Here is a 57,671-nt window from a genome sequence, read left to right as displayed (position 1 = left end):
TCGATGCGTTCGACGGCTGCGCCGAGCAGTTGCGCGAGCGTGCCGAGGAGCTCTGGACGGCCGCCCCGGAAGCCGTTGCTCGCGACGTCGGGGTCGCCGATCGCGACGACCGCGACGCCGCGTCCGGCGAACGCCGCGAGCAGCGCCGCCGCGCCGTGCGTGGCCTCTTGCGCGTCGTCGACGACGATGAGCCGCACGCGTGCGAGCGCACCGAGCGCGAGCTCGGCGTCGGGCTCGGTCGCAGCCAGCCGCACGATGGCGGCCGCGTACGCGCCGAGCTCGCTCGAGTCGAACTGCGACCCGCGCACGAGTTCTTTGACGTCGTCGTACTCGTGCAGGAACTCCCCCGCCGCGATCCACTCCGGCCTCGCCGCGAACCGGCCGAGACCGGCGAGCGCGGGCCCGTCGACACCGTGCTCGACGGCGCGCATGAGGAGTTCGCGGAGTTCGGCTCGGAAGCCGTGCAGCCGCCGCACGTCGTCGCCGAGCGCGTCGGGCCACTGGGGGCCGCCGCCGTCGACCGCGGCGCCCTCGAGCAGGTCGGCGATGAGCTGGTCGTGTTCGGCGCCGGTCAGCAGGGTCACGGGCTCGCCCGTGTGCGCCCGCACGAGCTGGAACGCGATCGAGTTCGCCGTGCGCGCGAGCGGCCCGCGCGTGACTTCGCCGAGACGCACCGAGAGACGGTCGCGGAGGGCCGCCGCCGTCTGCCGGCTCGGCGCGACGAGGAGCACCTCGTCGGTCGCGTACCCGCGGCGCTCGATGCGGTCGGCGACGAGTTCGACCGCGAGGGTCGTCTTGCCCGAGCCGGGCGCGCCGAACACCGCCCCCGAGACGCCGTCGGCGAGCGCGAGGGCGCGCGCGGCGCCGGGGTCGGCGGAGAGCGCGGCCGAGTCGTCGACGACCGGCGCGTCGGGCGAAGCATCCGTCGCTCGGAGTTCGGGTCGGGCGGGTGTTCGGGGCATGTGCGTCACGTTAACCCGTTCCGCCGACAGTGAACGTCAGGCGGGGCCTCCGGGGCGTGCCATAGTGTTGGCAGCACGACAAGAAAGGTGCATCGTGGACGTTCGTATCGGCCTCCAGAACTCCCCTCGTGAACTCGGATTCGAGTCGTCTCAGACGGCCGCCGAGATCGAGCAGGCCGTCTCCGCCGCCCTCTCGGGGCAGCCTCTGCTGAAGCTCACCGACGCCAAGGGCGCCGTGTTCGTCATCCCGACGAGTGCACTCGCCTACGTCGAGATCGGCTCCGAAGACGAGCGTCGCATCGGGTTCGTCGCCTGATGGAGCTCCTCTTCGTCGTCCTCGGCGGTGCCATCCTCGGCCTCGCCGCCCGCTACGTCCTTCCCAAGCGCCACACGCACGGCGTCGTGCTCATTCCGGCGATCGGCGCGGCCGTCGCCGCGGTCGTCTGGGTCGGGCTCACCTGGCTCGGCTGGGCGTGGGACGGAGGCTGGATCTGGGTCGCGTCGCTCGCCGCTGCAGGCGTCGTCGCCGCGGCATCCGCGCTCCTCATCGGGCCGCGTCGCGAGCACGCCGATCACGTCCTCTTCGAGCGCCTCTCGCGCCCTGGCACGGCCGCCGCGCGCTGACGCCCACCGCACGAACGGGCGCCCTCGTCTCGAGGGCGCCCGTTCGGCGCATTCAGGCCGTGAGGCCGAGCGCGTCCATACGGCGCGTGTGCTCGGCGATGAGTTCGGTGAACACGGGTTCGACGTCTTCGTCGCGGCGTCCTTCGGGCTCCGCTGCGCGGAGCGCGTTGCGGGCGACGAGCAGGGTGTCCCCGACGAGGCTGCGACCCCACAGGGCGAGCCGGTCCGCGAGGCCGGGATCTTCGGCGATCGCCCGCTGGAGTTCGGCCGAGAGGACCTCGGCGGCGCCCGCCTCGGAGAGGATGTCGCGCACGCGCGCGCCGCGGTCGTGCGGGAGTCCGGCGGCGAGCCGTGCGAAGAAGTCGTCGAGCATGCCCGACGTGACGTGGATGCCGAGGAGGAGTTCGGACCACTCGGCGCCCGCGATCTTCTCGCGGAAGCGGTCGAGCTCTGGTGTGAACGGCGCCATGACCTCGACGGGCTCCACGCCGTCGCGGCGGAGTTCGGCGATGAGCGCGTGGTGCTTCTTGAGCGCGACGCCCGCGGCGGCGCTGAGTCCCTCTTTCGAGGCGAGCGTGGGGGCGCCGGCGACGGCCTTGGCGAGGTTCTCGAAGCTCTCGAGCTGGAGCACGGCCGCTTGGCCGAGCAGCTCGTTCGGTTCGGGGACGAGTTCGGTGAAGTCGACCTTCGCGAGCTGGGTCGGCGTCACGCGCGGACGGATGAAGGGCGTCTCGCGCTTCTCGCGCCGACTGGAACGGAACACCACGCCAGACAGCATATCCGGGCCCGTTCAGGTCGCTCGGCTAGGGTAGGGGGGCACGCGGGCGATGGAACCGCGGCCGTGCGCCGGCTGGAGAAGACACCGGGCGCATCCCATGAATCACCGACAGGACTCTCCGTGACCACGTTCACCGAACTCGGCGTCGCGCCCGACATCGTCGAGGCACTCGCCGGCAAGGGCATCGTCGATGCCTTCCCCATCCAAGAGCAGACCATCCCCCTCGCCCTCACCGGGCAGGACATCATCGGCCAGGCCAAGACCGGCACGGGCAAGACGTTCGGCTTCGGCCTCCCGATCATCCAGCGCCTCGGCGACGACCCGGCGCCGGGCGTCAAGGTGCTCGTCGTCGTGCCGACGCGCGAGCTGTGCGTGCAGGTGACCGAAGACCTCGAGCTCGCGACGTCGAACCGTGCGACGAAGGTCGTCGCGATCTACGGCGGCAAGGCGTACGAGGGGCAGATCGAGGCGATCAAGGCGGGTGCGCAGATCGTCGTCGGCACGCCCGGACGCCTCCTCGACCTCGCGAGCCAGCGCCTGCTCGATCTCGGCCAGGTGCAAGAGATGGTGCTCGACGAAGCCGACAAGATGCTCGACCTCGGCTTCCTCCCCGACATCGAGAAGCTGTTCGCGAAGACGCCGGCCGTGCGCCACACGATGCTGTTCTCGGCGACCATGCCGGGCGTGATCGTCGCGCTCGCGCGCCGCTTCATGACGAAGCCGATCCACATCCGCGCGACCGACCCCGACGAGGGCCTCACGCAGGCGAATATCAAGCACGTCGTCTACCGCGCGCACTCGCTCGACAAAGACGAAGTGATCGCCCGCATCCTCCAGGCCGAGGGCCGCGGCAAGACGGTCATCTTCACGCGCACCAAGCGCGCCGCGGCGAAGCTCGTCGAAGAGCTCAACGACCGCGGGTTCAACGCGGCGGCCGTGCACGGCGACTTGAACCAAGACCAGCGCGAGCGCGCGATGGCCGCGTTCAAGGCGGGCAAGAAAGACATCCTGATCGCGACCGATGTCGCAGCCCGCGGCATCGACGTCGACGACGTGACGCACGTCATCAACCACACGATCCCCGACGACGACAAGACGTACCTGCACCGCGCGGGCCGCACGGGCCGTGCCGGCAAGACGGGAATCGCGGTCACGTTCGTCGACTGGGACGATCTGCACAAGTGGGCACTGATCAACCGCGCGCTCGAGTTCGGCCAGCCCGAGCCGACCGAGACCTACTCGTCGAGCCCGCACCTCTACACCGACCTCGACATCCCTGCGGGCACGAAGGGGCGCCTGAAGCCGGCCGCCGCCGCGCCGCGCGCCGCGACCGCCGGTCGCACCGAGGGCGAGCGTGCGCCGCGCGGCGAGCGCGCCTCGGGCGACCGCGCACCGCGCAGCCGGACGCGCACGCGCGGCGGACGCCCTGCGGGCGAAGGCCAGACGGATGCCTCGAGCCAGGCCCCTGCGGCGAGCGCGGGCGGCGAGCCCGTCCGCGAGCCCGGTACGGGCACGCACGACGGCCACGGTCACGAGCACCACGACGGCAACGCGGCTCCGCGTCGGCGTCGCCGCCGTCGCGGCGGCTCGCGCTCGGGCGGGCAGGCACCCGCGGCGCCGCAGGCGTAGGCCGCGCGCGTCAGCGCGCTGCGACCACCGGATGCCTCGTCCCGAGCCGCGCTCGGACGGGGCATCCGTCGTCTCAGTCGGTGGGCCGGGGGCGGTTCGGGCGCTACGGCAGCACGGGCACGCTGCCCGTGCCTTCGGCGACGATGCGTGCGACGACGTCGGGCGCGGTCGTCTGCTCTCCGAGTCGGTTGGGCTTGCCCGCCCCGTGGTAGTCGCTCGAGCCGGTGATCGCGAGGCCGTACTTCGCGGCGAGTTCGCGGAGGCGCGGCTTGGCCGTTTCGCGGTTCTCGGGGTGGTCGATCTCGAGGGCGAAGAGGCCCGCGTCGACGAGTTCCGCGAGCCGCGGCTCGGGGATGATCAGCCCGGCCCCGCGCGTGCCCGGGTGGGCGAGGACCGGCACTCCCCCGGCCGCACGGATGAGCCGCACGCCCGCGACGGGGTCGGGTGCGTAGTGCGGCTGCGCGTAGCCGTTGCGCGGGTCGAGGATGCCGTCGAACGCGGCAGAACGGTCGGGCACGTGCCCGCGCGCGACGAGCGCGTCGGCGATGTGCGGGCGGCCGATGGTCGCGCCCTCGGCGGTCTGGGCGAGGACGTCGTCCCACGTGAGGGCGTAGTCGCGCGAGATGCGTTGCACGATCTCTTCGGCACGGGTGAGGCGCGATTCGCGGATGCGGGCGGTCTCGGCGAGGAGCGCTTCGTCGAAAGGATCGATGAGGAGTCCGAGCAGGTGCACGCTCGTGTAGCCGTCGCGCGTCGAGAGCTCCATGCCGGGGATGAGCGCGACGCCCGTCTCGGGGACGGCGGCGGCGGCTTCGGCCCACCCGGCGGTCGAGTCGTGGTCGGTGAGCGCGATCGCGCCGAGTCCGATCGACGCCGCCTCGGCGAGGAGCGCCGCAGGCGTCTCGGTGCCGTCGGAAACGACCGAGTGCACGTGCAGGTCGGCGGCGCCGAACGGCCACGGGGTCTGCGAGGGCGCGGGGTCGGCTGGCATCTGCTCATGCTAGCGGCGGCCTCCCAGCAAGGCCGCCCGCGACCTCGTTAGGCTCGGTGGAATGCTCCTGCGCATCCTCGGCTGGGCCGTCTTCGTCGCGACGGTCGTCGCTGCCGCGGTGCTCGCGTGGCCGCAGGCGTGGGGGCTTCACAACCAGTGGGTCGCGGCGCACGTCGTCGCGCTCCGCGGGATCGCGGCGGCTGGAGGCATCCTCTTCGCCCTGGTCTTCGCGCTGTTCGCGATCCCGAAGCGCACGCGGCGCTTCGGCGTCGCGATGGCGACGGTGCTCGCGGTCTTCGCGGCCGCGAACGTCGGGGTGCTCGCGTCGCGGGGCTTCGCCGGGTCGGATGCCTCGGCCGAGACATCCGCCGACCCGACCTCGGTGACCGTCCTCGCCTGGAACACGCTCGGCGAGGAGCCGTCGGCGGCGATGATCGCGCAGCTCGCGCTCGACGAGGGCGCCGACGTCATCGCGCTCCCCGAGACGACCGAGGAACTCGGCGAGGAGATCGCCGTGCTCATGCGCGACGGCGGGCGGCCCATGTGGGTGCATTGGCAGTCGTTCGACCAGATCTCGAAGGCGCGCTCGACGACCCTCCTCATCAGCCCCGATCTCGGCGACTACGACGTCGTGTCGGCCGAGGCGACGGGTCCGCCCGGCAACACGAACACGCTGCCGACGGTCGTGGCCGATCCTGTCGACGGCGACGGGCCGCGCATCATCGCGGTGCACGCGGTCGCGCCGATCCGCTGGGAGCTCCGCAACTGGCGGAGCGACCTCGACTGGATCGCCGACCAGTGCGCAGGCGACGACGTGATCATGGCGGGCGACTTCAACGCGACCGTCGACCATTTCGCGGGACGCGGGGTCGACGGCGGCGATCTCGGCCGCTGCCGCGACGGCGCGGTCGCGGCGGGCGCGGGCGGGATCGGCACGTGGCCGACCGATCTGCCCGAGTTCTTCGGCGCCCCCATCGATCACGTGCTCGCGACGCCCGATTGGAAGGTCGCGTCGTTCCGGGTGCTCGGCGAACTGGATGACTCGGGCAGCGACCACCGCCCGGTCGTGTCGACGCTCGTCCGCGCGGGCTGAGTCGCGCGAACGAGCTTGCGGCCGAAGCATCCGGCCGTTCCGACATCGGCGCGTGGTGGGAGAATGGGGACATGTCCGAGACCACCGACACCTCGACCGCGCCCGTTTCGACCGACACCCCCGAGTCGAGCGAGGCGACCCAGACCGCCGACCGCAATCGCAACCGTTCGACGACGCCCGGTTCGGAGCACTTCAAGGAGTTCATCTCCACGGAGTGGGCCGAGCGCGACGAGCCGCTTCCCGCTCCGCGCGAGCAGGCGGCGTTCGCGGCCGCGCGCCGTGCGAAGGTGTCCGCGGCGTTCCCGGGACTCCGGCTCGTGATCCCCGCGGGCGAGATGAAGCAGCGGGCCAACGACACCGAGTACCCCTACCGTGCGCACTCGGCGTTCGCGCACCTCACAGGCTGGGGCAGCGACTCCGAGCCCGGCGCAGTGCTCGTGCTCGAGCCGTCGGGCGACGGTCACGACGCGACGGTCTACTTCCGCGAGCGCGCGGGGCGCGACTCCGACGAGTTCTACGCGAACCCCGCGATCGGCGAGTTCTGGATCGGGCCGCGCCCGTCGCTCGCGCACGTCGCGGCCGACCTCGCGGTCGCCACTCGCGACATCCGCGACTTCGACGCCGTCGTCGACCGCATCGACACCGCGACGCTCGTGCTTCGCGAGGCCGACCCCGAACTGACCGAGCGCGTCGACAACGCGCGCGTACGCTTCGCCGCCGAGAAGGCGCTCAGCGAGAACGCGCAAGACACGCCCTTCTCGATCGAGTTCAACGCCGAGCACGAGCCCGACGACGACCTCGCGCGGGTCGTGAGCGAGCTGCGGCTCGTGAAGGACGCGTTCGAGATCGCCGAGCTCCAGGCGGCCGTCGACTCGACGGCTCGCGGCTTCGGCGAAGTGCTCGCCGAGCTCCCCCGCATCACGAGCGAAGTGCGCGGCGAGCGCGTCATCGAGGGCGTCTTCGCGACACGTGCGCGCCTCGAGGGCAATGACGTCGGCTACGGCTCGATCGCGGCCGCAGGCCCGCACGCGACGATCCTCCACTGGACGCGCAACGACGGCCCCGTCGTGCCCGGCGACCTCGTGCTCCTCGACGCGGGCGTCGAACGCGACACCTACTACACCGCCGACATCACGCGCACGTTCCCCGTGAACGGCACGTTCTCCGACGTGCAGCGCAAGGTCTACGAGGCCGTGCTCGAAGCCGCCGACGCGGCGTTCGCGATCGTCAAGCCCGGCATCGTCTTCCGCGAGGTGCACGCCGAGGCCATGAAGGTCATCGCGAAGAAGACCGCCGAGTGGGGCTTCCTGCCGGTCACGGCCGAAGAGTCGCTCGAGCCCGAGAACCAGTACCACCGCCGCTACATGGTCCACGGCACGAGCCACCACCTCGGCCTCGACGTGCACGACTGCGCGCAGGCGCGGCGCGAGCTCTACATGGACGGAACGGTCGAGGCGGGCATGGTCTTCACGATCGAGCCCGGCCTGTACTTCCAGCCCGACGACCTCACGGTGCCCGAGGAGTTCCGCGGCATCGGCGTCCGCATCGAGGACGACATCCTCGTGACCGCCGACGGCGCCGTGAACCTCTCGGCGGCGATCCCGCGCACCGTCGACGCCGTCGAGGCGTGGGTGCGGGGCGCGCAGGGCTGAGTCAGGCGGTGCCCGCCGCACGCCGCGCGGCGCGGCGGGCCTGCCACCACGCCCAGAACTTGGCGAGCATGCGCTTGAGCGACGCGGCGGCCCGGCGCGCCCACGCGAACTCGGTGCCGAGGATCGCGAGGCCGAGGAAGACGACGAGCCAGCCCGGTCCCGGCAGGGGCACGAGGGCGAGGCCGCCGACGGCGATCACGCCGCCGAGCACGCCGACGGCCGCGCGGTAGACGGTGCGAAGGCGAGGGTGGCGGTCGATCCGGCGGCGGATGCCTCGGAGCGCGCGCCGGATCGGCCGATCGCGCCGCTCGCCCGCGGCGATCTCGGCGTCGATGCGGCCCTCGAGTCCGTCGTGCGCTGACATGCGCGTCACGATATATCGCGAGTCTGCGGATCGTCCGTGAATCAGGCGAGGATGTCCCGGCGAAGGATTCTCAGCGACCGCCCTCGGCGTCCCCGGTGGGCTTCGACGCATCCGAGGCATCCGGTGCGCTCGAATCATCCGCCGACTGCGCACCCGCCTCGGGCGCATACTCGCCGTACTGCGGACGCTCGGGCGCGCCCGCGCGGCCGCGGCCGCTTCGTTCCGCGCCCGGCGCGCGGCATCCTGCGCCTCGCCGTAGGTGAGCTGTGGGCCGGTCGGTTCTGGTGCCGCCGTCGCCGGCTGCTCGGCCGGCGCCGACGACGCAGCCGCGGCCGTGACATCCGGAGCGCTCGACTCGGCCCGCGCCGACGAGCCAACCGCCTGCTCCGCCGCGCTCGCATCGACCCCGAGGACGTTCCGCGCCCGCGCGACGTGCGCCGTGTCGGCGATGATCGCGTAGCGGGTGGCGAGCACCTGCATGACCGACGTGAAGTCGCGGCGGCGGCGGTTGACGGAGTACGACACGAGCCCCGCGATGACGCCGAACCCGGCGCCGATGAGCACGGCCGACGCGAGGATGCCGATTCCGGCGCCCGTCGGGGAGAAGATGAAGAACAAGAGGCCGAGGAACGTGCCGAACCACGCGCCCGAGATCGCGCCGGCGCCCGCCGCGCGACTCCACGTGAGCTTGCCCGTGATGCGCTCGACGCTCGTCAGATCGGTGCCGACGATCGCGAGCTCGTTGACCGGGAACTCGGCCTTCGCGAGCTTGTCGACGGCGGCCTGCGCGGCTTCGTAGGTCTCGAAACTGGCGACGGTCTCGCCCTTCGGCAGAGCCGGGAACCCCTGGGCGGCGCGACGGCCGAACGGCGATTGACTGGTCACGCGCTCATCCTCCCACGAGCCGTGGCGCGGGGACCCGGCGTTGCGTCGGCGAGGGCTAAGTTGGTAGTCGTGAGCGCCACGAGAGTCTTCGTCGCCCGACTCGCCGGCTGCGCCGTCTTCGACCCCGCCGGTGACCGCGTCGGGAAGGTGCGCGACGTCCTCGTCGTGTACCGCCGAACCGAAGCCCCCCGCGTCGTGGGGCTCATCGTCGAGGTGCCCGGCAAGCGCCGCGTGTTCCTCTCGATCGGCCGCGTCACCTCGATCGGCGGCGGCCAGATCATCACGACGGGCCTCATCAACCTGCGCCGCTTCGAGCAGCGCGGCGGCGAGGTGCGCGTCATCGCCGAGATGCTCGGCCGCAAGGTCGTCTTCAACGACGGCTCGGGCGAGGCGACCATCGAAGACGTCGCGATCGAAGAGCACGACCCCGGCGAGTGGGAGGTCGAGCAGCTCTTCGTGCGTCGGCCCAAGGGCGCGACGCCGTTCTCGAAGGGGCAGTCGGCGTACGTCACGTGGCGCGAGGTGCGCGAGCAGGCGACGCCCGCGGGCGAGGCCCAGTCGGCCGAGCAGCTCATCGCGACCTACTCCGACCTGAAGCCCGCCGACCTCGCGAACACCCTCCTCGACCTGCCCGCCCAGCGCAGACAAGAGGTCGCCGAAGAACTCCCCGACGACCGGCTCGCCGACGTCCTCGAAGAGATGCCCGAGGCCGACCAGGTCGAGATCATCGCGGGCCTCGGCGACGACCGCGCCGCCGACGTCCTCGACCACATGCAGCCCGACGACGCCGCCGACCTCATCGCGCAACTGCCCGAGGAGCGCGGCGAGCACCTGCTCGAGCTCATGGAGCCCGAAGAGGCCGACGATGTTCGCATGCTCCTGACCTACGCTCCCGAGTCGGCGGGCGGTCTCATGACGACCGAGCCCATCATCGTCTCGGCCGACGCGACGGTCGCCGAGGGCCTCGCGCTCATCCGCCGCCACGACCTGCCGCCGGCACTCGGCGCGGCCGTGTGCGTGACGCTGCCGCCGTACGAGCCGCCGACGGGGCGCTTCCTCGGCATCGTGCACTTCCAGCGCATGCTCCGCTACCCGCCGCACGAGCGGCTGGGCTCGCTCCTCGACCAGGGCCTGGAACCGGTAACGGCCGACACGTCGGCCGCCGAGGTCGCGCGCATGCTCGCGAGCTACAACCTCGTCTCTGTGCCCGTCGTCGACGAGAAGCACCGGCTCGTCGGCGTCGTCACGATCGACGACATCCTCGACTACCTCCTCCCCGACGATTGGCGAAGTCATCCCGAAGACGGGGAGGTGACCAGGCGCGCGGCCGCGCGCGCCCAGCTGACGACGGGGAGCATCCCGATCCCGCACGGAAGGAGGGCAGGAGATGGCACGCGCTGACGCCGACGACCGGCGATTCGAGACCCCGAAGGGCACGCGCCGAACCGCGTTCCGCGGCGGAATGGACAAAGACACGTTCGGCCGCTTCTCCGAGGCCTTCGCGCGCGGCATGGGCACGTCGGGATTCCTCATCGGCATGACGGTCTTCGTCGTCGTGTGGCTGCTGTGGAACACGCTCATGCCCGCGGTGCTGCAGTTCGACCCGCGCGAGCTGAACTTCACGCTCCTGACGCTCATCCTGTCGCTGCAGGCGAGCTACGCGGCGCCACTCATCCTCCTTGCGCAGAACCGCCAGGACGACCGCGACCGCGTCCAGATCGAACAAGACCGCCAGCGGGCCGAGCGCAACCTCGCCGACACCGAGTACCTCGCGCGCGAGGTCGTCGCGCTGCGGCTCGCGATGCGCGAGCTGGCCTCGAAAGACTTCATCCGCGCCGAGCTCCGCCAGATCATCGACGAGCTCGACAAGCGCGACGGGGAGCGCGAGGCGGCGGAGTCGGCGGATGCCGCGGGGTCGGTCGAGCATGGTCGCTGACGACACGCTCGCCCTCGCCGAGCGCGTGCGCGCCGCGCTCGCGTCGGTCATCGACCCCGAGATCCGCCGCCCGATCACCGACCTCGACATGGTCGGCGGCGTCGAGGCGACGGGCGACGGGCGCGTGCGCGTCGACGTGCGGCTGACGATCGTCGGATGTCCCGCGAGCGACCGCATCGAGCGCGACACGCGCGCCGCGGCCGAGGCCGTCGCGGGTGCGGGCAACGTCGACGTCGCGCTCTCGGTCATGACGCCCGAGCAGCGCCAGGCGCTCACCGAGAAGCTGCGGGGTGGAGCCTCGGCGCGGCAGAACCCCTTCGGCCCAGGGAGTCTCACGAGGGTCGTCGCGATCACGAGCGGCAAGGGCGGCGTCGGAAAGTCGACGCTCACGGCCAACCTCGCGGTCGCGCTCGCTGCGCGCGGGCTCTCGGTCGGGCTCATCGACGCCGACGTGCACGGATTCTCGATCCCGGGGCTGCTCGGTCTCCTCGACGAGCACGGCAACCCGGTGCGGCCCACGCAGGTCGACGACATGATCCTGCCGCCCGTCGCGCACGGCGTGAAGGCCATCTCGATCGGCATGTTCGTCGAGCCCGCCGAGCCGGGCGGTCGCGCGTCGTCCGTCGCGGTCGCGTGGCGTGGCCCGATGCTGCACCGCACGCTCTCGCAGTTCCTCACCGACGTGTACTTCGGCGACCTCGACGTGCTGCTCGTCGATCTGCCGCCCGGCACGGGCGACGTCGCGATCTCGCTCGGGCAGCTGCTGCCGAACGCCGAGGTCGTCGTCGTGACGACCCCGCAGCCCGCCGCCGCCGACGTCGCCGAGCGCTCGGGCGTCGTCGCGCGCCAAACCGGCCAGACCGTGATCGGCGTGGTCGAGAACATGGCGGCGTTCGCGGCACCGGATGGATCGGTGCTCGACCTCTTCGGAGCGGGCGGCGGCGAGGAGCTCGCGCGGCGGCTCTCGGAAGGGCAAGACGAACCGGTGCCTGTGCTCGCGAGTGTGCCGCTCAGCGTCGCGCTGCGCCGCGGCGGCGATTCGGGGCATCCGGTTGTGGCGACCGAGCCCGACGATCCGGCGGCGCGCGCGATCGAGCAGGTCGCGGCGGCGCTCGCGACCCGCCCGCGGTCGCTGCAGGGCCGTCGGCTCGACGTCTCGGTGCGCTGAGCGGATGTCCCGCCGCGCCGCTTGTGCCGACGCAGGAGTTCGGGCACGCTGATCGCGGGGGCGGACGCAGACGGAGGGGGTCAATGCGGAGAGCGTGGCGCAGGGTCGGCATGGTGCTCGTCGCAGCACTCCTCGGCGGCGGCATCGTCGTCGTGGCGCCGCCCGTCGCCCCGCGCGCCGAGGCCGCGACTGCGCCCACTCCGCTCACGATGTGGCGCGAAGACTTCGAGAACGGCACGACGGACACGTACGTCGGACTTGAGGACTACATCGGTGCGAACGGCGAGCGCTACACCGCGTCGCCGTACTGGCTGGACTTCGCGCAGTGCAACGGGTTCCTGATGAGCGGCAACTCGACCGTGCCCGGGACCTGCCCGGCCGGAACGCTCGGATCGATGACCCGAGCCCTCGGTCTCATCCAGCTCGCGCACGGCGAACCGGTCGCCGATGTCGGTGACAACTTCGCGTTGTCGACGTTCAGCCGCAACAACCAGACCCAGGTCCCGCTCGGCACGACCATGCTCCAGACCGTCGGAACGGTGCCCCTGCAGTTCCGCGAGAATCCGAGCACCCGCACACGGTTCATCGGCTTCTCGGTGGACGCCGCCGAGACCGCCTGCGGCGCGTCCCAGCAGGCCCAGCTCGTCTTCACGCTGGGATATGGAGGACAGCAGTACACGGTCTCAGACGCCATCAAGCCCTGTTCAGACCCGCGCTCCGCGATCTACGGCGGCGTGCGGGGCGGTCGCTTCTACTCACCCGGCTCGTTCCTCGTCGATGCCGGACAACCCGGCGTCGCACAGCCCGCGAGCCTCGTCGTGTCGAATCTCGAGCCCCACGGCGGCAGCGGCAACGACGCCGCGATCGACAACATCAGCGTCTACGACGTGACCCCGGTCGTCGAGCCTTCGTTCGTCGAGACCTCCATGCCCTCCAACGGCACGGCCACCCTGCAGTTCGAGGTCGTCAATGCGACCGACCTCGCAGGAAAGCCCGGCTGGGGCTTCGACGCCGCGCTTCCCGACGGCCTCGAGATGGTGCCGGGGTCGGTCGCCGGCGGCTCGTGCTCCGCGACGGTGGATGCCTCGGGCGACACGGTCAGCGTGACAGCCGGCAATCTCGGCGCGGGCGTCGCGTCGTGCACGGTGACAGTGACGGTACGCCCTGTCTCGCCACCCGATCGTGCGAATCCGGAGACCCAGACCTTCGTCATCGGAGCCGACGACCTCGACCAGACGGTCGGCGTCGACCCCGTCGGAAGCGACCAGATCGAGTTCTACTTCGTCGACCTCGCGATCGCGAAGTCGGCGTCACCCGCAGAGGCCGGCCCCGGCGATACCGTCGCGTACACCGTGACCGCGACGAACGTCGGCAACGGTCCGTTCCTCGACGACTTCCCCGCGATCCTCGTCGACGACCTCACCGACGTGTTCGACGACGCGACCTTCAACGCCGACGCCGCGTTCGACCGCCCGGGCGAGACCCTGCTCGCGGGGGCGCCGCGACTCCGGTGGTCGGGCGGACTCGACCAGGGCGACACGGTCACGCTCACGTACACCGTGACCGTGCACGCTCCGCTGCCTGACGAGTCCGACAGAACGCTCCGCAATACGGCCTTCGCGGCCGAGACACCGGGGCAGGCAACCCCCGACTGCGACCCGGCCGATCCCGACCCGGCGGTGCCGTGCGCCGTGCACGAGATCGACCTCTGGAGTCTCGCGTTCACGAAGACGCCGTCGCCGACGACCGCGCTCGTCGGCGAGACCGTGACCTACACGCTTACAACGCTCAACGACGGCCTCGAGCCGCTCACCGTGACCGACCTCGACGACCCGCTCCTCGCCGACCTGACGTGGGACGACGACCTCGACCCGCCGTTCACCCTCGCCCCGGGCGACTCGGCCACCGCGACCGGCACGCACACCCTCACGCAGGCCGACGTCGACGCCGGCGGCGTGCCCAACACGGCGACGCTCACGGCCCAGACACCGCTCGGCACGACCGTCTCGCGCACCGCGTCGGCCGACGTGGATGCACCCCAGTCCCCCGGGCTCACGGTCGTGAAGGTCGCCGAGCTCTCGGGACCAGTCGACCCCGTGCCCGGAACTCCCGTCGATTTCTCCGCGACGATCGAGAACACCGGCAACGTCACGCTGACGGGCGTCGTCCTGAGCGATCCGCTCGTGCCGCCCGGTGACATCAGCTACGAATGGCCCGATCCGGCCTCCCCGGGCGTGCTCGCACCCGGCGAGTTCGCGACCGCCTCGGCGCCCTACCCGATCACCCAAGCCGACATCGACTCAGGCCGGGTCGTGAACACCGCGACGGTCGACGCCTCGACGTCCCTCGGCGCACCCGTGCACGCCGTCTCGAACGAAGAGACCGTCGTGATCGGGCAGACCGCGGCGATCCGCATCGTGAAGTCGGCCGTGCTGCCCCCCGTCCGCTCCCTCGGCGAGGTCGGCACCGCCATCCCGTACGAGTTCGAGATCACGAACACCGGCAACCTCGTGCTCGAGAACGTCACGGCCGCCGACCCGATCCTCGGCACGCTCGTCTACGGCGAGTGGCCCGGCGCGGCGGGCCGGCTGGAACCCGGGCAGAGCGTGACGGCGACCGGATCGGTCGCGATCACCCAGGCCGACCTCGACCGCGGCTCGATCGAGAACACGGCGACGGCGACCGGCACCCCAACGGTGCCGGCCGACGCGCCGACGGCCCAGAGCAACACCGTCACGGTCGTGCTGCCGTCCTCCCCCGCGATCGGTCTCGAGAAGACCGGATCGGTCGCCGAGCCCGTTGCGACCGGCTCGACCGTCGACTACGTCTTCACGATCACGAACCCGGGCAACCTGACCCTCACGGGCGTCGAGGTGTCCGACCCGCTCCTCGCGGGCGTCGACCTCGTGTACACGTGGCCCGATCCGGCCGCGCCCGGCGTGCTGCCGCCCGGACTCGAGGCGACCGCCGAAGCGAGCCTCGCCCTGAGTCAGTCGCAGATCGACGCGGGTGCCCTCACGAACCGCGCGACGGTCACGGGCACTCCCCCGCAGGGACTCGACGCCGTCTCCGACGAGGACGACGCCGAGGTCGAGTGGGAGCTCACCCCGTCGCTCGCCCTCGACGGCGTCGGCGAACTCGACGCGGGCTCCCGCCCCGACCCCGGCGACCCCGTCCGGTTCCTGTACACGATCACGAACGACGGCAACACGACGCTCACCGACGTCGACCTCGACGTGCCGACGCTCTGCGCAGACGGCGAGATCGGCGATCCGGTGTGGCCTGCCGCAGCGGGCACCCTCCTTCCCGGCGAGCACGCCACCGTGACCGCGACCTGCCCGCTCACTCGCGCCGAGATCGACGCCGGCGGCACCGACCAGACCGCCGTCGCCGTCGGGCAGCCCCCGCGCGGCGATCCGCTCGAGGCGAACGCCTCGCCCGCGGTCGTGCTGCCGCGCCTGCCCGAGGTGCGAATCGAGAAGTCGGGCGAGGTCGCCGACAACGGCGGCGCCGGGCCGGTCTACCCCGGACAGGTCGTCGTGTGGCACCTCACGATCTCGAACCTCGGCAACGTCACCCTCGACCCGCTCGTCGTCGACGACCCGCCCGTCGGCTTCGGGTCGATCGTGATCGAGTCCTGGCCCGACCGACCCGGCACCCTCCCCGCCGGCATGTCCGTCGAGGCCACGACCTGGTCGGTCGTCACCGAAGCCGACGCCGACCGCGGCTACGCCGAGAACGTCGGTCGCGTCGAGGGTCTCGCGCCAGACGAGCAGGAGCTCGACGACGAGGCATCCGCTCGCGTGGAACTGCCCGAGAGCCCCTCGATCGCGCTGAGCGTCGGCGGCGCGCTCGCGCCCGGTGCGACAGGTGCCGTCGGAGACCTCGTGACGTTCACCTACCACGCAACGAACACGGGCAACGTGACGCTCGATGAGGTCGACATCGTCGATCCGATGCCGGGGCTCAGCGCGCTCGTGTTCGACTGGCCGGGCGCCGACCGCCTCCTCGCGACGGGTGAGTCGGTCACGGCCGTTGCGACCTACGCCGTCACCGCGGACGACGTGGCGCGCGGCTGGGTGGCCGACCCCGCGACGGCGTCGGGCGTGTCGCCGCAGGGGACGACGGTCACCGCGACCGCCGACGTGCGGGTGCCGCTGCCGCGCCGGCCGTTGCCCGCGAGCGGCTTCGATGCGATGTCGCCGGTCGTCGCAGCGGTCTGGCTTCTGCTCGCGGGGGCCGTGCTCGTCGCGGCCCGTCGTCCGAGGCGGGTCCGACGCTGATTCGACGCCGCGCCGGATACGCCCCGATGCCACATATCCGCCGGTCCTCGGCGGCCCGTACGGTGGACTGGATCGTCGCGCTCTCGCTCGCCGGAGCCTCGCTGAGCGGCTGCGTGACGGCGACAGCGCCCGTGGAGACGCGGGATCCGGCAGGACTCTCGGGCATCACGGCGAGCGTGAGCCAAGGGCGCGTGGATGTCTCGAGCGGCCGCATCTTCGTGCTCGTCACGAACGGGCGCGACGAGCCGATCACGGTCGCGTCCGTCGAGGTGCACTCGCCCGGCTTCGAGCCGGGCATGGCGAAGCAGAAGCCGACGGCGTTCCCTGCCGGACGTGCGATCGCGATCCGCCTCGCCCCGACGGCCGCGATCTGCGACGAGCCGGTCGACCCGATCACGGTGCGGCTCGACGTCACGACGCCCGACGGCGCCGTGCACGACGAGGTCGCGGCGGATGACCCGTACGGGTCGCTCGAGCGCATCCACGACCAGGCCTGCCTCGGCGAGTCGGTCGCCGCGGTCGCCGCGCTGACCCTGCCCGATCACCTGCGGAGCACGGGTTCGGGCGCCGAACGGCGCGCGGTCATCGACATCGCCGTCGCGCCCGTCGGCGCCCCGGCCGACGGCGCGGCCGCTTCGTTCCACGTTTCGGGCGTGCGCGGCACGACGCTCATCAACGCCGAGGGCGGATTCAACTGGGATCTCGACCTGACGATCGCGGCGTCCGACCCGCCGTCGACGATCGAGCTTCCGGTGCGCCCGGGCCGCTGCGACGCGCACGCCGTCGCCGAGGACAAGATCGGCACGATCCTGCCGTTCGAGATCGAGACGAGCGACGGACGCTCGGGGCAGCTCGGGCTCCCTGCGAACGACACCCTCCGCGCCGAGCTCTACGCCTACTACTCCGAGCGCTGCGGGCTGCCGGGCTCGGGATAGACGTCGTGCGCGCGACGCAGACCCGGTTTCCACTCACGGCGGGCGGCACTTCGGCACCGGCGAAGCAACGCCCGTCGAGGTCGGCGCTCCCTACCCGACCGACGCGCTCGAGACGGGCACGTGCGAGACGTCCACGTCGCTCTTCCGCAGCGGATACCGCGCGAGCGCGACGAGGCTGAGGGCGACGAGCACCGCGGGAAGCGCGCTGAAGCTCAGCACGATGCCGGTGATCGCGGCGGGCCCCTGCCCGACGAATTCGGCACCCGTCGACTCGAGGTAGCCCGTCGAGGCGAGCACGATCGTGAGCAGGGTCGCCCCGAGCGCCATGCCCGTCGTCTCCCCGGCCGTCCAGACGCCCGTGAAGGTGCCCGCCCGGTCGATGCCGTGCTGTGCGCGGTCGTGCGAGATCACGTCGGGCAGCATCGCCATGGGCAGCGACTGCATGCCCGCGTAGGCGGCGCCCGCGATGCCGACCGGCAGGTACACCCACACGCCGGGCGCCCACAGGAGCCCGACGAGGCTCGCCGCCGCGAGCGCGAACACGATGCTCGCGAGCGCGAACCCCCGCTCCTTGCCGATGCGGCGGGCGAGCACCGCCCAGAGCGGCGCACACAGGAGCGCGGGCGCGATGAGCGCGACGAAGAGGAGCGTCACGGCGTCTTCGGAGCGCAGGACCCAGGTCGCGATGTACTGGGCGCCCGCGAGCATGCCTCCCGTCGCGAGCGCCTGGAGGAGGAACGCGGTGAGGAGCGTGCGGAACGGCCGGCTGCGCCGGAGCGCGGCGAAGCCCTCGCGGTAGCCCTCGAGCGGGCTGCGGCGCGAGGCATCCGCGCTGTCCAGGACATCCGCGCTGTCCGGGACATCCGGAGCACTCGCTGCGACCGCTCCGCGCGCCGCCGTCGTCGACGCGACGAGCATGCCTGCGCCGATCGCGATGCCAGCGACGATCGCCATGACGAGGTAGCCGACGTGCTCGTCGGCGAACGCGCCGCGGATCTCGGGGCCGCCCGCGCCGAACGCGAGGATCGCGAACGTCAACACGACGACGCGCCACGTGAGCAGCCGAGTGCGCTCGTCATAGCCGCCTGTGAGTTCGGCGGGGAGCGCGAGGTAGGGCACCTGGAAGACGCTGAACGCCGTCGCGGTCGCGAGGAACGCGATCGCGACCCAGACTCCGGATGCCACGGGGCCGATGCCTGCGGGCACGGCGAACGTGAGGATGAACCCGACCGGCAGGAGCGCGCCGCCGAGGAGCATCCACTTGCGCCGCGTGCCCGTCTCGAGGAGCGCGCGGTCGCTGCGGGCGCCGATCCACGGGTCGATGACCACGTCCCACACCTTCGCGAGCGTGACGACGAGTCCGGCCGCGAGCGCGGCGACGCCGAGCGTGTCGGTCAGGTAGTACACGAGGACGAGCCCGGGCAGCGTCGCGAACCCGCCGGTGCCGATCGAACCGATCGCGTACCGGGTGACGACACCGCGCGGGAGGGGGCGCTCCGCTGCGGTCATGGCGAGAGTGTAGCGGCGCCGCGAACTCGCGCAAGCCGCCCGGCGACCGACTGGGTCATCTGACCTAGACTGTGCGCATGCCTGCCCCCCGCACCCGAGCAGCACGGCCCGAGCCCCTCGCCGACGACGTCGTCGCGAGCGGTGCCGAGGCCGTCTGGATCCCCTCCCCGCTCACCGGCGAGCCCCACCACGAGCTGCCCCGATCGAGCGCCGACGACGTGCGCGACGCCGTCGCCCGGGCGCGGCTCGCGCAGCTCGCGTGGGCCCGCGCGGGCTTCGCGCACCGCGAGCGCGTGCTGCTGCGCGCCCATGACCTTCTGCTCGAGCGGCGCGAAGAGCTGCTCGACCTCATCCAGACGGAGAGCGGCAAGACCCGCGGGCAGGGCTTCGAGGAGCTCTTCGAGGCCGCGAGCGTCACGCGCTACAACGCGCTCACCGCCAAGAAGGTGCTGCGGGGGCGCACGCGTCGCTCAGGCATCCCGACCGTCGCGACCGCGCGCGTGCGCTATCAGGCGAAGGGCGTCGTCGGCGTCATCACACCGTGGAACTACGCCCTGAGCCTCGCCGCGATGGATGTCGTGCCTGCCCTCGCCGCCGGCTGCGCCGTCGTGCAGAAGGCCGACGACCAGGGCGCGCTCTCGATCCTCGCGCTCCGCCGTGCGTACATCGATGCGGGCGTGCCCGAGGCGCTGTGGGCCGTCGTGACGGGCCCCGCGAGCGTGGTCGGCGAAGCGCTCACCGACGAGGTCGACTACATCTGCTTCACCGGATCGACGGCCACCGGCCGGAAGATCGCCGAGAAGGCCGGCCGCCGCCTCGTCGGTGCGTCGCTCGAACTGGGCGGCAAGAACCCGCTCATCGTCCTCGACGACGCCGACCCCGTGAAGGCCGCGCAGAACGCCGCGCACGCGTGCTTCTCGGCCATGGGGCAACTGTGCGTCTCCATCGAGCGCATCTACGTGCACCGCAAGATCGCGGGCCCCTTCACGTCGGCGCTCGTCGACGTGCTCGAGCACGCGAAGGTCGGCACGGGCCTCGGGTTCGACGCCGACTTCGGGGTGCTCGCCTCCGAGACGCAGCTCGCCCGAGTCGAGTCGCAGTTCGACGACGCCGTCTCGAAGGGCGCGACCGTGCTCGTCGGCGGCACGCGCCTGCCCGACGTCGCGCCGTGGGCATTCGCCCCGACCGTCGTCACGGGCGTCACGCCCGACATGACCCTCTACGCCGAGGAGACGTTCGGCGCGATCGCCGCGCTCTACCTCGTCGACAGCGACGAAGAGGCGATCATCGCGGCGAACGCGAGCGACTACGGCCTCAACGCGGCTGTGTTCAGCGGCGACGCACGTCGCGCGACGCGCATCGCGAACGCCATCGCGGCCGGCAGCGTCAACATCAACGAGGGCTACCGCGGGAGTTTCGCCGCCGTCGACGCGCCCATGGGCGGGCAGAAGTCGTCGGGTGTCGGTCGGCGCAACGGCGCCGAGGGTCTGCTGCGGTTCGTCGAACCGGTCACCGTTGCGAAGTCGACGGGGCTTCTTCAGCTGCCGCGCACCGCGAAGGAGTACGAGGCTCAGGCGCCGTTGCTGCTCCTGCTCGCGCGGGCGCTGCGGCGGCTGCGGCGGGCGTAGGCGGGGCGAAGCGGCCGGGCGGGGTGGGCCCCCGCTCAGGTCGCCTCGGCGTCGAACGGCGCAGCCTCGCCCGCCGCGAGCTGCTCGCGCGTGCGCTTGCGCTGGAGGTAGGCCGAGTTCTCGTTGACGGCGGCGCGCGCGACGACGGGCTTCGCGTCGGGCTCGGCGAAGGGGTCGGCATCCGTCAGCGCTTCGCGGATGATCCGGCGCGGGTCGTACTGGCGAGGATCGAGCTTCTTCCAGTCGACCTCGTCGAACTCGGGACCCATTTCTTCGCGCATGCGGTCTTTCGCGCCGTTGGCGAGGTCTCGGAGCGACCGCACGAGCTGGCCGAGCTTCGCGGCGTAGTGCGGCAGGCGTTCAGGGCCGAGCAGGAAGACGGCGATCACCCCGATGAGGAGGAGCTTCTCGAACGTCAAACCGAACATCTGTTCAGGATAGTCGGCGGAAACCGTGCGTGGGCTCCGATCGGGAGCGGCGAGGCATCCGCCCCGCTCCTCGCCCGACCCCTATTCTTGAATGCTGGGCGATCGCAGGGAGCTGATGGTGTCGGAACACGACCTGAACTGGAAGTACGTCGACGAGTCCGTCGTCGAGCACGACCTCGTCGCCCGGGCCAGGCAGCACTCGCTCGAGCTCGGCATCGAGCCGGTCTCGCCCGCCGTGGGGGCGCAGCTCGCGGTGCTCGCGGCCGCGGCGCGCGCCGAGTCGATCATCGAAGTCGGCACGGGCGTGGGCGTCTCAGGGCTCTGGATGCTCCGTGCGGCGCGCTCGGCGCTCTTGACCTCGATCGACACCGAGACCGAGTACCAGCAGCACGCCCGCGAGCTCTTCGCCGAGGCGGGCGTCGCGCCCGCCCGCGTACGTCTCATCACGGGCCGTGCGGCAGAGGTGCTGCCGCGGATGAACGAGGCGTCGTACGATCTCGTCTTCATCGACGCCGACGCGCCGAACGTGATCGAGTACGTCGAGCACGGGTTGCGCCTCGCGAAGTCGAAGGGCACCGTGGTCGTGGCTCGCGTGCTCGGCAAGGGCCGCGTCGCCGATCCCGCACGTCGCGACGAGACATCCACCGCGTTCCGCACGCTCATCGGTGAGCTGGCGTCGTCGTCGGCGGTCTCGACCGCGATCTCCCCCGCGGGAGACGGGTTGCTCCAGATCGTGAAGCTCGGCGCCTGAGTCTGCGACCGAAGTCGCCGACTCAGGCGCCGAATCCTTGAGCTTCACGCTCGGCTCGCGCCGTGCGCCGACCCCGTCAGGCGGGGTTCACGACGCCGCCGAGGACGTCGTAGAGCTCCTTGGCCTCAGCGTCGTTCACCGAGACGACGAGTCGACCGCCACCTTCGAGCGGCACCCGCACGATGATGAGTCGACCCTCCTTCACAGCCTCCATCGGCCCGTCTCCGGTGCGTGGCTTCATGGCCGCCATTGAGCTACCCCTTTCGTGGCTGAGATTCCATTATCCCCCGGGAACGGCGGGCCCGGGAAATCACGGGGGGTCTGTGGACAGCCGAAACGGGTCCGAACGGCGACCAGAAGGTAACGATCTGGTTTCGCGGGCGGATCAGGACAAACAAACCGAGCGCAGTTCGTTATTTCGCAGTTCGAAGCGAGGAATGCTCGCTCTTGTGCACCTCGATGAGGCGCTCACGAACGGACCCGCGACCTCACTTGCGACGGGCTCACGCCGGCGACCTCACTTGCGACGGGCTCACGGCGGCGTCCAGTCGGCCCCGTCGATGACCCACGCGATCTGGAGCCACCAGATCTGGAGCAGCAGGAAGACGGTCGCGATGCTCCACCGGTACCACCGTGCCCGCGGCACCGCGAGCGCGCCCACGAGGGGGAACAGCGGCGCGAGCAGCCGGAAGGTGCTCGACTGCGGAAAGAACACCGCGAGCAGGTAGAGCCCGTAGCTCGCGAGCCACAGCCGGATGTCGGTGCCGAGCCGTCTCACGGCCGGGAGGAAGAGGGCCGCGCCGAACCCGAGTGCGACGAGCCCGACCGCGACGCTCGCGAGGCCCGCGAGCAGTTGCGCGTCGAGCCCGGCCCCGCCGAACCACACCGTGAACCACCACCGCGCGCCCTGGAACCACGGCGTGAACGGCAGGAGCTCTCCATAGCCGACGTAGCTCGAACGCCACGCGAGTTCGGTCTCGGTGTACGCGCCCGACTCGCCCGTGAAGTACCAGGCGATCGCCGGCCACGCGAAGCCCACGACGACCGCGAACGCCGTGACGCCGGCGACGAGCCATCGATCGGCGGCGGCGAACGGCTCGCGTTTCCGCCGAAGGAACCGCACGAGCCAGTGCAGGCCGAGGGCGAGGGCGAACGCGAGCATGCCCGGCCGAGTGAACGCCCACGCCAGCATGACCGGGACGAGCCATCCGTACCGCCGGTCGACGAGGAGGAGCAGCGCGAGCGCGATCCACAGGAAGCCGAGCGACTCGGCATAGCCGAACTGCATGATCGGCGAGACCGGCGCGACGCAGAACAGCACGACGGCGAACATGGCCCGGTCGGGAGCCAGGAACTTCGACATGAGCCGGTGGAAGACGAGCGCCGCGCCGAGGCCGGCCGCGAGCGAGACGAGCACCGAGGCGATGTCCCACGGGATGCCGAGAGCGCTCACGACACGGACGATCGCGGGGTAGACCGGCAGGAACGCCCACGCGTTCTCGGTGACGTGTCCCTGGTCGTTCCGCGGGAGGTCGGCCGGGTAGCCGTTGCCGGCGATCGACTGATACCAGCGCGCGTCCCACAGGTTCGAGAACTCGAAGAGTCCCGGGCGCCCGTCACCCGTCCACGCGTTCGGCGCCTGCCCGGCGGCGAACACGAGGAGGAACACGGTCGTGATCGCCCGAGCCCCCGCGAAGATCAGGATGACTCGCGCCCACCACGGCAGCACCCGCCACCGGACGCGCGGCGACCACCGAGTCGCACGGAACGGGTCAGGCTCTCGCGCCGCTCGCGTTCCGGCCGCCTCGGTCATGCCGTCGGAACCGCTCAATCCGCGGTGAGCCACGCGCGGAGCGCACGCTCGACGTCGAGGATCTGCGACACCGGCACCCGCTCGTCGTCGGCGTGCGCCTTGATGGGGTCGCCGGGGCCGTAGTTGACGGCGGGCACGCCGAGGGCGCTGAAGCGCGCGACATCCGTCCAGCCGTACTTGGGCCGCGCCTCTGCGCCGACGGCCGCGACGAACTCCTGCGCGAGCGCCGCGTCGAGACCGGGACGCGCGCCGTCGGCGGCGTCGACGATCGCGACGTCGTAGTCGGCGAAGAGGGCTCTGACGATGTCGGATGCCTCGGCGACCGATTTGCTCGGCGCGAAACGGTAGTTCACGGTCAGCACGGCCTCGTCGGGCACGACGTTGCCCGCGACGCCGCCCGCGACGGCGACGGCGTTGAGCCCCTCACGGTACGCGAGCCCGTCGACCTCGACGGTCTCGGCCTCGTAGGCTGCGAGCCTCGCGAGCGCGGGTGCGAGCTTGTGCACGGCGTTCTCGCCCATCCAGCTGCGCGCCGTGTGTGCGCGGAGGCCCTTCGTGCGGATCTCGGCGCGGAGGGTGCCGTTGCAGCCGCCCTCGACCTGCCCGTTCGACGGTTCGCCGAGAATGGCGAAGTCACCTGCGAAGAGGTCGGGCCGGTGCTCGGCGAGGCGCCTCAGACCGTTGAGATCGGCCGACACCTCTTCGTGGTCGTACCACATCCACGTGAGGTCGTAGGCGGGCTCGACGAGCTCGGCCGCGAGCTTCAACTGCACGGCGACGCCCGCTTTCATGTCGACCGTGCCGCGCCCCCACAGGTACTCGGTGCCGTCGGCGTCGGTCTCGAATCGGCTCGGCAGGTTCTTGTTGATCGGCACGGTGTCGATGTGGCCCGCGATGACGACCCGCCGCGCGCGGCCGAGGTTCGTGCGCGCGACGATCGTGTCGCCGTCGCGGATGACCTCGAGATGGGATGCCCCGGCCAGCGCCGCGACGATCGCATCGGCGAGCGCCGTCTCGTCGCCCGACACGCTCGGGAAGTCGCAGATCGCCTTCGTGAGCGCGACGGAGTCGGAGGCGAGGTCGAGCACGGTCGGTGAAGCGTCGGGCATCCCCACAGTTTACGGATGCCCGACATGGTCGATGCGCCGCCGGTACCCTTGACGCATGCCCGCGAACGACGCCCCCGCCCCCGCACGCCTCGCCTCCGGAACCGGAGTCGCGACGATCGCCCTCGCCGACGGCGTCGTGCTCGACACGTGGTTCCCGGCTCCTGGCCTCGGCGCGCTGTCGACGCAGCCGCCCGTCGTGTTCGGCGAGTTCTCGGGTGACGACGTCGTCGTCCCGACGCCCGGCTCAGCACCCATGCCGCACACCGAGACGACCGACGAGCGCCGCGGGGTCCGCACCGAGATCGTCACGGTCGAGATCGACCTCGACGCGCCGCCCGCGTCGACATCCGACGCGTACCTCCGCCTCCACGTGCTCTCGCACCTCCTGGCCGCGCCGAACACCGTCAACCTCGACGGCATCTTCGCGTACCTCCCGAACGTCCTCTGGACGAGCGCAGGCCCCATGCGACCCGACGACTTCCCGACCCGCCGCCTCGCGCTCCAGCGAGCGGGCGTCCAGATTACGGGCCTCGACAAGTTCCCGCGCCTCACCGACTACGTCGTGCCCGCCGATCGCGTGCGCATCGCCGACGCGTCGCGCGTGCGGCTCGGCGCGCACCTCGCACCCGGCACGACCGTCATGCACGAGGGCTTCGTGAACTTCAACGCGGGCACCCTCGGCTCGTCGATGGTCGAAGGCCGCATCTCGCAGGGCGTCGTCGTGGGCGACGGCTCCGACGTGGGCGGCGGGGCATCCATCATGGGCACCCTGTCGGGCGGCGGCACGCAGCGCGTCTCGATCGGCGAACGCGCCCTCCTCGGCGCGAACTCGGGCATCGGCATCTCGATCGGCGACGACTCGGTCGTCGAGGCAGGCCTCTACGTGACGGCCGGCACGAAGGTCGCCGTCCTCGGCGGTAAAGAGGCGCGCCCGCGCATCGTGAAGGCCGTCGAGCTGTCGGGCCTTCCGAACCTCCTGTTCCGCCGCAACTCGCTCACGGGTCAGGTCGAGGTGCTCTCGCGTTCGGGCGACGGCGTCGTGCTGAACGCCGCCCTCCACGCGTGATCGTTTCGTAGCCGAATCCGCGCATCCGCTCGGGTAGGTTGGATGCTCCCCCACCGCGCGTCGCGGCGGGCGGAGCCGATCACGAAGGAGTGCCGTGGGCACCGATGCGCCGAGAACCGCCAAGCACCGCTGGGGCAAGATCGTGGCGGGCATCCTCGTAGGCGTCCTCGTGCTCGCGGGAGCCGCGGTCGGGCTCGGCTGGTGGACGGTGCAGCGCTCCTTCCCCCAGACGAGCGGGTTCCTGGATGTCACGGGGCTCGACGAACCCGTCACGGTCACGCGCGACGACGCAGGCGTGCCGCGCATCCGCGCCGACACCGACCACGACCTCTTCTTCGCGCAGGGCTTCGTGCACGCGCAGGACCGCTTCTGGGAGATGGACTTCCGCCGCCATGTGACGGCGGGCCGGCTTGCCGAACTCTTCGGCGAATCGATGGTCGGCACCGACTCCTTCGTGCGCACGCTCGATTGGCGCGGCGTCGCCCAAGCGGAGTACGAAGCGCTCGACGAGCCGACGAAGGCGATCTACGACGCCTATGCCGACGGGGTGAACGCGTACCTCGAGACCCGTTCGGGCGCCGATCTGTCGCTCGAGTACGCCGTCCTCGGCCTCCAGAACCCCGGGTACTCCCCCGAGCCGTGGAACGCCGTCGACTCGATCGCGTGGCTCAAGGCGATGGCGTGGGATCTCCGTTCCAACCTCGAAGACGAGATCGACCGGGCGCTCCTCGCGACCGCGCTGCCGCCCGAAGAGGTCGCGCGACTCCACCCCGGCTTCGACATGGCCGGCATGCCGACGATCATGGGCGGCTCCCCCGTCCCCGTCGCGGCGCCGGCATCGACGGGCACCGTCGAACCGATCGATTCGGTCGACTCAGACGCTGCGGATGCTTCGGGGTCGGCCTCCGAGACATCCGCCGACGCCGCTCCCGCCCTCGCAGAACTCCGCGCGACACTCGACGCGATGCCCGAGCTCCTCGGCCGCGCCGGCAACGAGATCGGCTCGAACTCGTGGGTCGTCTCGGGCTCGCTGACCGACACGGGCAAGCCCATCCTCGCGAACGACCCGCACCTCGGCCCCGCGATGCCCTCGATCTGGGCGCAGATGTCGCTCGCGTGCTCGGCGATCGACGACGACTGCCACTACGACGTCTCGGGCTACACGTTCTCGGGCCTGCCGGGCGTCATCATCGGCCACAACGCGCGCATCGCGTGGGGCTTCACGAACCTCGGCCCGGATGTCGCCGACCTCTACCTGGAACGCGTCACGGGCGACGAGTACGAACTCGACGGCGCCATGCAGCCGCTCACCGTGCGGCGCGAGACCATCGAGGTCGCAGGCGGCGACCCGCAGACGATCGAGGTCCGCTCGACCGCGCGCGGACCGCTCGTGACGGGCATCAGCGGCGATTTCGAGCAGGTCGCCGTCGGCGAGTCCGAGGCGCACGGCGAGGGGGACCTCCAGCTGTCGCTGCAGTGGACGGCCCTCACGCCCGGGTCGACCCCGCAGGCGATCTTCGCGCTCAACCGCGCGCAGAACTGGGACGAGTTCCGCAGCGCGGCGGCGCTCTTCGAAGTGCCGAGCCAGAACCTCATCTACGCCGATGTCGACGGCAACATCGGCTACCAGGCCCCCGGTGAGATCCCTATCCGGCTGACGGGCGACGGCACCGTGCCGCTCGCCGGCTGGACGAGCGAGAACGGCTGGTCGGGAACGGTCCCGTTCGAGCAGCTGCCGTCGATGACGAACCCCGCGAGCGGCTACATCGTGACCGCCAACAACGCCGTCGCGGCCGACGGACCCATGCTCACAAAGGACTGGGACCTCGGCTACCGCGCACGCGCGATCGACGCGCGCATCCAGGCGCTCATCGCGACCGGTGAGAAGATCTCCGCGGACGAGCTCGCCGACATCCAACTCGACACGACCGACGCGAACGCACAGTCGTTCCTCCCGGTCATCGAAGGCCTCGACCTCGACGGCGACGCGGCCCGCGGCCAGGCGCTCCTCGACGACTGGGACGGCCACGCCGACGTCGACAGCCCCGAGGCGGCGTACTTCGCCGTGTTCTGGAAGACGGTCCTCGACCGGATGTTCCGCGACCTCCCCGAGGGCACGAGGCCCGCGGGCGGCGACCGCTGGTTCACCGTCGTCGACACGCTCCTCGACGAACCCGATTCGCAGTGGTGGACCGACCCCGACACCGACGCGACCGGACGCGACGCCGTCATCGCCGCGTCGCTCGCCGCCGCGTGGACCGAGGCGAGCGACCGGCTCGGCAGCAACCCCGACCGCTGGAGCTGGGGCAAGCTCCACACCCTCACGCTCACGAACCAGAGCTTCGGCGTCTCGGGCATCGGCCCCATCGAGTGGCTCTTCAATCGCGGACCGTACGAAGTCGGCGGCGGCTCCGCCGTGCCCGACGCGATCGCGTGGGACGCCCGCGTCGGCTACGAGGTCGACTGGGTGCCGTCGATGCGCATGATCGTCGACCTCGCGAACTTCGACCGCTCGGAGTGGATCAACCTCACGGGTGCCTCGGGCCATGCGTTCAACCCGCACTACGACGATCAGGCGCCGCTCTGGCAGCGCGGAGAACTGCGGCCGTGGGCATTCACGCAGAAGGCCGCCGACGCCGCGTCCGACGAGAGCCTCGTGCTGCGCCCGGCGGGCTGAGCCGCACGGCGGGCTGAGCCGCCCGGCGGGCTGAGCCGCACGACACGGGCTCAGACGCAGAACGGGCCGGGAGCGAATCGCTCCCGGCCCCTTCTGCTCGGCGGTCAGCCGCGCGGGTACTGCCGCTCGGGCTCGCCCGTGTACAGCTGCTGCGGTCGACCGATCTTCGTCTGCGGATCGTGGTTCATCTCGCGCCAGTGGGCGATCCAGCCGGGCAGGCGGCCGATCGCGAAGAGCACGGTGAACATGCGCGTGGGGAAGCCCATGGCCTTGTAGATGACGCCCGTGTAGAAGTCGACGTTCGGGTAGAGCCGGCGCTCTTTGAAGTAGTCGTCTTCGAGGGCGAACTGCTCGAGCTCCTTCGCGATGTCGAGCAGCGGGTCGTTGACGCCGAGGCCCTCGAGCACGGCGTCGGCGGACTGCTTGACGATCTTCGCGCGCGGGTCGTAGTTCTTGTAGACGCGGTGCCCGAAGCCCATGAGCTTGACGCCGTCTTCTTTGTTCTTGACGCGCTCGACGAACTTGCCGACGCCTTCGCCCGACTCCTGGATGCGGGCGAGCATCTGCAGCACGGCCTCGTTCGCGCCGCCGTGCAGCGGACCCGAGAGGGCCTGGATGCCGGCCGAGATCGACGAGTAGAGGTTGGCGCCCGTCGAGCCGACGAGGCGGACGGTCGAGGTCGACGCGTTCTGCTCGTGGTCTTCGTGGAGGATGAGGAGCCGATCGAGCGCGAGCGAGAGCGTCGGGTCGATCTGGTACGGCTCGGCCATGTTGCCGAAGTTCAGGCGCAGGAAGTTGTCGACGAAGCTGAGCGAGTTGTCGGGGTACAGGAATGCCTGGCCGATGCTCTTCTTGTGCGCATACGCGGCGATGACGGGCAGCTTCGCGAGGAGGCGGATCGTCGTGAGCTCGACGTCGTCGGGGTTCTGCGGGTCGGAGGAGCCCTCGTAGTACGTCGAGAGCGCGGCGACGGCGCTCGACAGCACCGACATGGGGTGCGCCGTGTGCGGCAGCGACGAGAAGAACCGCTTGAGGTCTTCGTGGAGGAGCGTGTGGTGGCGGATCTTGTCGTCGAACTCGGCGAGCTGATCGGCCGTCGGCAGTTCGCCGTAGATGAGGAGCCACGCGACCTCGAGGTACGTCGAGTGCTGCGCTAGCTGCTCGATGGGGTACCCGCGGTAGCGGAGGATGCCCTGCTCGCCGTCGATGTAGGTGATCGCCGACCGCGTCGACGCGGTGTTGACGAACCCGTAGTCGAGGCCGGTGAACCCGGTCTGCCGGGTCAGCGTCGACAGGTCGAGGCTCGAGTTGCCCTGCACCGCGGGACGGATGGGGAACTCGGCGGTGCCGCCGGGGAAATTCAGGGTCGCGGAAAGCGGGGTCTCCCCGCCCGCGGGGTTCTGGACGTCGCTCACGGCGCCTCCTGTGATCGTCACTTGCGCGGTCACCTTCTCCCGGCCGGGCGCCGGTCGGCGCCCTCGGCCCACTACAGCCTAGACGTGCCAGCGGCACACTGTGACATCCGCCAAGCCATACGGCCTTCCGTTGCGGACGCCGACAGCAACCGTCGGCAACAACGTTACGGAGCCGCCGAAACGAGGCGTTCGGCGGCGGATGCCACGGCTGCATCGCTCGCGGTGAGCGAGAGCCGCACGTGCTCGGGGTAGTGCACCCCGTAGAAGTGACCGGGACCCGCGACGATGCCGAGATCGGCGAGCCGGCCGATCGACTCCCACGCGTCGCGCCCCTCGGTCGCCCACAGGTAGAGGCCCGCCTCGCTGTGGTCGATGCGGAACCCCGCGCCCTCGAGCGCCGGCTTCAGGATCGCACGCCGCGCGGCGTAGCGCGCCTTCTGCTCGGCCACGTGCGCGTCGTCGCCGAGGGCTACGGCCATAGCGTGCTGGAGCGGTGCGGGCACCATGAGCCCGGCGTGCTTGCGGGCGGTCGTGAGCCGGTCGATCGCGACGGGGTCGCCCGCGACGAACGCCGCGCGGTAGCCCGCCATGTTCGACTGCTTCGAGAGCGAGTAGATCGCGAGCGTGCCCGCGAGGTCGCCGCCCGTGACCCGCGGATCGAGGAGGCTCGGCACGGGCTCATCGGCCCACTCGCCCTCCCACCCGAGCTCGGCGTAGCATTCGTCGCCGACGATCCACGCCCCGAGTTCGCGGGCGCGCTCGCGCGCCCGCCGCAGCTCGTCGATGCCGAGCACGCGGCCGTCGGGATTGCCGGGGCTGTTGAGCCACACGAGCTTCGTCGCATCGGGCCACTCGGCGGGGTCGTCGGACGCGAACGCCGTCGCGCCCGCGAACACGGCACCCATCTCGTAGGTCGGGTAGGCGGCCCGCGGGTGCACGACGACGTCGCCCGCGCCGACCCCGAGCAGGAACGGCAGGAGCGCGACGAGTTCTTTCGAGCCGATGGTCGGGAGCACGGAGGCCCCGTCGAGCCCCGTGACCCCGCGGCGACGCGCGAACCAGTCGACGATCGCGCGACGAAGCTCGGAAGTGCCGACCGTGGTCGGGTACGCGTGGGCGTCGGTCGCCTCGGCGAGGGCCGCACGCACGACGTCGGGCGTCGGGTCGACGGGGGATCCGATCGAGAGATCGACCACACCGCCGGGGTGCGCTTCAGCGCGCGCCCGGTACGGGGTCATAAGATCCCACGGGTAGTCGGGCAGGGGGCCGAGCCCCATGATCAGTGCCCCTGCGGGGGAAGAGCGGCGACGAGGGGGTGGTCGTAGGCGATGACGCCGACCTTGGCCGCGCCACCGGGCGAGCCGATCTCGTCGAAGAACTCGACGTTGGCCTTGTAGTAGTCGGCCCACTCGTCGGGCAGGTCGTCTTCGTAGTAGATCGCCTCGACGGGGCACACGGGCTCGCACGCTCCGCAGTCGACGCACTCGTCGGGGTGGATGTAGAGCGACCGCTCGCCCTCGTAGATGCAGTCGACGGGACACTCGTCGATACAGGCGCGGTCTTTCACATCGACGCACGGCAGGGCGATGACGTAGGTCACGGTGGGTGGGGTCCCTTCGAGTGGAGTGGGACCAGTCTATGCCGCGGCCGGGGGCGGCGAGTCGTCGTGCGACGCCGGGCGACGCCGCGCGGGCAACGACGGCCATGCCACGATCAGCACCGCGATGAGCGCGGGTGCGACCGCCCAGACCGTGCCCACGATCGTGCCCGGCACGAGCACCGATCCGCCCACGCCCGGGAGGGTGAAGAGGCCGACGACGGCGATGACGCCGACCCCCGCGGCGCCCGCTGCGAGCCGGCTCACGAGGAGGCGCATGCCGATGAGGAGCGCGGCCACCCCGACGAGTGCGACGACGATCCCCCACGGCAGCACGAACTCGCCGAACCGCAATTGGTGGCGATGCCCGACGGTGCCGAGCGACCCGTAGATCGCTCCGACGACGAAGGAGACGAGGGCGACGACGAGCGGGTTCGACGCGCGCGGCGTGGGCTCGAGAAGCGTGCCGCTCACTGCACCGCCGCTCACTGCACCGACGTGATCGTGTAGGCGAGGCCGTCGGTGTCGCCCGTGACGAGCACGTTCCACGTGCCGTTCGTGCGCATCGCGAAGCCCTCGACCGTCACGCCGACGTCGGTCGGCTCGGTGTAGCCGGCGGCCTCGAGCTTCGCGACGGCGTCGGCGACGGGGTCGGCGCCCGTCGCCTTGACGGTCACGAGCCAGCCCGTCTCGCCCTCGGCGTCGTTGCCCGCGGCGAAGAGGATCTCGCCGTCGACGAGCGGCACCTCGTCTTTCGGGAAGCCCTCGGGCAGGTCGCCGCCGAGCGACACATCGCCGCCCGTGGCGTCTTCGATGGCCTTCTCGGCGCCGCCGCTCACGAGGTCGCCGATGGGGTTGCCGAAGCAACCCGTGAGGAGGGTCGTCGTGACGGCCGCGCCCGCGAGCACGGTCAGGAGACGGCGGACGGTGCGCTGCGTGGACATGGCGCGAGTCTACCGCCGGGCATGGCGTAGCGTGAGGGGATGCCGCAGCCCGAGACCCCCGCCTCCGCCCCCGTCCGCATCGAGATCGACGGCACGATCGCGACGATCGTGATCGATCGTCCGGCCTCGCTCAACGCCCTCTCCCCCGAGGTGCTCGAAGCGCTCGCTGCGGCATTCGCCGAGCTCGCTTCGCTCGGCTCCGCGGTACGCGGCATCATCCTCGTCGGCGAGGGCGGCCGGGCGTTCGTGGCGGGCGCCGACATCCGTGCCATGCAGCACCTCTCCCCGAGGCCGCCGGCGAGCTCGGCCGGCTCGGCCACGGTGTCGCGGGCGCGATCGAGTCGTTCCCGGCGCCCGTCATCGCCGCCGTCGACGGCTTCGCGCTCGGCGGCGGACTGGAGCTCGCGATGGCGTGCGATGCGATCTACGCGACGGATGCCTCGGCCTTCGGCCAGCCCGAGGTGCGGTTGGGTCTCATCCCGGGCTTCGGCGGCACCGTTCGGCTGCCGCGGCTCGTGGGGCCCGCCCTCGCCCGCGAACTCATCTACACGGGTCGACGCATCGGCACCTCCGAGGCCGTCGCCGCCGGGCTCGTCGCCAAGCGCTTCCCCGACCGCGAATCGCTCCTCGCAGGCGCGCGGGCGACGATCGCCGAGGTCGAGCAGAACGCCTGGACGGCCGTCGCGCTCGCCAAGCGCGTGCTCACGGGCGCGGCGGGCACGCCGACCGCGACGGCGTCGCTCCTCGAGATCGAGGGGTTCGAAGAGGCCTTCGCGACGGCCGACAAGACCGAGGGCGTCGCGGCGTTCCTCGAGAAGCGGGAACCGCGCTTCGAAGGGCGCTGAGGCCCGCCGCGAGGCATCCGGTCGCTTCGTGCGACCTTCCTTCGAGACATCCGGATGCTTCGAGGCATCCGCTCGCGCCTCCGCGGGCCGACCGCTCAGCCGAGCCGGTCGTGCAGCCAGGCCATGCCGTCGAAACGCACGCCGTCGGGCGCCCACATCTCGAGGTGGAGGTGCGGACCGGTCGACTGACCGGTCGTGCCGACGACGCCGAGCTGCTGGCCGGCCGTGACCGTCTGGCCCGCGACGACCGCGAGCGATCCGTACTGCATGTGCGCGTACGAGGTCGTGTAGATCTGGCCGCCGATGTTGTGCACGACCTCGACGTTGACACCGAGGCCGCCGCCGTTCTCGGTCGCGAGCTGCACGACGCCGTCGGCGATCGACATGACCGGAGTGCCGTTGCCCGGCGTGAAGTCCACGCCGTCGTGGTACGTCGAGCAGCCCGCGCACGGCGCCGAGCGCGGGCCGAAGCCCGAGCTCGTGCGCGACGGGTCGGCGACCGGCCACACGACCGACCGCGACTCGCCGAGCGCGACCGTGCCGAGGCCCGCGACCTGCGCGGCGACGGGCGGCGGCGCGACCTCGACGTCGTACGACACGGGCGCGATGACCGCGTGCTCGATGTCGTCGGCGACCTCGACCTTCTGCGGGGCGGCGACGATCTCGTCGGGGGCGGGGTGGTAGACGTCCTCGACGGGCTGCTTCGCCGTCGCCGTCACAGCCAGGGCCGGGACGCTCGTGACGAAGAGCAGGCCTCCCGAGAACGAGAGCGCGAGGGCAGAGAGGGTCTGGCGGGGCGAGACGGCGCGACGGCGCGAAGGGCGCAGTCGACGACGTGCGCGAGTGGTGGAGCTCATGGGGGAACGCGTCTGGGGGTTCGGGGACGCTCGGATCCTGACGCGGGATCGCCGGGCGAAGACTTCCCGCCACGGTACGAGCCCAGTCTGTGAGGATCCCTTCCGAAGTCTGCGCGTTCCATCACAGCGCATGGAACAGGATGCCTCGGAGACGACGAAGACGGATGCCCCGTGGGACATCCGTCTTCGTCTGGAGACCTCGCTCAGCCCTGCTTCTTGAGGCGCGACGCCGCGCGGGCGCGCGCGGTCGCGTCGAGCTCGACCTTGCGGATGCGCACCTTGTCGGGCGTCACCTCGACGCACTCGTCCTCGCGGGCGAAGTCGAGGCACTCCTCGAGCGTCAACTGGCGCGACGGCGTCATCGACTCGAAGGTGTCGGCCGTCGACGAACGCATGTTCGTGAGCTTCTTCTCCTTCGTGATGTTGACGTCCATGTCGTCGTTGCGCGAATTCTCGCCGATGACCATGCCCTCGTAGACCTCTTCGGTCGGGTTCACGAAGAACGTCATGCGCTCCTGCAGCGCGATGATCGCGAACGGCGTCACGACGCCCGCGCGGTCGGCGACGATCGAGCCGTTGTTGCGCGTCGTGATCTGACCCGCCCACTCGTCGTAGCCGTGCGAGATCGCGTTCGCGATGCCCGTGCCGCGCGTGATCGTCAAGAACTCGCTGCGGAACCCGATGAGGCCGCGGCTCGGGACGATGAACTCCATGCGCACCCAGCCCGTGCCGTGGTTCGACATGTTGTCCATGCGACCCTTGCGTGCCGCGAGCAGCTGCGTGATGGCGCCGAGGTGCTCCTCGGGCGCGTCGATCGTCAGGTGCTCGTACGGCTCGTGCGTCTTGCCGTCGACCTGCTTCGTGACCACCTGGGGCTTGCCGACCGTGAGCTCGAAGCCCTCGCGTCGCATCTGCTCGACGAGGATCGCGAGCGCGAGCTCGCCGCGGCCCTGCACCTCCCACGCGTCGGGGCGGCCGATGTCGAGGACCTTGAGCGAGACGTTGCCGATGAGCTCGCGGTCGAGGCGGTCCTTGACCATGCGCGCCGTGAGCTTGTGGCCCTTGACCTTGCCGACGATGGGCGACGTGTTCGTGCCGATCGTCATCGAGATCGCGGGGTCGTCGACGTGGATCGCGGGGAGCGGACGCACATCTTCGGGGTCGGCGAGCGTCTCGCCGATCGTGATGTCTTCGATACCGGCGACGGCGATGATGTCGCCGGGGCCCGCCTCTTCGGCCGGGAAGCGCTCGAGTGCCTTCGTCTTCAGGAGCTCGGTGATGCGGACGTTCGAGTGCGAGCCGTCGTGACGCACCCACGCGACCGTCTGGCCCTTGCGGATCTTGCCGTTGAAGACGCGGAGGAGCGCGAGACGACCGAGGAACGGCGACGCGTCGAGGTTCGTCACCCACGCCTGCAGCGGCGCCTCGTCGTCGTAGCTCGGCGCCGGGATGTGCTCGATGATCGCGCCGAAGAGCGGCTCGAGGTCTTCGTTGTCGGGCAGCTCGCCGTTCGCGGGACGGTTGAGCGACGCGCGGCCGGCCTTGCCCGACGCGTACACGACGGGCACGTCGAGAAGCGCGTCGACGTCGAGGTCGGGCACGTCGTCGACGAGGTCGCTCGCGAGGCCCAGCAGGAGGTCATGGCTCTCCTCCTCGACCTCGGCGATGCGCGCGTCGGGACGGTCGGTCTTGTTGACGAGGAGGATGACCGGGAGGCGCGCCTCGAGCGCCTTGCGCAGCACGAAGCGGGTCTGGGGCAGCGGGCCCTCGGACGCGTCGACGAGGAGCACGACGCCGTCGACCATCGAGAGGCCCCGCTCGACCTCGCCGCCGAAGTCGGCGTGGCCCGGGGTGTCGATGACGTTGATCGTGACCGAGCCGCCGTTCGCGTGGGCACCGCGGTACTCGACCGCCGTGTTCTTCGCGAGGATCGTGATGCCCTTCTCACGCTCGAGCTCGTTCGAGTCCATCGCGCGCTCGTCGACGTGCGCGTGGTCGGCGAACGAGTGCGTCTGCTTGAGCATGGCGTCGACGAGGGTCGTCTTGCCGTGGTCGACGTGGGCGACGATGGCGACGTTGCGCAGGTCGGAACGGGTGGCCTTGGCCATGGGTGGAATCCTCGCGATGAGGCATCCGTGTCGCCGCACGCCGCGGCGGCGCCGGGGATTCGGCGCGGATGCGTGGATGGGAGTCTGGCGGGCGCTGCTGCTCGGAGGCAGCGGGACGCGCCCGTACAGCCTACCTCGCCTCGCCGAACGAATGCCCCGAACGCCGAACGCCCGCCACCTCTGCAGGTGACGGGCGTCCGGACGTGCGCGGCTCGCGCCGCTCGCTCGGCTCGGGCGCTACGCGCCGAGCTTGAGGTTCGCGCCCGGGATCGCCTCGAGCAGGTCGCGCGTGTACTGCTCCTTCGGGTTGTCGAACACCTCGTCGGTGGTCGCCGTCTCGACGATCCGGCCCCGCTGCATGACGCACACGTTGTCGGCGATCACGCGCACGACCGCGAGGTCGTGGGTGATGAACAGGTACGTGAGCTCGAGCTCGGCCTGCAGGTCGGCGAGCAGACGCAGGATCTGCGCCTGCACGAGCACGTCGAGTGCCGACACCGCCTCGTCGAGCACGACGATCTGCGGCTTCAGCGCGAGCGCACGCGCGATCGCGATGCGCTGACGCTGACCGCCCGAGAGCTCGTTCGGGTAACGGCCGACGAGCGTGCGCGGCAGCGCGACCTGGTCGAGGAGCTCGAACACTCGCTCGCGGCGCCACGAGCGGTCGCCCACCTTGTGCGTCTGGAGCGGCTCGCCGATCGTGTTGCCGATGTTGCGGAGCGGGTTCAGCGAACCGTACGGGTCTTGGAAGACCGGCTGCATGAGGCTGCGGAGCTTGAACGTCTCGGAGTTCGTGAGGTTCGAGATGTCCCGGCCGCCGACCTCGACGCGACCGCTCGTGATCGACTCGAGCGCGAGGATCATCTTCGCGACGGTCGACTTGCCCGAACCCGACTCGCCCACGAGGGCGGTCGTCGTGCCGCGCTCGACCTGGAACGACACGTCGTCGACCGCCGTGAAATCGCCCGAACCGCGGATCTTGTAGACCTTCGTGAGGTCCTGCACGACGATCGCGGGCTCGCGCACCGCGGCGGTGCCGCCGGTCTCGGCGCGCGCCTCGGCGGTCGCAAGGAGGTCGATCGTCTCGCCCGCTGCGGCGCCCGCGTCCGCGCCGAGCGCCGCTTCGGCGGCGTGCACGCTGCCCGTGGCCTGGATACGGCGCGAGGCGAGGCTCGGCGCGGCGGCGACGAGGCGCTGCGTGTACGGGTGCTGCGGGTTCTCGAGGATCGCACGCGACGGACCCGACTCGACGACCTTGCCCTTGTACATGACGACGAGCTGCTCGGCGCGCTCGGCCGCGAGGCCGAGGTCGTGCGTGATGAAGAGCAGCGTGGTGCCGAGTTCGCGCGTGAGCGACTCGAGGTGATCGAGGATGACTCGCTGCACCGTCACGTCGAGGGCCGAGGTCGGCTCGTCGGCGATGAGGAGCTGCGGGTCGGCCGCGAGCCCCATGCCGATGAGCACGCGCTGGCGCATGCCGCCCGAGAACTGGTGCGGGAACTGGCGCAGGCGCCGGTCGGCGTCGTGCAGGCCCGCCTGCTTCAGCACCTCGACGGTGCGGGCCTTGACGGCCTTCTTGCCCGTCGCGATGCCGTTGGCCCTGATCGCCTCTTCGACCTGGAAGCCGATCGACCACACCGGGTTGAGGTTCGACATCGGGTCTTGCGGGACGAAGCCGATCTTGCGACCGCGGATCGACTCCATCTCGCGCTTGGAGGCTGTCGTGAGGTCTTGCCCGTCGAGCAGGATCTGCCCGCCCGCGATATAGCCGCTGCCCGGGAGCAGGTTGATGATCGCGTGCGCCGTCGTCGACTTGCCGGAACCCGACTCGCCCACGATCGCGAGGCTCTGGCCGCGGTAGAGCGTGATGTTCACGCCGTCGACCGCCGTGACTTCGCCGTCCTGCGTCTTGAAGTTGACCTTGAGGTCTTTGATCTCGAGGAGCGGCCGTTCGCCGCCGGTCGTCGAATCCACGTGCTGCTGTCCGTTCGAAGTGTCGGTCACCGGCGGGCCCTCGCCTTCGGGTCGAGCGCGTCGCGGACGACCTCGCCGAGCATGATGAAGGAGAGCACCGTCACCGAGAGTGCGATCGACGGCAGGATGAGCGTCTGCGGTGCGACCCGCAGGCTCGACTGCGCCGCCGAGATGTCGTTGCCCCACGACATGACGGTGTTCGGCAGACCGACGCCGAGGAACGACAGCGTCGCCTCGGCCACGATCGCGCCCGCGAGACCGATCGTCGTGATGACGATGACGGGGGCGATCGAGTTCGGCAGGACGTGACGGATGAGGATGCGCATGCGCGAGACGCCGAGGGCGGTCGCGGCCATGACGAAGTCGGCGTTCTTCACCCGGAGGATCTCGGCGCGGAGCACGCGAGCGGTCGCGGGCCACGCGAAGATGCCGATGGCGAGCGAGATGATCCACACGTTCGGCTGGATGCCGAGCCACGAGGGGACCGACGACATGATGACGACGGCCGCGAGGATGTAGGGGATCGAGAAGAAGATGTCGCCGATGCGCGAGAGCACCGCGTCGACCCAGCCGCCGAAGAAGCCCGCGAGCGCACCGAAGAAGATGCCGAGGAACGCGACGAGGAACGACACGATGAGGCCGACCGAGAGCGACGTCGACGTGCCGTGGATGATCCGCGAGTAGATGTCGCAGCCCTGGCGGGTGAACCCGAGGGGGTGCCCGGCGGTGGGCCCGGCGTTGCTGTTCGAGAGCTGGCAGTCGTTGTTCGGCGGCGTCTGCGTGAACAGGCCCGGGAACAGGGCGACGATGACGACGAGCACGATGAGGATCGCCGAGATCCAGAACATCGGACGACGGCGGACGTCCATCCAGGCGTCGCGCCAGAGGTTCGAGGGCTTGCCCTCCGCCTTGACGGCGTCGATCGCGGCGACGGGGGTCTCGTCGACGGGCGCGACGAAGTGGGGCTGGGCGGAGCGAGCGGTATTACTTGGCATAGCGGATCCTCGGGTCGAGAACGGCGTAGAGCAGGTCGACGAGGAGGTTCACCACGACATAGATGAGCACCATGATCGTCACGAACGACACGACGGTCGCCTGCTCGCCGCGGATGATCGCCTGGTAGAGCGTGTTGCCGACGCCGGGCACGTTGAAGATGCCCTCGGTGACGGTCGCGCCGACCATGAGCACGCCGAAGTCGACGGCGAGGTAGGTGACGACGGGGATGAGCGAGTTGCGCAGGATGTGCACGGGCACGATGCGGCCGCGCGAGAGGCCCTTCGACGCGGCCGTGCGGACGAAGTCCTGGCCCTCGGTGTCGATGACCGACGCACGCGTGAGGCGCACGATCTGCGCGAAGCTGATCGTCGCGAGCACGATCGCCGGGAGTATGAGGTCGCCCCATGGCGCGCCTGGGCCGACGGTGGTCCGGAACCAGCCGAGTTGGACGCCGAAGACGAACTGCGCGACGAACGCCACGACGAAGACCGGCACCGAGATGAGGATGAGGCTCACGACGAGCGCGCTGGCGTCGAAGATGCCGCCCTTGCGAAGGCCCGAGACGAGACCGACCGTGATGCCGGCGACCATCTCGAAGAGCACTGCGAGCACCGCGAGACGGAGGGTCACGGGGAACGTGCGGGCAAGGATGTCGGTGACCTGCTCACCCGAGAACGAGGTGCCGAAGTCGCCGCGGAAGATGCCGCCGAGATAGGTGAAGTACTGGACGTACCAGGGCTGGTCGAGGCCGTAGTGCTCGCGCAGCGCCTCGAGGACCTGCGGCGGCGGCGTCTTGTCGCCGAAGAGCCCGATCAGCGGGTCGCCGGGCATGAGGAAGACCATCGACCAGATCAGGAAGGTCGTGCCGAGCAGGACAGGGATCACCTGTAGGAGTCGGCGCAGAATGTAGCCGCCCATGGATCAGGCCGCGCTTTCCGCTGTTGGAGACATGTGTAGAGAACCTCACCGTGATGCGAGTTGACCTCACGATGCTACGCCGTCGCAGCATCGTGCGGATACAGGGGTGTGGGGCGGCAGCTTCTGCAGCTACCGCCCCACAGCGTCTCAGAGTCTAACCCGAGACGTGCTGGTCGCGAGTATTACTCGCCCTTGGTGACCTCGTAGTAGAGCGGCACCGAGTTCCAGCCGAACTGCACGTTCTCGACGTCCTGGCTCCATGCGCCGTTGACGTTCGAGTACCAGAGCGGGATGACCGGGAGGTCCTTGAAGAGGATCTCCTGGGCGGCCTGGAACTTCTCGTTCGCGGCGTCGAGGTCGGTCTGCGCGAGGCCCTCCTTGAGGAGCGCGTCGAACTCGGGGTTCGAGTAGTCGCCGTCGTTCGAGCCGGCACCCGTGCCGTACAGCGGGCCGAGGAAGTTGAACAGCGCCGGGTAGTCGGCCTGCCAACCGCTGCGGAACGCGGTCTGGATGGTGCGGTTCGTGATCTCGGTGCGGGCCTCGGCGAAGGTCGGGTACGGAGCGCCCGACGCCTCGATGCCGAGGTTGTTCTTCAGCTGGTTCGTGACCGCGTCGACCCAGTCGGCGTGGCCGCCGTCTGCGTTGTACGCGATCTGGAAGGTGCCGTCCCACGGCGAGATGGCGTCGGCCTGAGCCCACAGCTCCTTGGCGCCCGCGGCGTCGAAGTCGAGGACCTCGCTGCCGGGGATGCTGTCGGAGAAGCCGTCGATGACGGGCGACGTGAAGTCGCTGGCGGGGGTACGCGTGCCGGCGAAGATGATCTCGGTCACTTCGTCACGGTCGATCGCCTTCGAGATGGCGGCACGACGGAGCGCGCCCTCTTCACCCGAGAAGTGCGGGAGACGACCGGGAATGGTGAACGACTGGAAGATCGCCGCGGGCTGGTTGACCGAGCGGTCGCCGAACTCGTCCTGGTAGGTGGCGATCGCCGACGTCGGGATGGCGTCGAGCACATCGAGGTTGCCGCCCTGGAGGTCGGCGTACGCCGCGTCCTGCGTCGCGTAGAAGATGATCGAGAGACCATCGTTCTTCGGCGTGCGGGGGCCGTCGTAGTCGCCGTTCGGGACGAGGTCGATCTTCTCGTTGTGCTTCCACGCACCCTCGCCGGCCAGCTTGTACGGGCCGTTGCCGACGGGGTTCTCGCCGAACGCGTCGAGGTCGTCGAACGCCGAAGCGGGGAGCGGGTAGAACGCCGAGTAGCCGAGACGCAGCGGGAAGTCCGACTCGGGCTGGTTGAGCTCGACCGTGAAGGTCGTGTCGTCGACGACGACGAGACCCGGAAGCTCAGCGACCTCGTCTTCGTAGCTGAAGCCCTTGATCGACTCGAAGAAGTACTGCGAGAGCTGCGGGCCGTTGGCCGTGTTCGCGCCGTAGTTCCACGCGTCGACGAACGAGGAGGCCGTGACGGGCTCGCCGTTGGTGAACTTCAGGCCCTCGCGGATCTTGATCGTGTAGTTCTGCGCGTCGTCGGTCTCGATCGACTCGGCGACGTCGTTGTGGGGGGCGCCGTCGGCGTCGTAGTAGACGAGACCCGCGAAGATCGCGTCGAGGATCTTGCCGCCGCCGACCTCGTTGGTGTTGGTGGGGATCAGCGGGTTCTGGGGCTCCGAGCCGTTCGTGGTGACGATCGCCGACGATGTGCCGCCGCCGGTGTCGCCGCCGCCGGCGGTGCAACCGGTGAGCGCGAGCGCGCCGGCTGCCGCAAGAGCGATGGCTGCGACGCCGATTCTCTTGATCTTCAATGTTCCTCCTGTGAGATGTGCCCGCGACACTGCTTCTGGCCGTGGCGCACGCGGATGGATCGAGACTATGAACCGATTCGAAGGAATCCAAACCGATCCGGAAACTGTTACCGATGCGAAACCTGAGTCACGGTCAGCACACAGATTTCCCAGGATCTCGCAAGATTCTTGCGTCACTCGGAGCCATGTGAGAATTCCTGCATGGAAACACGGCGTCGCACACAGATCGAGATTGCGATCGTCCTCGCGCTCTCGCTCGGCGCGTCGGCCGTGTATTCGATCGTGTCGATCGTCGCGAGGGTGACCGCCGAGACCCCGCTCGCAGATCAGCAGGCCTCGATCAACCAGTCGCAGTCGCCTCGAGAGTGGCTCGACTTCACGTACCAGTTCCTCGACGTCGTGTTCGGCCTCGCGGCCGTCGCGCTCGTGCTCTACCTGCTGTGGCAGCCCGGGAAGAGCCCGTTCCGCCGGATCGGCCTCGACTTCACGAGACCGGCCCGCGACGTGGCATCCGGCTTCGCGCTCGTCGCCGTCATCGGCATCCCGGGGCTCGCGCTCTACGCCGCCGGCCGCGCGCTCGGCCTCACGGTCGCCGTCGTCGCGTCGCCGCTCGACGCGCACTGGTGGACCATCCCGATCCTCGTGCTGTCGGCCCTCCGGGCCGCGCTCACCGAGGAGGTGATCGTCGTCGGCTACCTGTTCACGCGCTTCGAAGAGCTCGGCGTCGGCAAGTGGGCGACGATCGTCTCATCCGCGCTCCTGCGCGGCACCTACCACCTGTACCAGGGCTTCGGGCCGTTCGCCGGCAACGTCGCGATGGGCCTCGTATTCGGTTGGGCGTATACGAAGTGGGGCCGCACGATGCCGCTCGTCGTCGCGCACTGGGTGCTCGACATCGTGTCGTTCGTGGGGTATCCGCTCGCGGTCGCGTGGTGGCCGGGGCTGTTCGCCCCGACGACGACCTGAGTCCGCGTGTCGGGCGAGTCCCGAGCGCGCGTCAGCGCGTGCGCTCGGATGTCGCAGGGCGCTTCGCGCGCACGCGACGACGTCGCTTCGTCGGATGCCACGGGGCAGGCGGCATCGCGACGTGCGAGCCGCTCGCGAGCGCGACGACCGTGACCGGCAGGTCGGGCGCCGCCTCGGCGGGCGTCTCGTGGCGCGGATCGTCGTCGCCCGAACGCACCCGCGCCACGTCGAGTGCCGATCGCCGGCTCGGCGAGCACACGGGGCCGAAGGCCTCGTCGCCGAGTCCGGAGCCGCGGAGGTCGGAGATGAGGCCGGCGCGCCGAAGGGCCTCTGCACGGCCGGGGTCACGGCGCTCGAGGTCGGCGGCCCGGCGTCCGAGCGCGAAGCCGTCGCCTGCGAGCACCGAGGAACCGACGAACGCCCCCGCGAAGGCGATCATCGCGAGTACTGCGAGCACATCCATGTCGACCACCCCCGGCTTCCCGCCGTTGAACTGAGTGAAGCTCAGTGTACGCCCGGAGGGAGCGTGCGGACCCGCACCGATGCCGCGGCGCGCGCACCGAGGCATCCTCGTCTCGAATCGCGGCCGAACCGGCCGCCCGACCGACTTTCCGATCGAGGAGACGCCATGTCCATCGCGCACGCCTTCGCCGCCGGGCAACTCGCCGCGAACCGCACAGAGCGCCTCGAGGCCGGCGCGTTCGACGCCGACGTCGAGGCGCGCGCGACACGCCGCCGGGCGATCGCACGCGCCGCCCGAATCATCCTCGGCGTGCGCACCGAACGCCCGGCGCGCACCTACACCGAGCGCGGGCGACACCTCGCCCCGCGCCCGGTGTGACGGGCGCCTACGCGAACGCCTCCACGGGCGGGCATGCGCACACGAGGTTGCGGTCCCCGTACGCCTGGTCGATGCGCCTGACGGGCGCCCAGTACTTGTTGCGCACGAGCCCGCGGACGGGGTAGACCGCCTGCTCGCGCGTGTACGGGTGCGACCACTCCCCGACGACGACCGACTCGGCCGTGTGCGGGGCATTGTGCAGCGGGTTGTCGTCGGCGGGCCACTCGCCACGCCCGACCGCGTCGGCCTCGGCCTTGATCGCGATCATGGCGTCGACGAACCGGTCGAGCTCGCGGAGGTCCTCCGACTCGGTCGGCTCGACCATGAGCGTGCCCGCGACGGGGAACGACATCGTCGGCGCGTGGAAGCCGTAGTCGATGAGTCGCTTGGCGACGTCGTCGACCGAGACCCCGGTCGCAGCGGTGAGCGGGCGCAGGTCGAGGATGCACTCGTGCGCGACGTAGCCCTGCTCGCCCGTGTAGAGCACGGGGTAGTGCTCGCGCAGGCGCGCGGCGACGTAGTTGGCCGCGAGCACGGCCGACGCCGTCGCCTCCTGCAGGCCCTCGGCACCCATCATGCGGACGTACGCCCACGAGATCGGCAGGATCGACGGCGAGCCGTACGGCGCCGCCGAGACCGGTCCGCCGCCGTGCACGTAGCCGCCCGCGTGGTCGGCGCGCTGCGCGAGCGGGTGACCGGGCAGGTAGGGCGCGAGGTGCGCCTTCGCCGCCACCGGGCCGACGCCCGGGCCGCCGCCGCCATGCGGGATGCAGAACGTCTTGTGCAGGTTCAGGTGCGAGACGTCCCCGCCGAAGTCGCCGAAGCGCGCGAACCCGAGGAGCGCGTTGAGGTTCGCGCCGTCGACGTACACCTGCCCGCCGGCGTCGTGCACAGCCTGGCAGATGTCGCGCACGTCGTGCTCGTAGACACCGTGCGTCGACGGGTAGGTGATCATGAGGGCGGCGAGGGATGCCTCGTGCTCGGCGATCTTCGCCCGCAGGTCTTCGAGGTCGACGTTGCCGAGCTCGTCGGTCGCGACGACGACGACGCGCATGCCCGCGAGCACGGCGGACGCCGCGTTCGTGCCGTGCGCGCTCGACGGGATGAGGCACACCGTGCGCTCGGGCTCGCCGTTCGCGAGGTGGTAGCCGCGGATCGCGAGAAGGCCCGCGAGTTCGCCCTGGCTGCCGGCATTGGGCTGGAGCGACACGGTGTCGTACCCCGTGACCTCCGCGAGCCACGACTCGAGCTGCTCGATGAGCGCGAGCGAGCCGACGACGTCGGCCTCGGGCGCGAACGGGTGCAGGTTCGCGAACGCGGGCCACGTGACGGCCTGCATCTCGGTCGCGGCGTTGAGCTTCATCGTGCACGACCCGAGCGGGATCATGCCGCGGTCGAGCGCATAGTCGCGGTCGGCGAGCGTCTTCAGGTAGCGCATCATCTGCGTCTCGGAGTGGTGCGTGTTGAAGACGGGGTGCTCGAGGTAGGACGACGTGCGGCGCAGGTCGGCCGGCAGCGCGTTGTCGACGAGCGGGGCGCCGACGCCGAGCTCGCGCTCTTCGGGTCCGCCGAAGGCGCGCGCGACGGCGTGCAGCTCGTCGAGGGTCGTGGTCTCGTCGATCGAGACGAGCACGGTCGCCTCGTCGGCCGCCCACACGTGGATGCCGAGGGCGCTCGCGCGCTCGACGACGTGCACGGCCATGCCGGGCACGACGACGCCCAGCGTGTCGAAGTACGAGTCGTGCACGACGGTCTGGCCGAGGTCTTCGAGCCAGCCCGCAAGCAGCTTCGCCTTCGCGGCGACCTGCGTCGCGATGTGACGGATGCCCCGGGGCCCGTGGTACACGGCGTACATCGACGCCATCACGGCGAGGAGCACCTGCGCGGTGCAGATGTTCGAGGTCGCCTTCTCGCGGCGGATGTGCTGCTCGCGCGCCTGGAGGCTCAATCGGTACGCGGGCGCGCCCGAGGCATCCACCGAGACGCCGACGAGGCGACCCGGCATCTGACGCTCGAGGCCCTTCTTCACGGCCATGTAGCCGGCGTGCGGGCCGCCGAAGCCCATCGGCACGCCGAAGCGCTGCGACGTGCCGACGGCGACGTCGGCGCCGAGCTCGCCCGGGCTCGTGATGAGCGAGAGGGCGAGGAGGTCGGCCGCGACGACGGCGAGGGCGCCCTGCGCCTTCGAGGCCGCGATGAGCGCGGCGGGGTTCCAGACCCGACCGGATGCGCCGGGGTATTGCACGAAGACGCCGAAGTGCTCGCCGAGCTCCGAGACATCCGCCCCGCCGTCGGCGAAGCGCTCCGCGAGCGCGACCTCGACGAGTTCGATGCCGACCGCCTCGCTCCGCGAGCGCAGGAGCGCGAGCGTCTGGGGCAGCGCGTCGGCGTCGACGACGAACCGGTTCGACGCCGACTTCGTCGCGCGCCGCGCGAGGAGCATGGCCTCGACGACCGCGGTGCCCTCGTCGAGCATCGACGCGTTCGCGACATCGAGGCCCGTGAGGTCTTCGACCATCGTCTGGAAGTTGATGAGCGCCTCGAGCCGGCCCTGGCTGATCTCGGGCTGGTACGGCGTGTACGCCGTGTACCAGCTCGGGTTCTCGAGCACGTTCCGCTGGATGACGGCGGGCGTGATCGTGCCGTAATAGCCGAGGCCGATCATCGACGTGCGCGCCGTGTTCTGCGACGCGAGGGCCGCGAGCTCGGCGATCGCCTCGCGCTCGGTCGCGGCGGCGGGGATCGCGGAGTTCAGCACCTCCCCCATGCGGATCGACTCGGGCACGGCGCCCGACATGAGGACGTCGAGCGAGTCCGCGCCGATCGCTTCGAGCATGCGCTCGCGGTCGGCTTCGGTCGTTCCGATGTGGCGGCGCCCGAAAGCGTCTTGGGCGAAGACGGAGGAGGTCATCGTGCTGCGGGGTCCCTTGCGGTTGTTCGTCACTCGCCGACGAGGGCGCGGTACTCGGCAGCCGTCAGGAGCTTCGGCAGCTCGCCGACCTTGACCTTGACGAGCCAGCCCTCGCCGAACGGGTCGCTGTTGACGAGCTCGGGCGCGTCGACGACGGCCTGGTTGGCCTCGACGACCTCGCCGTCGACGGGCGCGAAGAGCTCGCCCACCGACTTCGTCGACTCGATCTCGCCGACGACGGTGCCGGCCGTGACGGCGGCGCCCACCTTGGGCAGGTCGACGTAGACGACGTCGCCGAGCTTGTCGGCCGCGTAGTCGGTGATGCCGACGACGACGGTGTCGCCGTCGACGCGCACCCACTCGTGCTCGGGCGTGTAGAAGAGTTCGTTCCGGTCGGTCATGGTGTTCTCCAATGTTGTTGAGAGGCTCGGCGGGAGCGCTTACGCGCGCTTGTAGAAGGGCAGCGCGACGACGGATGCCTCGATGCGCGTGCCGCGCACGTCGACGTAGAGGGGCGTGCCGACCGCCTGCACGGCGGGCGACACGTACGCCATCGCGATGGGGTGGCCGAGCGTCGGCGACAGCGCGCCCGACGTCACGACGCCCACGCGTCCGGCGTCGTCGCCCGGGCCGTCGTAGATCTCGTAGTCGGCGCGCGGAGCGCGACGGCCCTCGGACGCGAGACCGACGAGCACCGGGGCATCCGCCTCGGGCCCGCGCTCGATCGCCGCGCGACCGACGAAGTCACCCTCTTTCGCGAGCGCGACGACGCGGCCGAGACCCGCCTGCACCGGGAAGGTGTCGAGGCCGAGCTCGTGGCCGTAGAGCGGCATGCCCGCCTCGAGGCGCAGCGTGTCGCGGCTCGCGAGGCCGCACAGCGTCACGCGCGAGCCGCCCGTCTCGACGAGGGCCTGCCAGAGCGTCGGCGCGAGGTCGGGCGCGACGTAGAGCTCGAAGCCGTCTTCGCCCGTGTAGCCCGTGCGGGCGACGAGCACGGGCTTCGTCTCGAACGTCGCGGGGAACGCGCGGTAGTACTTCAGCTCGGTCGCCGAGCGGTCGAAGTCCTCGTCGTCGTTGCCGGGGCCTTCGACGCCGAAGCCGGGGGTCTCGAGCAGCACCGAGAGCGCGTCGGGGCCCTGGATCGCGATGAGCGCGATGTCGTCGCTCTCGTCGGAGACGAACACGTCGAAGCCCTGCGCACGCTCGATGAGGGCCTTCGCGGCGGGCTCGCGGTTGCCGGCGTTCGCGACGACCATGTAGCGGTCTTCACCGGTGCGGTACACGACGAGGTCGTCGATGATGCCGCCCTGTTCGTCGAGGAGGAGCGAGTACTTCGCCTGCCCGATCTCGATGGCGCTGAGCTTGCCCGCGAGGGCGTAATCGAGGGCGGCAGCCGCCTCGGGGCCGACGAAGACGATCTCGGCCATGTGCGAGAGGTCGAAGAGACCCGACGAGGTGCGCACCGCGTGGTGCTCGGCAAGGTCGCTCGAGTAGCGCACGGGCATCTGCCAACCCGCGAAGTCGGTGAAGCTCGCACCGGCTTGACGGTGGACGGCTTCGAGCGGGCTGCGTCGTTCGGTCACGGAGTTCTCCAGAGTCGCTTGGGCGGTCGGCGGATGCCGGCTGGGAACTCCCCCTCTGTCATGGGCCTGAGAGCTTCACGCGCTCGCGCGCGCTTTCACCGTCGGCGGGATGTGGCGGGAATGCCCGATCCGCTTTTCAGAGCGGCCTGTTCATCGCGGTATGTGTGACCTGAGAGATTGGCGGGGAGGCTTGCTCCTTCGGTGCCGGCATGACCAGAGGTGCTACCCGGCTCTCCCGCGATGCGTTGAAGGCCCGATGTGAGGTTGTGCTCCGATCCTAGCCGACCGCGCACGCTGCGCCAGATGTCCCCCGTCCGGGGGTGCATAGGGCGGATGCCCCGGCGATACGCTCTCGCCATCGAGGCCGCCGTCCGCGGCCGCCGCCCGAGGAGCGCGCATGACGGGACAGTCCGGTTCCGCAGTGCGATCGGGCGTGCCCTCGCAGGCGGCCGAGACGGCGCGCATCCGAGCGCTCAAGGCCGCACAGCGGACGGCCGCCGAACAGCGCGTGGCCCGGTACACGGTGCGGAAGTCCCGGGAGGGCGTGCGCATCGAGCCCCGCACCTGGCGTTCGATCGGCGCCGTGCTCTCGTGGATCGCCGTCGCCGCGCTCGTCGGCGTCGTCCTCGGCGAGATCGACCGGCTGATCGCGAGCGTGCCCGCCGACGGGCGCAGCCACTCGCTCAACGTCGCGATCTCCCCGCTCGCGATCACGCACGTCGACAGCTGGGCCGCCTGGGCGAGCGCTCCCCTGCACGACCGGCTCGGCTACTGGATCACGCTGTCGGCCGTCGTCGACCTCGTGCTCGCCTTCGCGCTCGTCCAGCTCTTCCTGCGCCTCCTGCACCTCGCGGGCGAAGAGCTCAGGCTGGTTCCGGCGTACGCGATCGCAAGCTACGCCGTGTTCGAACTCATCGAGAACTCGCTCCAGGCGATCGCGGGCATCGCGATCGCGAGCGGACTCCCCACGCTCGCCGATGCGATCTCGTGGCCGCTCGCCTTCGCGTCGACCGGCAAGGTGCTCTCACTCGTCGTGCTCATCGTCGCGTTCCTGCGGATCAAGGCGTACCGGGACGCGATCTTCGGCGGCCTCCGGCGGATCCTCCAGGCGGTATGGGTCCACCGCCTCGCGACCCTTGCGATCCTCGTCATCGCCGTCCTCGCGTGCATTCCCGCCGCCGACCTCCTCGATCAGCTGCCCGACGTGCAGCGCCAGTGGGCCGACGGCTTCACCGGCTTCCGGCACGCCGTCTTCGCGGTCGGCGCGCTCATCGGCACCGCGGCGGGCACGTTCGCCCTCGGCCGACGGCGCACGCGGCTCCTCGTCGAGACCCGTGTGATGCGTCTCATCCGGATGCCGGCCGACGACGGATGGGACGCCGCGTGGCCCTGGGTCATCGCGCCGGCCGTGCTCGTCGCCGTCGGCGTGGGCGTGAGCCTCGCGAGCCTGACGATCGGGCTTCCGTTCCCCGTGCATCTGCCGACGGCGATCCCGCTGCTCATCGTGCTCGGCGCGATCCCCGTGTTCGCGGGCATCGGCTGGAGGAAGGCCGTCGACACCGACCCCGAACCGGCCGATCCGCATCGCGCCCGCTTCTCGTGGATGGTCGGCGACGCCCTCGCCGTCTTCGTGCTCGTCGCGGGCGGCATCGGGATCGTGCGTTCCTACGTCGTGCCCGCGCTGCTCGCCGACCAGACGCCCGCCGGCGCCTCGCTGTGGCCGTCGATCGTCGCCGCGGTCGCCGTCGTCGCGGGCGGGGCGGTCGCCGTCCTGGCGCCGAGGTTCCTGCTCCCGCGACTCGGACCGGCCACGTTCCGCAGCCTCGGGCTCGACCCGGACTCGCGCCTGCACCAGGAGCCCCCGCGACTCGACCTCGACCCCGACGACCGGTACGTGACGCCCGTGAGCCGGGTCGAGGTGCCCTCGATCATCGTCGGCGTGGTCGTGCTCGCGGTGTTCATGCTCTTCCCCGTCCCGGTCGGCGCGTTCCTCGGCGCCGTCGCCGTCGCCCTCGCCTCGATCAGCGCGTGGGTGAGCATCCTCGGCTCGTTCACGCTCCTCGTCCAGCCGCGCGCCCTCGTGCTGCCGTTCGGGTGGCTGAAGCTCAAGGCGCCCCCGGTGCTCACCCTCGCGATCCTGATACCGTTCGCGCTCAACCTCGTCGTCTCGGCGTACTTCGGCGACGAGACCGTGCACGCCGTGCAAGTCTCCGCCTCGCGGGGCGAGAGCGCCGACGACCCGAACGCTCTCTCCTCATACCTCGACGAGGTGCAAGCGGACGTCGCATGCAACGTGGCCGTGAAGGGCCACGACCCGGTGCGCCCCGTGTTCCTCATCGCCGCCGAAGGCGGCGGCATCCGGGCGGCGTACTGGACGGCGTCGGCGCTCGCTGCGCTCGAGGACTGCGGCGCGCGCTCGGGGTACGTCGCGAGCGGGATCAGCGGCGGCTCGGTGGGCCTCGCGATCGCGAGCTCGGTCGACACGGCGATCGCCGCGGAACTCCCTCGCCACCCGAGCGAAGCGGAGAGTCGGGCGGCCGAGGCGAAGGCGTCGGCCGAGATCATCGCCTCCGCGCGGGCTGCTTCGGGCCCGGACGTCGTGTCGTCGGCGCTCGTCGGGCTCGCGGTCGGCGACCTCTACGCGGGCGCGACGGGCATCCGCGTGCCGTCGGTGACTCCCGACCCCGACGGCGACGACCTCGGCCTCCGCTGGCGCGACCGCGCAGCGATCGTCGAGGCGCTGTGGGAGCGCGACGCGCCCGCCCTCGCGACCTCCTTCTCGAGCACGATCGACCGGCGCACGGGCATGCTCATGATGAACTCGGCCGACGTCGTCACGAAGTGCCGCCTCCTCGTCGACCAGGTTCCGGTCACCGACCGCGGCCCGAAGGCCGCGTGCGACTCGGCCGGCGGTCTTCCGTCGATGCTGGGGTTCCGCGAACTGCCGCTCGACGAGGAGGCGCGGGACGCCGACCCGCCCGTCGATCTGTCCGAGTGCCTGACGACGCTCGACTGGTCGACGGCCGCGATGCTCTCGGCCCGGTTCGCGGTCATCACCCCGACCGGCGGAATGCCCGCGAATGCGCCGTGCAACACCCCGGAGGACGCCCAGTTCGTCGACGGCGGCTACGTCGAGCCGACCTCGCTCGCGGCGCTCGCCGACACGGCGCCCGAGCTCATGGCGCTCCTCGCGAAGCAGAACGAGCAGCGAGCGGAGGGTGAGGGATGGCTCGTGCCGGTGCTCCTCTACCTCCGGAACACCCAGGGGTACGACCTCGCCAAGGACGTCGCGCGCGCCGAGTCGGAAGCGCTCGTGCCGATCACGGGCAGCGCCGCGCGGACGAACCTGACCGCCGAGGACTCGTGGCTCCAGCGCATCGTGCTGAGCCTGCCGAGCGCGTGCCCGAGCGAACCGGCGGACGCGGTCGGCTGCCGGGCCGCCCTGGCCCGCTTCTTCGGCACCGACGACTCCGGCCTGCCGGGGATCCTCGACGACGGCATGGTCGAGATCGCGCCGGCGTCGACGCCCGCCGTCGTGCCGCCGCTCGGCTGGGCGCTCTCGCAGCTCAGCCAGTCGCGGTTCGACTCGGCGATCGCGACCGCGGCGGGCTGCACGGCCATGGGCGAATCGGTGCGGCGGGATGCCTCGGTCGACGCCGCCGAACCGCCGGTCGAGACCGCCGACGACGGCGAGGCGCCGCCCGACGCGACCGCGGGATACCCGGGGCTCGCGAAGCTCGGCGAGGTGATGGGCTTCGACCCGTGCGCGGCGATCGCGAACCGGTCGAGGGCCGCGGCCGGCGCGGGCGGGTAGCCGCGCGGGCGGGGAGCCGCGCGGGCGGGTAGCCGCGCGGGCGCATAGCCGCGCGGGCTCAGCTCGCCGGCACGACCCCGCTTCGGCAGGCGAGCTCGATCCCGTCGAGCTGGGCGATGACGTCCCAGGTCGTCTCGGGGTGGAGTCGCTCTGCGACTTCGAGCACGTCGCCCCAGTCTTGCGGGGTGCCGGCGACTCGGTCGATCAGGAGGCAGTCGGGTGCGGGGTTCGGGTTGCCGAGCCAGAACACGTCGTGGTCGGCGACCGCATACGACATGAGGCCGATATCGGTCTCGACCGTCGCGTTCGCGGGGATCAGGCCGAGGACGATCCCGGCGTTCGCGGCGCGAGCGGGCGGGGTCCAGGCGCCGGGGGCGAGCATCGCCCAGAGCGGCAAGGTCGGGAGAAGCACGGCCGCCGCAGTCACCGCGACCGTCGCGGCATGCCGACCGTAGCCGCGCAGCCACCCCACCGGCTCGCGGCGGCGCGGTCGATGCCGTCGAGCAGCGCGAGGAAGGCGATCGGGATGAGGACGGCGCTGTAGTGCCAGGTCGGCCCCCAGTAGCCCTCGTTGGTCGAGAGGAACCGCCAGGCGAGGGTCGGCAAGAGGACGACCGAGATCGGGGAGATGACGAGGAGCCCGCCCGTGATCACGAGGAGCAGGGTGAGCGTCACGCCCTTCTGCGGGTGGAACAGCGCAGCGGGATCGGAGAACACCCCGCCCGGGTCGGCGTTGCCGGCGTAGGCCCAGGCCCCGTCTGGGTTGAGCGCCGGCAGCACGACGAAGACGGCGATGGCGAACCAGGCGGCGCCCCACGCGGCGAGCCACAGCCCGAGGGGCTTCCGCGAACGGTAGGCGAGCACGAGTCCGATGGCGAGGACGGTGAGCCCGAGGTCTTCTTTGACGAAGACGAGCGGCGCCGCCCACAGCGCGGCGGCGAGGTCGCGGCGTTCGAGCATCGCGCAGAGCGACCAGGCGAGCAGCGGAACGGCGAGCGCGATCTCGTGGAACTGCGCGTCGGCGGCGTACTGCAGCCCCCAAGCGAGGCCGAAGGCGAGCCCGAGGAGCACGCCCGTGGGAGTGCCGAGCCGGCGGATGGCAGTGCGGGCGATGACCGCCGCGGCGATCGCGAAGCACAGCGCCTGCACGACGAGCAGGGTGAACGGATGCGGTGCGACGGCGTAGACGGGAGCGAGGATCGCGAGCAGCGGGTGGAAGTGATCGCCGAGGAGGTTGTAGCCGTCGCCCTTGATGTCGACGATCGGCGGCTGCAGCCGCGAGTAGGCCTTCACGAGCTCGGCGAAGATGCCGAGGTCCCACGACTTCACCGTGTACTGCGACCACTGCCACGCGGCGTAGACGATGTATGCCGCGGCGACGACGGCCGCGACGGCGGCGGGGCCGACCCAGCCGCGCCACCCTTCGCGACCGAGCCTGCCGAACCTGCCGAGCCGTTCGGCCACGCGCGGGCGGCTCCATCGCCGGGCGCGCGCGGCGATCTGGGGCGGGGTCGGGGTGGTCGTCATCGGGGCGCTCGCCGTCTTCGCTCGGGGTCGAGAGGGTTCATCCTATCCGGCGCGGGCTCGCGGCGGCGGGCGCTGTGGAGACTCCGATTTCGCGTTCGTGTCAGATTGACTGTAAGCTGCATCCAGCACTTCAAGTCATCGTGACTCTAAGGGTCGGAAGGGAAGGTTCCGGATGCCTCACGCACGCCTCGCCGTCTCGACCGTCATCTTCGCCCTGAGCCCCGACGAAGGCGCCGAGCGCCCGAGCCTGCGGCTGCCGCTCGTGCGCCGCCTGCGTGAACCCGGCCTCGGCCGTTGGGCTCTGCCCGGCGGTTGGCTCCCCGTCGACGAAGCCCTCGAGGCCGCCGCCGCACGCACCCTCGAAGAGACGACGGGCCTCGCACCCGCGCACCTCGAGCAGCTCTACACGTTCGGCGCGGTCGACCGCTCCCCCGGCGAGCGCGTCGTGTCGGTCGTGTACTGGGCGCTCGTGCATTCCGACGAGGTCGAGCAAGCCGTCGCCGACGAGAACGTGCAGTGGTTCGACGAAGACGAGCTCCCGCCGCTCGCGTTCGACCACCTCGCGATCATCGGGTACGCCCTCTCACGGCTCCGCACGAGGCTCGAGTACTCGGGCCTCGCGCACGCCTTCCTCGGCGAGACCTTCACGATGGCCGAACTTCGCGCCGTCTACGAGGTCGTGCTGCGCAAACGCCTCGACCCCGCCAACTTCCGCCGCACCATGGAGACTTCGGGCGCCCTCGTCGACACCGGCGAGCGCAAGAGCGGCACGCCGCACCGCCCGCCCGCCCTCTACCGGTTCGATCCCCGCGCGGCGCCGCCGCGCATGCCGTTCGCCGGCTCCCGCTGACCTCTCCTCACGTCGATCCCCTTCCAGACAGGAAACGCACCATGACGATCGTCACTCCGCCGGTCCGCGACATCCGCCTCGCGGCATCCGTCGACCGAAGCATCCGACTCATCTCGACCGGCAAGGCGACCGGCTCGACGTGCGCGCCCGAACTCGCCGACGGCCCGTGGGAGTTCGACCGCGGCCCCGTCGCCTACGGCCCGGGCGCCTCGCAGGGCGACGTCATCCCGACCGGCGCTCCGCGCCAGGGCGCGCTGCCCGAGGCATACCGCACGGCCACGAACGACGAGCTGCACGCCCGCATCCGCGCGGCGAAGGCGACGCTCGGCGACCGGGTCGTCATCCTCGGCCACTTCTACCAGCGCGACGAGGTCGTGCAGCACGCCGACTTCGTGGGCGACTCGTTCCAGCTCGCGAACGCGGCGCTCACGAAGCCCGACGCCGAGGCGATCGTGTTCTGCGGCGTCCACTTCATGGCCGAGACGGCCGACCTTCTGAGCCGCCCCGAGCAGGCCGTGATCCTGCCGAACCTCGCGGCCGGCTGCTCGATGGCCGACATGGCCGACGAGTCGAGCGTCGAGGAGTGCTGGGAGCAGCTCGCGACGGTCTACGGCGACCTCGACACGCCCGGCGCCGACGGCCGCGTGCCCGTCATCCCCGTGACCTACATGAACTCCTCAGCCGCCCTCAAGGGCTTCGTGGGCCGCCACGGCGGCATCGTGTGCACGTCGTCGAACGCGCGCACGGTGCTCGAGCAGGCGTTTGAGCGCGGGCAGCGCGTGCTGTTCTTCCCCGACCAGCACCTCGGCCGCAACACCGCGAAGGCCATGGGCGTGCCGCTCGAGCAGATGCCGATGTGGAACCCGCGCCGCCCGCTCGGCGGGTCCTCGGCCGAACAGCTCGAAGACGCCCGAGTCATCCTCTGGCACGGCTTCTGCTCGGTGCACAAGCGGTTCACGGTCGAGCAGATCGAGCGCGCGCGTGCCGAGCACCCCGGCGTGCAGGTCATCGTGCACCCCGAGTGCCCGATGCCCGTCGTCGATGCGGCGGATGCCGCGGGGTCGACCGATTTCATCGTGAAGGCCATCGCCGCCGCGCCCGCGGGCACGACCTTCGCGATCGGCACCGAGATCAACCTCGTCCAGCGCCTCGCGGCCGAGAACCCGCAGCACGAGATCTTCTGCCTCGACCCCGTCGTGTGCCCGTGCTCGACGATGTACCGCATCCACCCGGGCTACCTGGCATGGGTGCTCGAAGAGCTCGTCGAGGGCCGCGTGGTCAACCGCATCCAGGTGGCCGACGAGGTCGCCGCGCCCGCGCGGCTCGCGCTCGAGCGCATGCTCGCGGCGAAGCCGCAGGGGTCGGCGCCCGAGCGCTTCGGCGGGAGCGCGGCGCCGGCCGCGACATCCACCTCCCCGGCGACCGCGACGCCGGAGCCCCGCGCATGACCCGCGTCCTCGTCATCGGCGGCGGCATCGCCGGCCTGTGGACGGCCGTCAAGGCCGCCGATGCAGGTTGCCGGGTCGAGCTCGTCACGAAGGCCGACCTCGCGAACGGCTCGACGCACTACGCGCAGGGCGGCATCGCGGCGGCGATCTTCCCCGACGACTCCGCAGAGCGCCACTTCGACGACACGATCGCCGCGGGTGCGGGCCTCTGCGACCCCACGGCGGTGCGCGTGCTCGTCGACGAGGGTCCCGCGCGCGTGCGCGACCTCATCCGGTTCGGCGTCGAGTTCGACCACGACGAATCGGGCGTCTCGCGCGGGCTCGAGGCGGCGCACTCGCGCGCCCGCATCCTGCACGCGGGCGGCGACGCGACGGGCGCTGCGATCGAGACGGCGCTCGTCGAGACGGTTCGCCGCCGTGCGGTCGCGATCACCGAGCGGGCCATCCTCACCGACCTCGTCGTCGAAGCCGGCCGCGTCGTCGGCGCGCTCGTGCTCGGCCCCGACGGCCTGCTCGGCGAGCACCGGGCCGACGTCGTCGTGCTCGCGACGGGCGGCGCCGGCTGCCTCTACAAGTTCACGACGAACCCGGCCGTCGCGACGGGCGACGGCGTCGCCGCGGCGTGGCGCGCGGGCGCCGAGATCGCCGACCTCGAGTTCGTGCAGTTCCACCCGACGGCGCTCGCGGCGCCCGGCACACCGCTCATCTCCGAGGCCGTGCGCGGCGAGGGCGCGGTGCTGCGGGATGCCTCGGGCGAGCGCTTCATGCTCGCGATCGACCCACGGGGCGAGCTCGCTCCGCGCGACGTCGTCGCCCGTGGCGTGTGGCACCGCATGGAGGAGCAGGGCGGCGAGCCCGTCTTCCTCGACGCGACGGCGCTCGGCGGCGAGTTCCTCGCCGCGCGGTTCCCAGGCCTCGACCGGCAGGTGCGCGACGCCGGGTACGACTGGTCGGTCGCACCCGTGCCGATCACGCCCGCCGCCCACTACGCGATGGGCGGCATCGTGACCGACCTCGACGGCCGCACGAGCCTGCCGGGCCTCTTCGCCGTCGGCGAGTGCGCCCGCACGGGCGTGCACGGCGCCAACCGGCTCGCCTCGAACTCGCTGCTCGAGGCCGCGGTGTTCGCCGACCGCGCGGCACGAGCGATCGCAGCGCTCGCGCCCGTCGACTCGCCGGCCCCGTCTGCGCCCCCGGCGACCGCGGTGTCCCACGACTCGACGACCCCGGATGCCTCGTCGCTCGTCGACCGCGCCGCCCTGCAGTCCCTCATGTGGCAGCACGTCGGGCTCGAGCGCGACGAACACGGCCTGCGCGAGGCATCCGCCGTGCTCGACGCGTGGGTCGCGCCCGAACCGGTCGACCGCCGCACGACGGAAGACCGCAATCTGCTCGACCTCGCGCGCCTCACGGTCGCCGCGGCGCTCGCGCGTCGCGAGAGCGTCGGCGCCCACTACCGGTCGGATGTCCCGGCCGACGCCGAACTGGAGGCCGCGTGATGACCGACCGACGCGAGATCGACCGCATCGTGACCGCCGCGCTCGATGAAGACGCCCCTTGGGGCGACCTCACGAGCGAGACGCTCATTCCGGCGGATGCCACGGCCACCGCCGACCTCGTCGCGCGCGAGCCCGGCGTCTTGAGCGGCATCGAGGTGTTCGCGGCGGCGTTCCGGATCGTCGACGACCGCATCCGCGTGACGGCCCTCAAGGCCGACGGCGAGCGCTTCGAGCGCGGCGAGCACCTCGCGCGTGTCGGGGGCCCGGCTCGCGGCATGCTGACCGCCGAACGCGTGGGCCTCAACCTCGTCCAGCGCATGAGCGGCATCGCGACGCTCACGGCGCAGTACGTCGCCGCGATCGCGGGCACGCGTGCGCGCATCGTCGACACCCGCAAGACCACGCCGGGCCTCCGCAGCCTCGAACGGCAGGCCGTGCGCGACGGCGGCGGCCGCAACCATCGCCGCTCGCTGTCCGACGCGATCATGGCCAAGG

Annotated in this window: 48 protein-coding genes, 1 pseudogene and 2 riboswitches (2 of these 51 cut by a window edge); of the genes and pseudogenes, 23 read left to right on the top strand and 26 right to left on the bottom strand. The window is 71.2% G+C overall.

Annotated features, from left to right (window positions below; translation table 11 throughout):
* On the bottom strand, positions 1-962 hold the 5' portion of the coding sequence (locus ET445_RS09805; RefSeq protein ID WP_129191005.1) for a PD-(D/E)XK nuclease family protein. The gene continues 2,287 nt to the left of window position 1, outside the view; 962 of the gene's 3,249 nt are visible here — the first part of the coding sequence; it begins with the start codon at positions 960-962; its stop codon lies beyond the left edge, outside the window.
* 94 nt (positions 963-1,056) lie between these two features.
* Here ET445_RS09805 and ET445_RS17240 point away from each other — a divergent pair, with 94 nt between their 5' ends.
* Positions 1,057-1,278, top strand: coding sequence for a DUF3107 domain-containing protein (locus ET445_RS17240; protein ID WP_165314361.1), 222 nt, complete (start codon positions 1,057-1,059; stop codon positions 1,276-1,278).
* Entirely contained in the window at positions 1,278-1,586 is a 309-nt protein-coding gene (locus tag ET445_RS09795) for a hypothetical protein (RefSeq protein WP_243695153.1), read from the top strand. Before ET445_RS17240 ends, ET445_RS09795 begins: the two co-directional genes overlap by 1 nt.
* 52 nt (positions 1,587-1,638) lie before the next feature.
* Here ET445_RS09795 and ET445_RS09790 read toward each other — a convergent pair whose 3' ends face one another.
* Entirely contained in the window at positions 1,639-2,352 is a 714-nt protein-coding gene (locus ET445_RS09790) for a ferritin-like fold-containing protein (RefSeq protein WP_243695152.1), read from the bottom strand.
* Positions 2,353-2,484: 132 nt separating this feature from the next.
* On the opposite strand from ET445_RS09790, the gene ET445_RS09785 reads away from it, so the two are divergent.
* Positions 2,485-3,993, top strand: a complete 1,509-nt coding sequence (locus ET445_RS09785; RefSeq protein ID WP_129190999.1) for a DEAD/DEAH box helicase — start codon at positions 2,485-2,487, stop codon at positions 3,991-3,993.
* Between the two features lie 103 nt (positions 3,994-4,096).
* On the opposite strand, the gene ET445_RS09780 is transcribed toward ET445_RS09785, so the two are convergent.
* Positions 4,097-4,984 carry a PHP domain-containing protein gene (locus tag ET445_RS09780; protein WP_129190997.1) on the bottom strand — a complete coding sequence of 296 codons (888 nt, stop codon included), beginning with the start codon at positions 4,982-4,984 and terminating at the stop codon, positions 4,097-4,099.
* A gap of 61 nt (positions 4,985-5,045) precedes the next feature.
* Between ET445_RS09780 and ET445_RS09775 the strand changes: the two genes are divergently transcribed.
* Positions 5,046-6,077, top strand: a complete 1,032-nt coding sequence (locus tag ET445_RS09775; protein WP_129190995.1) for an endonuclease/exonuclease/phosphatase family protein — start codon at positions 5,046-5,048, stop codon at positions 6,075-6,077.
* A 71-nt stretch (positions 6,078-6,148) separates the two neighbouring features.
* Positions 6,149-7,729 carry an aminopeptidase P family protein gene (locus tag ET445_RS09770; protein ID WP_129190993.1) on the top strand — a complete coding sequence of 527 codons (1,581 nt, stop codon included), beginning with the start codon at positions 6,149-6,151 and terminating at the stop codon, positions 7,727-7,729.
* Between the two features lies 1 nt (position 7,730).
* Here the strand turns inward: ET445_RS09770 and ET445_RS17630 are convergent, their stop codons facing one another.
* The gene (locus ET445_RS17630; protein ID WP_165314360.1) at positions 7,731-8,978 is read right to left on the bottom strand and encodes a TIGR02611 family protein; all 1,248 of its coding nucleotides are present in this window, start codon (positions 8,976-8,978) and stop codon (positions 7,731-7,733) included.
* A gap of 69 nt (positions 8,979-9,047) precedes the next feature.
* Between ET445_RS17630 and ET445_RS09760 the strand changes: the two genes are divergently transcribed.
* The 5 genes from ET445_RS09760 (at position 9,048) to ET445_RS09740 (ending at position 17,300) form a co-directional block, all read left to right on the top strand.
* Positions 9,048-10,379 carry a magnesium transporter MgtE N-terminal domain-containing protein gene (locus ET445_RS09760; protein ID WP_129190991.1) on the top strand — a complete coding sequence of 444 codons (1,332 nt, stop codon included), beginning with the start codon at positions 9,048-9,050 and terminating at the stop codon, positions 10,377-10,379.
* Positions 10,366-10,914, top strand: coding sequence for a DUF1003 domain-containing protein (locus ET445_RS09755; protein WP_129190989.1), 549 nt, complete (start codon positions 10,366-10,368; stop codon positions 10,912-10,914). Before ET445_RS09760 ends, ET445_RS09755 begins: the two co-directional genes overlap by 14 nt.
* The gene (locus ET445_RS09750; RefSeq protein WP_129190987.1) at positions 10,904-12,082 is read left to right on the top strand and encodes an Mrp/NBP35 family ATP-binding protein; all 1,179 of its coding nucleotides are present in this window, start codon (positions 10,904-10,906) and stop codon (positions 12,080-12,082) included. The genes ET445_RS09755 and ET445_RS09750 overlap by 11 nt, the downstream gene beginning before the upstream one ends.
* 110 nt (positions 12,083-12,192) lie before the next feature.
* The gene (locus ET445_RS09745) at positions 12,193-16,365 is read left to right on the top strand and encodes a DUF7507 domain-containing protein (protein WP_165314359.1); all 4,173 of its coding nucleotides are present in this window, start codon (positions 12,193-12,195) and stop codon (positions 16,363-16,365) included.
* Between the two features lie 62 nt (positions 16,366-16,427).
* The gene (locus tag ET445_RS09740) at positions 16,428-17,300 is read left to right on the top strand and encodes a hypothetical protein (protein WP_129190983.1); all 873 of its coding nucleotides are present in this window, start codon (positions 16,428-16,430) and stop codon (positions 17,298-17,300) included.
* A gap of 90 nt (positions 17,301-17,390) precedes the next feature.
* Here ET445_RS09740 and ET445_RS09735 read toward each other — a convergent pair whose 3' ends face one another.
* The gene (locus ET445_RS09735; RefSeq protein ID WP_129190980.1) at positions 17,391-18,809 is read right to left on the bottom strand and encodes an MFS transporter; all 1,419 of its coding nucleotides are present in this window, start codon (positions 18,807-18,809) and stop codon (positions 17,391-17,393) included.
* A gap of 77 nt (positions 18,810-18,886) precedes the next feature.
* Between ET445_RS09735 and ET445_RS09730 the strand changes: the two genes are divergently transcribed.
* Positions 18,887-20,437: a succinic semialdehyde dehydrogenase gene (locus ET445_RS09730; protein ID WP_129190978.1), complete on the top strand. Its 1,551-nt coding sequence runs from the start codon at positions 18,887-18,889 to the stop codon at positions 20,435-20,437.
* A 35-nt stretch (positions 20,438-20,472) separates the two neighbouring features.
* Here ET445_RS09730 and ET445_RS09725 read toward each other — a convergent pair whose 3' ends face one another.
* Positions 20,473-20,865 carry a twin-arginine translocase TatA/TatE family subunit gene (locus tag ET445_RS09725; protein ID WP_129190976.1) on the bottom strand — a complete coding sequence of 131 codons (393 nt, stop codon included), beginning with the start codon at positions 20,863-20,865 and terminating at the stop codon, positions 20,473-20,475.
* 118 nt (positions 20,866-20,983) lie between these two features.
* On the opposite strand from ET445_RS09725, the gene ET445_RS09720 reads away from it, so the two are divergent.
* Positions 20,984-21,616, top strand: coding sequence for an O-methyltransferase (locus ET445_RS09720; RefSeq protein WP_129190974.1), 633 nt, complete (start codon positions 20,984-20,986; stop codon positions 21,614-21,616).
* 76 nt (positions 21,617-21,692) lie between these two features.
* On the opposite strand, the gene ET445_RS09715 is transcribed toward ET445_RS09720, so the two are convergent.
* The 3 genes from ET445_RS09715 to dapE form a co-directional block, all read right to left on the bottom strand.
* Positions 21,693-21,866 (bottom strand): DUF3117 domain-containing protein, encoded by a 174-nt coding sequence (locus ET445_RS09715; RefSeq protein ID WP_067875042.1) that lies wholly within the window; start codon positions 21,864-21,866, stop codon positions 21,693-21,695.
* 282 nt (positions 21,867-22,148) lie between these two features.
* Positions 22,149-23,462, bottom strand: a complete 1,314-nt coding sequence (locus ET445_RS09710; protein WP_243695151.1) for a glycosyltransferase family protein — start codon at positions 23,460-23,462, stop codon at positions 22,149-22,151.
* Positions 23,444-24,538 carry a succinyl-diaminopimelate desuccinylase gene (gene dapE / locus ET445_RS09705; RefSeq protein WP_129190972.1) on the bottom strand — a complete coding sequence of 365 codons (1,095 nt, stop codon included), beginning with the start codon at positions 24,536-24,538 and terminating at the stop codon, positions 23,444-23,446. The genes ET445_RS09710 and dapE overlap by 19 nt, the downstream gene beginning before the upstream one ends.
* 55 nt (positions 24,539-24,593) lie before the next feature.
* On the opposite strand from dapE, the gene dapD reads away from it, so the two are divergent.
* Both dapD and ET445_RS09695 read left to right on the top strand, forming a co-directional pair.
* Positions 24,594-25,604: a 2,3,4,5-tetrahydropyridine-2,6-dicarboxylate N-succinyltransferase gene (gene dapD / locus ET445_RS09700; RefSeq protein ID WP_129190970.1), complete on the top strand. Its 1,011-nt coding sequence runs from the start codon at positions 24,594-24,596 to the stop codon at positions 25,602-25,604.
* A gap of 94 nt (positions 25,605-25,698) precedes the next feature.
* Positions 25,699-28,281 carry a penicillin acylase family protein gene (locus ET445_RS09695; RefSeq protein ID WP_243695150.1) on the top strand — a complete coding sequence of 861 codons (2,583 nt, stop codon included), beginning with the start codon at positions 25,699-25,701 and terminating at the stop codon, positions 28,279-28,281.
* 104 nt (positions 28,282-28,385) lie between these two features.
* On the opposite strand, the gene ET445_RS09690 is transcribed toward ET445_RS09695, so the two are convergent.
* From ET445_RS09690 to ET445_RS09670, 5 genes are all read right to left on the bottom strand, one after another.
* Positions 28,386-29,645 carry a citrate synthase gene (locus tag ET445_RS09690; RefSeq protein ID WP_243695396.1) on the bottom strand — a complete coding sequence of 420 codons (1,260 nt, stop codon included), beginning with the start codon at positions 29,643-29,645 and terminating at the stop codon, positions 28,386-28,388.
* Positions 29,646-29,860: 215 nt separating this feature from the next.
* On the bottom strand, positions 29,861-30,973 hold the full coding sequence (dapC, locus tag ET445_RS09685; RefSeq protein WP_129190966.1) for a succinyldiaminopimelate transaminase: 1,113 nt from the start codon (positions 30,971-30,973) through the stop codon (positions 29,861-29,863).
* Positions 30,974-30,975: 2 nt separating this feature from the next.
* Positions 30,976-31,296, bottom strand: coding sequence for a ferredoxin (gene fdxA, locus ET445_RS09680; RefSeq protein ID WP_129190964.1), 321 nt, complete (start codon positions 31,294-31,296; stop codon positions 30,976-30,978).
* Positions 31,297-31,332: 36 nt separating this feature from the next.
* Positions 31,333-31,767 (bottom strand): hypothetical protein, encoded by a 435-nt coding sequence (locus tag ET445_RS09675; protein ID WP_129190961.1) that lies wholly within the window; start codon positions 31,765-31,767, stop codon positions 31,333-31,335.
* Between the two features lie 11 nt (positions 31,768-31,778).
* On the bottom strand, positions 31,779-32,237 hold the full coding sequence (locus ET445_RS09670; protein WP_129190959.1) for a hypothetical protein: 459 nt from the start codon (positions 32,235-32,237) through the stop codon (positions 31,779-31,781).
* Positions 32,238-32,276: 39 nt separating this feature from the next.
* Here ET445_RS09670 and ET445_RS18285 point away from each other — a divergent pair.
* Together ET445_RS18285 and ET445_RS18280 are read left to right on the top strand one after the other, a co-directional pair.
* A pseudogene (locus ET445_RS18285) lies at positions 32,277-32,477 on the top strand (enoyl-CoA hydratase/isomerase family protein); the annotation flags it as partial.
* Positions 32,411-33,082 (top strand): enoyl-CoA hydratase-related protein, encoded by a 672-nt coding sequence (locus ET445_RS18280; RefSeq protein ID WP_341769749.1) that lies wholly within the window; start codon positions 32,411-32,413, stop codon positions 33,080-33,082. The pseudogene ET445_RS18285 and the gene ET445_RS18280, both read left to right, overlap by 67 nt.
* Before the next feature lie 95 nt (positions 33,083-33,177).
* Here the strand turns inward: ET445_RS18280 and ET445_RS09660 are convergent, their stop codons facing one another.
* The 6 genes from ET445_RS09660 to ET445_RS09635 all read right to left on the bottom strand — a co-directional run bounded on the left by ET445_RS09660 (position 33,178) and on the right by ET445_RS09635 (position 41,737).
* Positions 33,178-33,939: a M23 family metallopeptidase gene (locus ET445_RS09660; RefSeq protein ID WP_129190957.1), complete on the bottom strand. Its 762-nt coding sequence runs from the start codon at positions 33,937-33,939 to the stop codon at positions 33,178-33,180.
* A 203-nt stretch (positions 33,940-34,142) separates the two neighbouring features.
* A complete protein-coding gene (typA, locus tag ET445_RS09655; RefSeq protein ID WP_129190955.1) occupies positions 34,143-36,047 on the bottom strand; it encodes a translational GTPase TypA in 1,905 nt (634 codons plus the stop codon).
* 237 nt (positions 36,048-36,284) lie between these two features.
* The gene (locus tag ET445_RS09650; RefSeq protein WP_243695149.1) at positions 36,285-38,051 is read right to left on the bottom strand and encodes a dipeptide ABC transporter ATP-binding protein; all 1,767 of its coding nucleotides are present in this window, start codon (positions 38,049-38,051) and stop codon (positions 36,285-36,287) included.
* Positions 38,048-39,016 (bottom strand): ABC transporter permease, encoded by a 969-nt coding sequence (locus tag ET445_RS09645; RefSeq protein WP_129190953.1) that lies wholly within the window; start codon positions 39,014-39,016, stop codon positions 38,048-38,050. The genes ET445_RS09650 and ET445_RS09645 overlap by 4 nt, the downstream gene beginning before the upstream one ends.
* Complete coding sequence (locus ET445_RS09640; protein WP_129190951.1) at positions 39,006-39,935, bottom strand: ABC transporter permease; 930 nt, start codon at positions 39,933-39,935, stop codon at positions 39,006-39,008. The genes ET445_RS09645 and ET445_RS09640 overlap by 11 nt, the downstream gene beginning before the upstream one ends.
* Before the next feature lie 182 nt (positions 39,936-40,117).
* Positions 40,118-41,737 carry a peptide ABC transporter substrate-binding protein gene (locus tag ET445_RS09635; protein ID WP_129190949.1) on the bottom strand — a complete coding sequence of 540 codons (1,620 nt, stop codon included), beginning with the start codon at positions 41,735-41,737 and terminating at the stop codon, positions 40,118-40,120.
* Positions 41,738-41,938: 201 nt separating this feature from the next.
* On the opposite strand from ET445_RS09635, the gene ET445_RS09630 reads away from it, so the two are divergent.
* Entirely contained in the window at positions 41,939-42,703 is a 765-nt protein-coding gene (locus ET445_RS09630; protein ID WP_129190946.1) for a CPBP family intramembrane glutamic endopeptidase, read from the top strand.
* A gap of 31 nt (positions 42,704-42,734) precedes the next feature.
* Here the strand turns inward: ET445_RS09630 and ET445_RS09625 are convergent, their stop codons facing one another.
* Complete coding sequence (locus tag ET445_RS09625; protein ID WP_129190944.1) at positions 42,735-43,166, bottom strand: hypothetical protein; 432 nt, start codon at positions 43,164-43,166, stop codon at positions 42,735-42,737.
* A 165-nt stretch (positions 43,167-43,331) separates the two neighbouring features.
* Between ET445_RS09625 and ET445_RS09620 the strand changes: the two genes are divergently transcribed.
* Positions 43,332-43,544 carry a hypothetical protein gene (locus ET445_RS09620; protein WP_129190942.1) on the top strand — a complete coding sequence of 71 codons (213 nt, stop codon included), beginning with the start codon at positions 43,332-43,334 and terminating at the stop codon, positions 43,542-43,544.
* Positions 43,545-43,551: 7 nt separating this feature from the next.
* Here the strand turns inward: ET445_RS09620 and gcvP are convergent, their stop codons facing one another.
* The 3 genes from gcvP to gcvT are packed head-to-tail and all read right to left on the bottom strand — an operon-like array spanning position 43,552 to position 48,038.
* Positions 43,552-46,455: an aminomethyl-transferring glycine dehydrogenase gene (gcvP, locus tag ET445_RS09615; protein ID WP_129190940.1), complete on the bottom strand. Its 2,904-nt coding sequence runs from the start codon at positions 46,453-46,455 to the stop codon at positions 43,552-43,554.
* A gap of 29 nt (positions 46,456-46,484) precedes the next feature.
* Positions 46,485-46,856 (bottom strand): glycine cleavage system protein GcvH, encoded by a 372-nt coding sequence (gene gcvH, locus ET445_RS09610; RefSeq protein WP_129190938.1) that lies wholly within the window; start codon positions 46,854-46,856, stop codon positions 46,485-46,487.
* 39 nt (positions 46,857-46,895) lie between these two features.
* Complete coding sequence (gcvT, locus tag ET445_RS09605) at positions 46,896-48,038, bottom strand: glycine cleavage system aminomethyltransferase GcvT (protein WP_243695148.1); 1,143 nt, start codon at positions 48,036-48,038, stop codon at positions 46,896-46,898.
* A gap of 48 nt (positions 48,039-48,086) precedes the next feature.
* Positions 48,087-48,183, bottom strand: a riboswitch (glycine riboswitch).
* 1 nt (position 48,184) lies between these two features.
* Positions 48,185-48,286: riboswitch (glycine riboswitch) on the bottom strand.
* Positions 48,287-48,435: 149 nt separating this feature from the next.
* Here gcvT and ET445_RS09600 point away from each other — a divergent pair.
* On the top strand, positions 48,436-51,852 hold the full coding sequence (locus ET445_RS09600) for a hypothetical protein (protein WP_129190934.1): 3,417 nt from the start codon (positions 48,436-48,438) through the stop codon (positions 51,850-51,852).
* A gap of 58 nt (positions 51,853-51,910) precedes the next feature.
* On the opposite strand, the gene ET445_RS09595 is transcribed toward ET445_RS09600, so the two are convergent.
* Both ET445_RS09595 and ET445_RS09590 read right to left on the bottom strand, forming a co-directional pair.
* Complete coding sequence (locus ET445_RS09595; RefSeq protein ID WP_129190932.1) at positions 51,911-52,264, bottom strand: hypothetical protein; 354 nt, start codon at positions 52,262-52,264, stop codon at positions 51,911-51,913.
* Positions 52,265-52,275: 11 nt separating this feature from the next.
* Positions 52,276-53,379, bottom strand: a complete 1,104-nt coding sequence (locus tag ET445_RS09590) for a DUF2079 domain-containing protein (RefSeq protein ID WP_129190930.1) — start codon at positions 53,377-53,379, stop codon at positions 52,276-52,278.
* Between the two features lie 172 nt (positions 53,380-53,551).
* Here ET445_RS09590 and ET445_RS09585 point away from each other — a divergent pair, with 172 nt between their 5' ends.
* The 4 genes in view from ET445_RS09585 to nadC are tightly spaced (at most 41 nt apart) and all read left to right on the top strand, a layout consistent with a single transcriptional unit that may run on beyond the window.
* Complete coding sequence (locus ET445_RS09585; RefSeq protein ID WP_129190928.1) at positions 53,552-54,229, top strand: NUDIX hydrolase; 678 nt, start codon at positions 53,552-53,554, stop codon at positions 54,227-54,229.
* Between the two features lie 41 nt (positions 54,230-54,270).
* Positions 54,271-55,677, top strand: coding sequence for a quinolinate synthase NadA (nadA, locus tag ET445_RS09580; protein ID WP_129190926.1), 1,407 nt, complete (start codon positions 54,271-54,273; stop codon positions 55,675-55,677).
* On the top strand, positions 55,674-57,176 hold the full coding sequence (gene nadB, locus ET445_RS09575; RefSeq protein ID WP_129190924.1) for an L-aspartate oxidase: 1,503 nt from the start codon (positions 55,674-55,676) through the stop codon (positions 57,174-57,176). The genes nadA and nadB overlap by 4 nt, the downstream gene beginning before the upstream one ends.
* Positions 57,176-57,671, top strand: partial view of a carboxylating nicotinate-nucleotide diphosphorylase gene (nadC, locus tag ET445_RS09570; RefSeq protein ID WP_129190922.1) — the 5' portion only. 401 nt of this gene lie beyond the right edge of the window; only the first 496 of its 897 coding nucleotides appear in the window; it begins with the start codon at positions 57,176-57,178; its stop codon lies beyond the right edge, outside the window. The genes nadB and nadC overlap by 1 nt, the downstream gene beginning before the upstream one ends.

This window comes from Agromyces protaetiae, from assembly GCF_004135405.1.
GTDB lineage: Bacteria > Actinomycetota > Actinomycetes > Actinomycetales > Microbacteriaceae > Agromyces > Agromyces protaetiae.
This window is presented reverse-complemented; position numbering and strand designations above follow the sequence as displayed.

Coding starts and splice junctions, on each gene's coding strand:
- ET445_RS09715 (WP_067875042.1), bottom strand. CDS start 21,866: ATGGCGGCCATGAAGCCACGCACCGGAGACGGGCCGATGGAGGCTGTG.
- ET445_RS09795 (WP_243695153.1), top strand. CDS start 1,278: ATGGAGCTCCTCTTCGTCGTCCTCGGCGGTGCCATCCTCGGCCTCGCC.
- gcvP (WP_129190940.1), bottom strand. CDS start 46,455: ATGACCTCCTCCGTCTTCGCCCAAGACGCTTTCGGGCGCCGCCACATC.
- gcvH (WP_129190938.1), bottom strand. CDS start 46,856: ATGACCGACCGGAACGAACTCTTCTACACGCCCGAGCACGAGTGGGTG.
- typA (WP_129190955.1), bottom strand. CDS start 36,047: ATGGCCAAGGCCACCCGTTCCGACCTGCGCAACGTCGCCATCGTCGCC.
- ET445_RS09640 (WP_129190951.1), bottom strand. CDS start 39,935: ATGGGCGGCTACATTCTGCGCCGACTCCTACAGGTGATCCCTGTCCTG.
- ET445_RS09645 (WP_129190953.1), bottom strand. CDS start 39,016: ATGCCAAGTAATACCGCTCGCTCCGCCCAGCCCCACTTCGTCGCGCCC.
- ET445_RS09735 (WP_129190980.1), bottom strand. CDS start 18,809: ATGACCGCAGCGGAGCGCCCCCTCCCGCGCGGTGTCGTCACCCGGTAC.
- ET445_RS09745 (WP_165314359.1), top strand. CDS start 12,193: ATGGTGCTCGTCGCAGCACTCCTCGGCGGCGGCATCGTCGTCGTGGCG.
- dapE (WP_129190972.1), bottom strand. CDS start 24,538: ATGCCCGACGCTTCACCGACCGTGCTCGACCTCGCCTCCGACTCCGTC.
- ET445_RS09660 (WP_129190957.1), bottom strand. CDS start 33,939: ATGAGCTCCACCACTCGCGCACGTCGTCGACTGCGCCCTTCGCGCCGT.
- ET445_RS09625 (WP_129190944.1), bottom strand. CDS start 43,166: ATGGATGTGCTCGCAGTACTCGCGATGATCGCCTTCGCGGGGGCGTTC.
- ET445_RS09590 (WP_129190930.1), bottom strand. CDS start 53,379: ATGACGACCACCCCGACCCCGCCCCAGATCGCCGCGCGCGCCCGGCGA.
- nadA (WP_129190926.1), top strand. CDS start 54,271: ATGACGATCGTCACTCCGCCGGTCCGCGACATCCGCCTCGCGGCATCC.
- ET445_RS09600 (WP_129190934.1), top strand. CDS start 48,436: ATGACGGGACAGTCCGGTTCCGCAGTGCGATCGGGCGTGCCCTCGCAG.
- ET445_RS09620 (WP_129190942.1), top strand. CDS start 43,332: ATGTCCATCGCGCACGCCTTCGCCGCCGGGCAACTCGCCGCGAACCGC.
- ET445_RS09630 (WP_129190946.1), top strand. CDS start 41,939: ATGGAAACACGGCGTCGCACACAGATCGAGATTGCGATCGTCCTCGCG.
- ET445_RS09780 (WP_129190997.1), bottom strand. CDS start 4,984: ATGCCAGCCGACCCCGCGCCCTCGCAGACCCCGTGGCCGTTCGGCGCC.
- ET445_RS09750 (WP_129190987.1), top strand. CDS start 10,904: ATGGTCGCTGACGACACGCTCGCCCTCGCCGAGCGCGTGCGCGCCGCG.
- ET445_RS09775 (WP_129190995.1), top strand. CDS start 5,046: ATGCTCCTGCGCATCCTCGGCTGGGCCGTCTTCGTCGCGACGGTCGTC.
- ET445_RS09730 (WP_129190978.1), top strand. CDS start 18,887: ATGCCTGCCCCCCGCACCCGAGCAGCACGGCCCGAGCCCCTCGCCGAC.
- ET445_RS09770 (WP_129190993.1), top strand. CDS start 6,149: ATGTCCGAGACCACCGACACCTCGACCGCGCCCGTTTCGACCGACACC.
- dapC (WP_129190966.1), bottom strand. CDS start 30,973: ATGGGGCTCGGCCCCCTGCCCGACTACCCGTGGGATCTTATGACCCCG.
- ET445_RS09670 (WP_129190959.1), bottom strand. CDS start 32,237: ATGTCCACGCAGCGCACCGTCCGCCGTCTCCTGACCGTGCTCGCGGGC.
- ET445_RS09725 (WP_129190976.1), bottom strand. CDS start 20,865: ATGTTCGGTTTGACGTTCGAGAAGCTCCTCCTCATCGGGGTGATCGCC.
- ET445_RS09755 (WP_129190989.1), top strand. CDS start 10,366: ATGGCACGCGCTGACGCCGACGACCGGCGATTCGAGACCCCGAAGGGC.
- nadB (WP_129190924.1), top strand. CDS start 55,674: ATGACCCGCGTCCTCGTCATCGGCGGCGGCATCGCCGGCCTGTGGACG.
- ET445_RS09585 (WP_129190928.1), top strand. CDS start 53,552: ATGCCTCACGCACGCCTCGCCGTCTCGACCGTCATCTTCGCCCTGAGC.
- dapD (WP_129190970.1), top strand. CDS start 24,594: ATGCCCGCGAACGACGCCCCCGCCCCCGCACGCCTCGCCTCCGGAACC.